We start from the raw sequence: 56900 nt of genomic DNA on the forward strand, positions 1-56900 counted from the left end.
ATGGATGCCTGGCCCCGCTGCCTTCAACGCCTCGAAGCCGAGTTTCCGGCCGAGGATGTCCACACCTGGCTCAAGCCGCTGCAGGCCCAGGCCGACGACCGCTCGACCGTGCTCTACGCGCCCAATGCCTTCGTCCGCGACGAAGTACAGGCGCGCTACATGCCGCGTATCCGCGAGCTGCTGGCGCATTTTGCCGGCGTGGAGGAGGTGAGCCTGCAGGTCGGTTCGATGCCGCGCGCCGTGCCGCCACCGGCTGCAACCGGACTGTCGGGTGGCGATGCGCGGGCCGTGCCCGCCGCGCCGATCGAAGCCTTCGGCGGCAACATGGACAGCCACTACACCTTCGACAACTTCGTCGAGGGCCGCAGCAACCAGATGGGCCGCGCCGCCGCCTGGCAGGCCGCGCTCAAGCCCGGCGACCGCGCCCACAACCCGCTGCTGCTGTATGGCGGCACGGGTCTGGGCAAAACCCATCTGATGTTCGCCGCCGGCAATGCCATGCGCCAGGCCAATCCCCGTGCCCGCGTGCTGTACCTGCGGTCGGAGGAGTTCTACAGCGCGTTCTTCCGCTCGATCCAGGAAAAGACCTCGGACCAGTTCAAGCGCCAGTTCCGCCAGATCGACGCGCTGCTGATCGACGACATCCAGTTCTTCGCCGGCAAGGACCGCACCCAGGAAGAGTTCTTCCACACCTTCAACACGCTGTTCGACAGCAAGCAGCAGATCATCATGACCTGCGACCGCTATCCGCGTGAGGTGGAAGGCCTGGAGCCGCGGCTCAAATCCCGCCTGGCCTGGGGCCTGTCGGTGGCGATCGATCCGCCCGATTTCGAGACCCGCGCCGCCATCGTGCTGGCCAAGGCCGCCGAGCGCGGCACCCAGGTGCCCGACGACGTGGCGTTCCTGCTGGCCAAGAAGATGCACTCGAACGTGCGCGACCTCGAAGGCGCGCTCAATACGCTGGCCGCACGCGCGAACTTCATGGGCCGGGCGATCACCGTCGAGTTCGCCCAGGAAACGCTGCGTGACCTGCTGCGCGCCCAGCAGCAGGCGATCAGCATGTCCAACATCCAGAAGGTCGTGGCCGACTACTACGGCCTACAGATCAAGGACCTGCTCTCCAAGCGCCGTACGCGGTCGCTGGCGCGTCCGCGTCAGGTGGCGATGGCGCTGTCCAAGGAACTCACCGAACACAGCCTGCCCGAGATCGGTGAGGCCTTCGCGGGCCGTGACCACACCACCGTGCTGCATGCCTGCCGGCAGATCCGCACCCTGATCGAAAGTGACGGCAAACTCCGCGAGGACTGGGACAAGCTGATCCGTAAACTCAGCGAGTAAGCTGTGCATTGCCGGGGCCTGTACAACACGGGGACCGGAGGTGGAGAGCCTGTGGACAACTTTGGGGGTCAAAAGTTGTCCACAGCTTGATCCACTACTCCACACCCCACTGTCCACCGGGTTTGGATGTCAGAAAAACGTAATCGATTCAGCGGCTTGCAGTAGATACCAACCGATTTTGGCCTTACCCAGCACCACCATTTTTAGATTTATATCCTTTTTATAAAAGCACGGGACAAGGGGATAACACCGACATGCGTTTCAGTCTCCAACGCGAAACACTGCTCAAGCCGCTGGCCCAGGTCGTCAACGTCGTCGAGCGCCGCCAGACCCTGCCCGTGCTGGCCAACCTGCTGGTCCAGGTCCAGGACGGCCAGCTGTCGTTGACCGGTACCGATCTCGAAGTCGAGATGGTCTCGCGCCGTGCGGTCGACGATGCACAAGACGGCGAGACCACGATTCCGGCACGCAAACTGTTCGACATCGTTCGCGCACTGCCCGACGGCAGCAAGGTCGTGATCTCCCAGGCCGGCGAGAAAATCACCGTGCAGGCCGGTCGCAGCCGCTTCACGCTCTCGAGCCTGCCGGCCGGGGACTTCCCGTCCGTGGACGAGGTCGAAGCCACCGACCGGATCGCGGTGCCGGAAGCCGCGCTCAAGGAACTCATCGAGCGCACCGCATTCGCGATGGCGCAGCAGGACGTCCGGTATTACCTCAACGGCCTGCTGTTCGATCTCGGCGACACGCGCCTGCGCTGCGTGGCCACCGACGGCCACCGCCTCGCGCTGTGCGAAACCACGCTGGAAACGGCGGTCCAGACCAAGCGCCAGATCATCCTGCCGCGCAAGGGCGTGACCGAGCTGCAGCGTCTGCTCGAAGGCGGCGACAAGATTCTGGAGCTGGAACTCGGCCGCAACCACCTGCGGGTCAAGCGCGACGATGTCACCTTCACCAGCAAGCTGATCGACGGCCGCTTCCCCGATTACGAGGCGGTGATCCCGATCGGCGCCGACCGTGAGGTCACGATCGATCGCGAACTGCTGCGCGCCGCGCTGCAGCGGGTGGCGATCCTGTCGAACGAGAAGTACCGCGGCGTGCGGTTGGAAGTCTCGCCGGGCACGGTGCGCATCAATGCGCACAACCCGGAGCAGGAAGAGGCCCACGAGGAAGTCGAAGCCGATACCAAGGTCGACGACCTGGCGGTGGGCTTCAACGTGAATTACCTGCTGGATGCCCTGACCGCCCTGCGCGGCGAACAGGTGATCCTGAAACTGCGTGATGCGAACTCGTCGGCGCTGGTACGTGAGGCGACGGACGAACGTAGCCGTCACGTCGTGATGCCGCTGCGTCTCTGACGCGCTCGGTAGACTGGGCGCCCGTCGCCCACACATGTTTCACGTGGAACACGACGCCCGGCTTGCCGGGCGTCTTCCGTTCCGGCCTGTCAGGATTTCCGTGCAGATCACCCGCTTCGACCTTCACAACGTGCGCAATCTGCAGCCCACCTCGCTGCGGCCCGGCGCCGGCTTGAATCTGCTGCTGGGTGACAACGGCGCCGGCAAGACCAGCGTGCTGGAGGGACTGCACCTGATGGCTTACGGCCGAAGCTTCCGTGGCCGGGTCCGAGATGGACTGGTGCAGCGCGGCCGCGAAGCCGTCGAACTCTACGCGGAGTGGCGCGAGGATCCGGCCCATCCGGAGCGCATCCGTCGCGCTGGCCTGCGGCACACGGGCCAGGACTGGAGCGGACGCCTGGATGGCGAAGACGTCGCCCAGCTTGGGGATCTGTGCGCGGCGTTGATGGTCGTCACTTTCGAGCCCGGCAGCCATGCGCTGATCTCCGGCAGCAGCGAGGTCCGCCGCCGCTTTCTCGATTGGGGACTGTTCCACGTGGAACAGGACTTCCTGCAGCAATGGCGCCGGTACGCCCGCGCGTTACGGCAGCGCAATGCACTGCTCAAATCAGGCGCCGGCGGCTCACAGCTCGATGCTTGGGATCATGAGCTCGCCGATGCGGCCGTTCCGCTGGATACGAGACGCGAGGCCTATCTGGAGCGTTTGCAGATTGCGGTTCAGGCGGTGGCCGAACAGGTGGCGCCGGCACTGGGCGCCCCGGAGCTGGTCTTTCTACCAGGTTGGCGCCGCCAGGAGCTTTCGCTGTCGGATGCACTGATGGTGGCCCGGGACCGCGACCGGGCCGCCGGCCACACCAGCGTGGGGCCGCACCGTGCCGACTGGCGGATCCGCTTCGATGACCGGCCCGAGCAGTCGCTGTTGTCACGCGGGCAGGCCAAGCAGTCGGCGCTGTGCTGCCTCCTGGCCCAGGCGCGGGATTGCGCCGAGCGGTTCGAAGGTCGGTGGCCGGTGATTGCACTCGATGATCTGGCGTCAGAGCTGGACCGCCACCACCAGCGTCAGGTCCTGACGTATCTGCGAGATGCAGGCGCGCAGGTGCTGATCACGGGGACCGAGCGCCCGGACCACTGGCCGGCCACGGTACTTGAGGACGCAACGACGTTCCACGTGGAACATGGCGTCGTCCGGGCGGCATGAAGGGTCCCGATCCGGCTTCTCCACCCCACCCACGTGGATCGGGTGTTCCACGTGAAACATCGACGATAGCGAGTTTGACAGCGCGTCCCGCGCATTGGTGTTCCACGTGGAACACCGGGCGGGGTGCCGGGCCCGAACTGCTATAATTCCGCCCTTGCGGCCCATTCCTGCCGTGTGTGCCCGGCCTGCCGGACGCCGCGCCGGAACGCCGCGCTCCCGGCCAGACAGCGAACCGAATGAGCGACGAGACGATCTCCAGCGGTGCCCCCGCCAACTCCGATTACGATTCCAGCCGAATCACCGTCTTGCGTGGCCTCGAGGCCGTGCGCAAGCGTCCAGGCATGTACATCGGCGATGTGCACGACGGCACCGGCCTGCACCACATGGTGTTCGAAGTCGTCGACAATTCGATCGACGAGGCGCTGGCCGGCCATGCCGACGACATCGTGGTCACCATCCACGAGGACGGCTCGGTATCGGTGTCGGACAACGGCCGCGGTATCCCGGTCGATATCCACAAGGAAGAAGGCATTTCCGCGGCCGAGGTCATCATGACCCAGCTGCACGCGGGCGGTAAGTTCGACGACAACAGCTACAAGGTCTCGGGCGGCCTGCACGGCGTGGGCGTGTCCGTGGTCAACGCGCTGAGCGAGAAGCTCACCCTCGACATCTGGCGCGACGGCTTCCACCACCATCAGGAATACGCGATGGGCGAGGCGGTCTCGCCGGTGGAGCGCGGTGAGCCCTCGACCAAGCGCGGCACGCTGCTGCGTTTCTGGCCGGCGGTGTCGACGTTCTCCGACGTCACGTTCCACTACGACATCCTGGCGCGCCGCCTGCGGGAACTGTCGTTCCTCAACTCCGGTGTGAAGATCAATCTCGTCGATCTGCGTGGCGATGGGCGTCGTGATCTGTTCGAGTACGAGGGCGGTATCCGCTCGTTCGTCGAGCATCTGGCCCAGCTCAAGACGCCGCTGCACCCGAACGTGATCTCGGTGACCGGCGAACAGAACGGCATCACGGTGGACGTCGCGCTGCAGTGGACCGACGCGTACCAGGAAACGATGTTCTGCTTCACCAACAACATCCCGCAGAAGGATGGCGGCACGCACCTGATCGGATTCCGCGCGGCGCTGACGCGCACCCTGACCAATTACATCGAACGCAACGGCATCGCCAGGCAGGCCAAGGTGGCGCTGTCGGGCGACGACATGCGTGAAGGCATGATCGCGGTGCTGTCGGTGAAGGTGCCGGACCCGAGCTTTTCCTCGCAGACCAAGGAAAAGCTGGTGTCCTCCGAGGTGCGCCCCGTGGTCGAGAGTGCGTTCGGCCAGCGTTTGCAGGAATTCCTCGACGAGAACCCGGCCGAAGCCCGCGCCATCGCCGGCAAGATCGTCGACGCCGCCCGCGCCCGCGAGGCCGCGCGCAAGGCGCGTGACCTGACCCGGCGCAAGGGCGCGCTGGACATCGCCGGCCTGCCCGGCAAGCTGGCCGACTGCCAGGAGAAGGATCCGGCGCTGTCGGAACTGTTCATCGTCGAGGGTGACTCGGCAGGTGGCTCGGCCAAGCAGGGTCGCAACCGCAAGACCCAGGCGATCCTGCCGCTGAAGGGCAAGATCCTCAACGTCGAGCGCGCACGCTTCGACCGCATGCTCGCCAGCGCCGAGGTCGGCACGCTGATCACCGCGCTCGGCACCGGCATCGGCAAGGACGAGTACAACCCGGACAAGCTGCGCTACCACCGCATCATCCTGATGACCGACGCCGACGTCGACGGCTCGCACATCCGCACGCTGCTGCTGACGTTCTTCTACCGGCAGATGCCGGAGCTGATCGAGCGCGGCCACGTCTACATCGGCCTGCCGCCGCTGTACAAGATCAAGCAGGGCAAGAACGAGCTCTACCTCAAGGACGATGCCGCGCTCGACGCTTATCTGGCCGGCAATGCGGTCGAGGGGGCCGGGCTGACGCCGGCCACGGGCGAGCCCCCGATCGAAGGCGCTTCGCTCGAGAAGCTGTTGCTGGTGTTCGCGGCGGCCAGAGAGACGATCACCCGCAATGCCCACCGCTACGACCCTGCGGTGATGGAGCTTCTGCTCGACGCAGCCCCGATTGCTGCCGGAACCGAAGAAGAGGTCGCCACGACCTTGCGTGCGCTGGAAGCGCGTCTGAACCAGAAGGGGCTCGGCCGTCCGCGATACCGGTTCGGCATCCAGCCCGCCACAGAGTCGCGCGGTGCGGTGTTGACGATCGATCGTCAACACATGGGGCTCGATGTGGTGCAGCTCGTACCGCTTGCGACGCTGGATACCGGCGAGCTCCGCGCAGTCGGTGAAGCTGCGCGACAGCTGCACGGATTGGTCCGCGAAGGTGCGCAGATCGTTCGCGGCAATCGCGCGCAGCCCGTCAAGTCGTTCGCAGAAGCGCAGGCCTGGCTGCTTGAGGAAGCCAAGCGTGGCCGCCAGATCCAGCGCTTCAAGGGCCTGGGTGAGATGAATCCCGAGCAGCTGTGGGACACCACGGTGAATCCGGAAACCCGCCGGCTGTTGCAGGTGCGGATCGAGGACGCGGTGGCAGCGGACGAGATTTTCAGCACGTTGATGGGTGATGTCGTCGAGCCGCGCCGCGCATTCATCGACGACAATGCGCTGAAAGTCGCCAATCTCGACGTCTGAACCGTTCACGCGCCGTTGTCCGTGCGCCGCCGCATGGCGGCCGCGATTGACGGCGCGTTAATCTTCGCCCGTCTAAAAGGTGGGTTCTTGAACAGGGGAGTCCCACCCATGAAAACGCCCATCGCGGCGCTCGCGGCGGCTGTGTTGCTTGCCGGCTGCGCGACCACCACCTCCCCGACCGGGCGCACCCAGTACGTCGGCGCCGTGACGGCAGCCCAGCTCAACCAGATGGGGGAGCAGGCGTTCGCCGAAACCAAGTCCAAGATGCGGACCTCGCCCGATGCCCGGCAGCAGGCGTATGTGCGCTGCATCGTCACCGATATCGTCCGTGAGCTGCCGGCCAACTGGCAGCAGCTCAACTGGGAATCGGTCGTTTTCGTCGACGACAATCCGAACGCGTTCGCGCTGCCGGGTGGCAAGGTCGGCGTGCACACCGGCATTCTCAGTGTGGCGCAGAACCAGGACCAGCTGGCCGCCGTGATCGCGCACGAGATCGGCCACGTCTATGCCAACCACCATGACGAGCGCATCACCCGTCAGATGGGCGCGCAGGGCCTGTTGGGGGTTGCCGGCGCCGCATTGGGCTCGCGCTATGGCGAAGGCGCGCAGCAATCGGCGAACCAGCTCGGCGGCGCCGCGCTGCAGACGACGTTCCTGCTGCCGGGTACGCGCACGCAGGAAACCGAAGCTGACGTCGTTGGTCAGGATCTGATGGCCAAGGCGGGCTTTGATCCGCGCGCGGCGGTTGGCCTCTGGCAGAACATGATTGCGGCCAGCGGCGGGAGCCGACCGCCCCAGTGGCTGTCGACGCATCCCAATCCCGAGAACCGCATCAGCGAATTGCAGACACGCGCAGCCCGCCTCGTGCCCACCTTCGAGCAGGCACAGGCGGCAGGCAAGCGTCCGCGCTGCGGTTGATGCCATTCCGCGGCCGACCGCACGCGCGGTTGCAACAACTATTTGGCGATAATCGCCTGTTCCAGACTCCGGCCCCCGGCGTACCGCGGGCCACCTGCCAATCGAGGTGTTCCATGTCGAAGTCCCGCATGCCCCAGCAGGCGCTCGCCGCCGCCTTGACCACCGCCCTGCTCGCGTTCGCCGCGCCTTCGATGGTGCTCGCACAGGATGAGAGCAGTGAGCGCAGCAGTCGTGCCGATCGCGCCTCGCGCAGTCCCGACCGCAGCGAGCGTCGCAGCTCGCGCCAGGCGCCGCAGAAGGCAGAGGCGCTGTATCCCAACAGCACCCGTGAGGAACCAGGCGTGGCCGCCAGCCAGCGCCTGCTCAAGCAGCTCAACACGCTGTCTGAAGCAGGTACCGAATCCGATGCCGCCAAGGGCCTGCCGGTCGCGGACGAGATCCTCGCCAACGGCGCCGCCAACACCTACGACAAATCGATGGCCGGTCTACTGGCGGGTCAGCTGCTGATCAACGAGGACAACGAGCGCGCGATCACCTATCTCAATCAGGCCATCGAGACCGGCGGACTCGACAACAACAATCACTTTCAGGCCATGCTCATCGTTGCGCAGCTGCAGGCGCAGGAAAACCAGTACGACCAGGCGCTTGCGTCGCTCGACCGGTACATCGCAGAGTCCGGTTCCACCGATCCCAAGGACCAGGCCCTCAAGGGCAATCTGCTGTATCGCCTCGAGCGCTATCCGGAGGCCATTGCGACGCTCAGGCCGCTGGTCGATGCGGGCGGTGAAGTTGATCCGCAGTGGCAGCAGATCCTGATGGCGTCGTACGCCGAGTCAGGCAACAGCGCAGAGGCCACGCGTCTTGCCGAACAGGTCGCGCAGGCGACGCCGGACGACAAGCGTTCACAGGTCAACCTGGCCGTGTCGTATCTGCAGACCGACCAGAACGACAAGGCGATTGAAGTGTTCGAGCGTCTGCGTGCGGGGGGTCAGCTCACGGAAGAGAGCGAGTACCGCAATCTCTACGCGCTGTACCTCAACAGCGAGAACAAGGAGCGCGAAGCGATCGCGGTGATCAACGAAGGCCTGCAGAAGAACATCCTCAAGGAGGATTACCGCACGATGGCGGCGCTCGGTCAGGCCAACTATTTCAGCGACCAGATCGAGCCCGCGATCGCTGCTTGGCGTAAGGCTGCACCGCTTGCCGAGAATGGCGACACCTACCTCAACCTCGCGCGCGTGCTGCATCAGGAAGGCCGTGCGGACGAGGCGAAGGAAGCTGCACGACAGGCGATCGCAAAGGGCCTGAAATCCAACACCGACGCGGAGCGCATCATTTCCGGGCGTTAAGAAAAAGTTGCTGGAATTATGGATGGTACTGGCCACTTGGATTGGTATAAGCTTTAGGGTTCCTGCCGCCCGAACAGGTCGGCAGTTCAACTTTTCCACCGGGGTTTCGACCCCGGCCTCACCAGAGTTCTCCGCATGACGCAACGCTCGACGACGACCGACAGGAACGACGAAGACGAGGGCCTGAACTGGGGCCGCATCGCCGGCTTCACGATGGTGGTCGCGTTCCACGCTGCTGCGATCATGCTGCTGCTCGCGCCCGTCAATCCGCCGAACGCTGCGGCGCAGGAGGAAGCGGCCACGCGTGTCGTGATCATCGAACCGCCGCCGCCCCCGCCGCCGCCGCCGCCGCCGCCGCCGGAACCGCCGAAGCCGACGCCGATCAAGGAACTGACTCCGCCGCGTCCGACGCCGGTACCGCCGCCGCCGGAATCGCCGCCGGTCGTGTTCGACGATCCGTCGCCGATGGATACACCGGCCCCGCCGCCGGCGCCGCCTTCGCCGCCCGCGCCCTCCGCCGACATCGGCGCCAGCGTGGACATCTCGTCGAAGAACATGAATCCGCCGCGTTACCCGCCTGCCGCTGCACGCGCGCAGATCGAGGGCACGGTGATTCTGGTGATCGACGTCGATGCCAACGGCAACGTCACCAACGTCTCGGTCGAGAAGTCCAGCCGCAACCGTGACCTCGATCGCGCCGCGATCGAAGCCGCACGCAAGTGGTCGTTCGCACCGGCGATGAAGGACGGTCGACCCGCGGCTGGTCGCGTCCGTGTCCCGGTCGACTTCAATCTCGGCTGATCGATTCCGCTGTATCCGATACACCGACGTTCTTCGGGACGTCGACACTTACGCGTCAACGTTCCACTCTTCAAACCACTACATCTAGAAGGTAAGCGTCATGCTGCAGGAAACCACCAACGCCGCTGTGTCCAACGCTGCCGGTCTGGAGTCGATGGGCTTCGCTGACATGATCGAGCACATGGACGCGGTCAACTGGACCGTGCTCATCGTTCTGATCGTGATGTCGGCCATGTCGATCTTCTGGATCATCTTCAATGCGATCAAGGCTGCGCGCCTGAAGAGCAGCACCGATCGCGTGATCAACACGTTCTGGGAAACCTCGAACGCGCAGGATGCGATCCGCTTCATGGAAGAGCAGCCTAAGAGCGAGCCCTTTTCGAAAGTCGCCCTCGACGCTGCACAGGCCGCTGCGCATCACCAGCGTCATGAAGGTTCGCGTCTGGTCGAGTCGCTGAACCGTTCGGAATTCGTGGATCGCGCGCTGCGTCAGGCCGTGACCCGCGAGTCTCTGAAGCTCGAGGACGGTCTGACCGTGCTCGCGACGGTCGGTGCAACCGCCCCGTTCGTGGGTCTGCTCGGTACGGTGTGGGGCATCTATCGCGCCCTGATCCGCATCGGCGCCAGTGGCCAGGCGGACATCGGCGCGGTGGCAGGCCCGGTCGGCGAGGCGCTGATCATGACCGCGATCGGTCTGGGCGTCGCAATCCCGGCGGTGCTTGGCTACAACTTCTTCGTCCGTCTGAACCGCGGCATGAACAACAAGCTCGACACCTTCGCGCACGACCTGCACGACTTCTTCGCCACCGGTTCGCGCGTCGGCGAAACGCAGGCTCCGGCCAAGGTCTAAGAAGCGCGCACGTCTTAGCGACAACGGAGTTCAGATATGGCTTTCAGCTCAGGTGGTGGTGGCAACGACAAGGTCAATGCCACGATCAACATCGTCCCGCTTGTCGACGTCATGTTGGTGCTGCTGATCATCTTCATGGTCACGGCGCCGCTCATGGCGCACAAGGTGCAGGTCGAGTTGCCGGAAGCTAACCTCGACGAGCGCCCGGAAAACACCCCGGGCCCGACGCCGCTGACGGTCGCTGTCACCGAGACTGGTGACATCTACCTCAACGACGAGCCGGTGACGCTCCAGCTGCTGGAGAGCGCTTTCTCGGTCGAGGCCCAGAAGACGCCGCAGCCGCCGGTCAACATCCGCGGCGACTCGACGACGAAGTACCGGACGATCAACGAGGTGGTCAACACTGCGCAGGCCCAGGGCATGCGCAAGGTTGGCTTCATCGCCACGGTCGAAAACAGGTAAACCGGAGCAACACGCATGGCATTTTCATCCGGTGGCGAAGGCCCGATGGCCGACATCAACATCATTCCGCTCTGCGACGTGATGTTGGTGCTGCTGATCATCTTCATGGTGACGGCGCCGAAGGCTTCCTATCCAATCGACATCGATCTTCCGCAGCGTTCGACGACGCCGCCGGAGAATCCGGTGGAACCACCGGAGCCGATCCGGCTGCGCATCGACGGTTCGGGCCAGATCTTCTGGAACGACAGCCCGACGCCAGTCTCGGCACTGCGCAACATGATGGAGTCGGAAGTCCAGCGGGACCCGACCAATCAGCCGACGCTCGAGATCGACACCAGCGGCGACGCCGATTACGGCGTACTGGCCAAGGTGCTGGCGGAAGCGAAGAACGCGCAGATGCAGAAGATCGGTTTCGTAGCGCAGTAACACGCGACAACCATCGGTGCGGGCCTGCAGCACGCGCCGGTGATCGATGCAGTGATTTGAACGCCGCCTTCGGGCGGCGTTTTTTTGTGCGTGCGGATCGCGCCGGATGTGGACGCAAGACCCTTGGTGCGACGGCTCAGGCGCGCTTGGAGGTGCGTCACCTTGCGATCGAAATAGAAAAAAAGCGGCGCGCACTCGGGATGTGGATGCAGCGAGAACGTCTCCGCAATCGGGCGATCGGATCGAGCGCGCGGATCAGGCGCGTGCAGCCACCGCGTCGATGATCGCGAGATAGCGACGCAGCGTCGTGTCCAGGCCCTCGTACAAGGCTTCCCCGATCAGCGCGTGGCCGATCGAGACCTCGTCGATACCGCCGAGGGCGGCAAGAAACGCGCCCAGATTGGCCTGGCTGAGATCGTGGCCGGCGTTGACGCCGAGCCCCGCCGCGCGTGCCTCGCGTGCAGTTGCCACGAATGCGGCCAGGGCCGTCTCCGGCGTTCCCGCGTCAAAGGCTTCGGCCCACGGACCGGTATAGAGCTCGATGCGATCCGCACCGCTGGCGCGCGCCGCCTCGATGTCGGCGCCGGCATCGGCGAACAGGCTGACCCGGCAGCCGAGATCGCGGAATACAGCGACCAGCGGAACCAGCGCATCGCACTCACGCGCGAAGTCGAAGCCGTGGTCGGACGTCAGCTGGGCATCGCCGTCGGGTACCAGGGTGACCTGAGCGGGGCGCGTCTCTTCGCACAGCGCGAGCAGACCCGGGTAGCCGTCGCGCGGTGGCGCGAACGGATTGCCTTCGATGTTGAATTCGACGCCGCGCTCGACCGTCAACCGCGCCAAAGCACGCACGTCGTCCGCGCGGATGTGGCGTGCATCGGGACGGGGATGCACGGTGATCCCGTGGGCCCCTGCATCGATGCAGGCGCGCGCCGCGCGCACCACGTCGGGATCTCGGCCGCCGCGCGAGTTGCGCAGCACCGCGATCTTGTTGACGTTGACGCTGAGCCGGGTCACGGACCTGCGGCGGGCGGGCGGGGTGTGTCGTCGACAGGCGCCGCCGCCGCCGCGCGGCGGGCGTCGGCCTGCTCGCGCAGACGACGCAGTTCCGTCGGGTCGACCATCATCGCTTCGCTGCGGCTCTGGCTGCCGACGCGCTGTGCCAGCAACCCCAACACGCCGATCACCACGAACACGAGCGACAGCACCAGGGCGATCGCCGCGAGCGGGACCGACGTGGTGGTGAACGCGATGACAACCGCGCCGAGCGCGAGCAACAGGAACAACCAGGGCATGGGACGGGCTCCGCCTGACGTGTGAGCGAGTCTAAACCAGTCGTCGGCCGGAACCGGCTCCGGTGCGCCGGTAGCTTGGACGAACGTGCAACTGGAGCGACGAGCGGCAGCGGCTGTCAGTGCAACTCGGCGCCTGGGCGCCGGCGTCGACACATGCTCGATGATGCGTGTCACGGCAAGCGTGCAGGCAACCCCATCGCGGTCGATGTGACGAATCGGGCGGGACTCACAGCGGTGGCGACCACCTCTGGAATCGCCGCAAGGCACCGCCTCGTGCGCGTGTGCCCGTGTCCGGTCCCAACTGCGTGGACGGATTCCGGTGCCTGCGAAGGCCGACGGCGCGGGTGCCTGAGACGCCGCGACTACAGCAGCGGCGAACACAGCCGCGCGAGCGCTTCGGGCAGGCGTGCGGTCAGCAGCCGGCGCTTCCGCCCGCGCTGCACGCGCGGGGCGTTCGCGAACTCGCGTTCGATGTACTGGGCAAGCGCCGCCGCCATGCCCGGGTCGTCGAACAGCACCGAGACCTCGAAGTTGAGCCGGAAGCTGCGGTGGTCGAAGTTGGCACTGCCGATCAGTGCGAGGTGGTCGTCCACCAGCAGCGTCTTGCTGTGGAGCAGGCGCGAGCGGTACTCGTAGATCTTCACCCCGGCGACCAGCAACTGGCCGAAGTACGAACGCGCGGCCAGCGTCACCAGCGTCGAGTCGCTGGTCCTGGGCACCAGCAGGCGGACGTCGAGGCCGGCGAGCGCAGCCGAGGTCAGCGCCATCATCGCGGCCTCGCCTGGGACGAAGTACGGCGTGGTCATCCAGACGCGATGCTTCGCGGCGTGGATGGCGCCGACGTGCGCGCGATGGATCGCCTCCCAGTTGGAATCCGGACCGGAGGTCAGCACCTGGGTGCGGATCGGTCCCGCATCGGCGGGCGGTGTCTGGCGCTCGACTTCGGCGAGGAAGTCGCGGCGGCCTGTGGCATAGGCCCAGTCCTCGGCGAACACCAGCTGCAGCACGCGCACAGATTTGCCGACCAGTCGCATGTGCAGATCGCGGTAGGCGTCGCTCCGCAGGCGCTCGTCCTGCTCGTCGGTGACATTCATGCCGCCGGTGTAGCCGATGCGGCCGTCGATCACGACGATCTTGCGATGCGTGCGCAGATTGGTCCACGGCCGTCGCCAGATACGACCGAAGCGCATCGGATGGAACCAGGCGAGTTCGCCGCCGGCATCGAGCAGCGGGGCGAAAAACCTGCGCGAGGCCTTCGACCCGACGAAGTCGAGCAGCACGCGCACGCGCACGCCCGCCCGTGCACGTTCGACCAGCGCATCGCGCAGCGCGGCGCCGGTCGTGTCGGGCTCGTAGATGTAGTACTCGAGATGGACGTGGTGCTCGGCGCGTGCGATGTCGGCGAGCAGCGCGGTGTACTTCGCTGCGCCATCGATCAGCAGCTCGACCTGCGCCGAGGACGTGGCCGGCAGACCGGTCGTCGCCTGTCCCAGACGCACGAGTTCCGCGGCCTCGCCCTGTTCGGCCTCGATCTGCGTGCTGCGCATCGATGCGCGACTGTGGCTGCGGCGCAGACGGTTGCGACGGATCTTCTGCGGCCCGAACACGTGATAGATCAGGAAGCCGAGATACGGCAGCAGGGCGAGGCCGAACAGCCAACTCAGCGTCGCGACCGGCTCGCGCTTCTGCAGCACGATCCACATGCCGAGCACCACCAGATACAGCGCCCAGCCGCCCGCCAGCAGCGCCACGAGATGCGGCGTGGTCGCGAACCACTCCCAGGCGCGGTGCAGGGTTGCGGACATGGGGGCCTCAAGGAGAGCGCCGATCGCGCCGCGCACAGCGTAGCGGCGCGCCGAGAAAAAACACGCATCGTCGCGGCACTGTGACCTGTGACATCGGGGTGTTGCATCGGTGCAACACCCGACGCAGCCGCGCCGTGGCGCGGATAAAGGCGCCCGGGGCCCGCTGCAGCTGTAACAGCCGGCAAACGCCATGCCCGGAAGTGAGGATAGAAATATTCAATAAGACATTGATATCAATAGATAAAATGACTTGGCACGCGCTCTGCGTTAACTCCCTCGCTGAAGAACCGGGAGCCGAAGATGCGCCATCCACTCCACACAGGCCTGATCCTGCTGCTGCCGTGCCTCACGCTGGCCGCGGGCGCCGCGCAGGCGGCCGGCGCGCGCGCCGGTGTGCAGCCGACCGGAGGCGAGATGGTGCTGCTGCGCGATGTCAGCGCCCGTCCCGCGGTGCGCCAGTCTCCGCCGGGCATCGCCCTGATCGTGGACCCGACGCCCAACCGGCAGCTGATGCCGTCTTTGCCCGGCGGTGAACTGAGCGACGCGGATTTTCTCGCGCTCGATACCGGTCACCAGGTGCAGGGCGCCATGCGCGGCAACGGCGGCATCGCCGCGCCGGTGACGCAGGTCCTCACCGGCACACTCGGCGGTGGCGCGACCGCGCGCGACGCCAGCGGCGTGCAGGGCGCCGGCACGCTGGGCGCGGCGACGGGCGGCGTCTCGGGCATGGTCACGGGTGCGACCCGCAGCATCGGCGGCCAGATCACCGGCGCGCTGTCGCAGATGCCCTTCGCCCAGCCGGCGAATGGAGGCGGGCCGTGATCCGCGTCGCCGCCTGCCTGGCGCTGGGCCTGCTCGCCGCGGTGCCCGCGCTCGCCGCCGACGACTACCCGTCGATGCTCGGCTATCTCACGCAATCGCGTGTGGACGGCGACGCGTTCGTCGGCGCGTCCGGCGCGATCGCGATCAATCTCGCCGCGGGCGATCTCAACCAGCAGGCGAACCTGCGCGCGATCGCGGTCGGCACGCATGCGATCGCCAACACCGACGCACGCCAGGCGCGCCGTCGTGACTTCGCCACCGCACCCGATACGGCCACGGCCGTCATCGCCGGCAACGCGCTCGCGGGTGCATCCGGCATCGCATCGATCAATCAGGCCAGTGGGGCCGGCAACGCGTCGTTCAACGCGGTGTCGCTCGCACTGGCGCAACAGGGCATACGCGAAACCGACGACGACGGTTCGTTGTCGGCGGCGTTCGCGTCGGCGGGGCAACAGCACGGTTTCGAACACGGGGGCGCGACATCGAATCGTCGCGTGGCGTCCGTCGAGTCCACTGCGCTGCAGGGCTTCGAAGGTGTGTTGCAGCTCAACCAGGTCGCGGGATCCGGGAACGACACCGGCAACACGCTGGCGATGTCGATCCAGGCGGGGCCGTGACCGGGCACTTCAACGGGAACTCCACGAGAGCAGACGAGAGAGAGATCACAGACATGAAGACCATGAAGACCACCCTGCTGGCGATTGCCGTCAGCGCAGCCGCGGTCGGCGCGGCACAGGCCCAGAGCGTCGACTGGCGGATCGTCGATTACGACATCACCATCGACGACACGCGCAACTACGAGACCAACGTCGACGACACGCGCAATTACGAAACCAACATCACCAACCGCAATACCGAGGTCAACACCACGGTCAACCAGACCCAGGACTGGACCCAGACCGTCAACCAGTCGGTCGATCAGAGCCTGACTGAAACCGTCGATCTCAGCCTGACCGAGTCCTACGACATCAGCGTCACCGAGGCGTTCAACCGCGAGGTCAACCAGCAGGTCGACCAGAGCCTCGACGAGGCCCATCGCATCCGCACCAACCAGGTGTACGAGAACATCGATCGCACCGAGAACGTGAGCTCCGACATCCGTCGCGAGCGCAACGAGCACGGCGTGTCGGTGAACCTGGAGAAGGATCTGTCGCTGAGCTCGGACATCGCCTTCAGCGGCGACCCGACGATTACCGGCAGCATCGATCTCGACTCGGCCGCGATCGCCGTGATCGACAACCGCCAGTCGGTGACCGGCAACCTCGGTCTCAACGAGGTGCTCGAGAACACTGCCAGCATCGCTGACGATGTGGGCTCGGAGGCATCGGGCAACCTGCTGTTCAACGTCGCCGCCGGCGACAACAACGTGCAGGACAACGCTGCGGCGCTGTCGGCCGCCGACGCGGGCTTCGCGTTCGGTCTCGCCGATGCAGAAGTGTTCGTGAATCAGGCCGGCAGCGGCAACATCACGATGAACGAAGGTGTGACCAACGCGGCTAGCCTCGGCGGCAACGCGTTCTCGGCGGCGACCGGCAACATCGGCGTCAATATCGCCTCGGGCAACAACAACGCGCAGAAGAACGCGATGGCCGCCTCGGTCGCCACCGCCGCCTATGCGCAGTCCAGCGTGAGCTCCAACCAGGCGTCGAGCGGCAACATGACCTCGAACGCCGGCAGCTACGAGCGCTTCACCGATACCGTCGACGTCTCGCTCAGCGGCACGATGAGCGGTGGCTCGATCGCGGTGGGCTACGGTGGTTACGAGGGTTCGACAAGCGGCACGACCTCCAGTGAGGGCGCGGCCTACCAGCAGTCGAACTTCTATGCTGATCTGTGGTCGGGCGCGACGCATCCGGCGGGCAACAGCACAGGCCATGCCGATTTCGATATCGACAGCCAAGGTGCGGTTGCGAACCCGGGGCGTGATGGCGTCGGTGGCCTGGCGTTCGATACCGAGTCGGACGGCACCTACGAGGGTTCCGAATCCGGCGGGCTGGCCTTCATCGAGCTGGGCTACACCGAGCTCGACGCGGCGCTCAGCGGCACGGTCACCACGTCGCGCTGGGTCGCCGTTGCGGCCACCAACGATGCCAGTCTGTCGGGCAGTGCTTTCAGCGCGGCCTCGGGCAACATCGGCGTGAACGTGGCGGCGGGCACCGGCAACCTGCAGGCCAACAGCCTGTCGATGGCGGTCGCGCAGCCGGGCGCAGCGGCGCCGCCTCCGGGCGGTGGCGGCGAGTAAGCGCCCACGAGGTGTGATGTCCGGTCTGCCCCCAGACCGGGCTTCTCCCGGAAGCCCCGCGCCACATGCCCCGTGGCGCGGGGCCTTCCTTCGAAGGTCGTGGCTTCCATTGCCGGAGGCTGGCACCGATCCGGCAATGGAAGCCACGCGACGTGCGACGCGTATCAGGAGTCGAACGCAATGATCCGCAGTCTGTCCGGCATCGCAATGGCGTTGCTCGTGCTGGCCAGCCCCGTGCAGGCGGCCGACGTGGCCTTCCAGGGCATCCTGCCGAACGGCGCGGTGATGCCGGTGAACGTGGAAAGCATGCGCGAGGCACGCTTCCGCAACATCGTGCGCCAGCACACCGACTACAGCTGTGGCGCGGCGGCGCTGGCGACGGTGCTCAAGTTCGCCTACCGGCTCGACGTCGACGAGGCCACCGTCATCGAAGGCATGATGGGTCTGGCCGATCCGGAGGTCGTACAGGCACGCGGCTTCTCGCTGCTGGACATCAAGCGCTACGTGGAATCGCTGGGCATGCGCGGCCGCGGCTACCGCATCGAGGAAGACCGCCTGCGCGCGTTGCGCGTGCCGGGCCTGGTGCTGATGGACGTGCGCGGCTTCCGCCACTTCGTCGTGCTCAAGCAGGTCAGTGGCGATTACGCGGAAGTCGCCGATCCGATCCTCGGCAACCGCAGTGTGCCGATGGCGGAGTTTCTGGAGTCATGGCCGTCGCGGGCCATTTTCATCGTCATAGGCAGTGACTTCGACCGTTCGAGCGCGCTGTTGCAGCCGGTCGAACGCCCGAGCGCGAAGCGGCTGTTCGCGCGTCAGGGACCGGTGACCGATGCCGAGCTGCTGGATTTCGGCTTCAGCCATGCGGACCTGTTCTGAGAGGAGAGATGAGATGCGGACTTGCACGACATGGCTGGTGGCCATCGCCCTGGGCGCGAGCGTCGCGCCGGCGTGGTCCAGCGATACGGCGACACCCCAGCGCGCCAGCGTCCTGCGCGAGATTCCCGACAGCGAACTCGGCGCGATGCGCGGGCGCTACATCGTCGGCGACAACCGCGTGGCCTGGTTCGGCGTGACCATGGTGTCGAACTGGGTCACCAGTGCCGGCCAGTCGATACAGGGCGCGGTGAAGCTGGGCTTCGACCTGCGCGGTGCGAAGCCGGAGGTCAGCTTCCAGCCCAGCGTCACGATCACCGAACAGACACCGGCGCTGGCCGCCGCTGCGGGCATCGGCGAGGTCGACGCCTCCGGACTCGCCAACGTCGGCGGACTGGTGCAGAGCGTGCAGGTCGCCGGCGACGGCAACATCGCGCGCAACGGCCTGTCGCTGCAGGTGCGCGATGGCGACGGTCCCGTCGGGGCCGCGAACACCGGCAGCACGACGGTCGCCGACATGACGCTCAACGGCGCACACGCGCGAGCGTCGCTCGAAGACGGCGGCGCGCGGATCCTGCTGCAGGTGGCCGGTCAGGGCGCCGCCGAGCAGTGGATCGATACACGTTCGATCGGCCAGAGCATCCAGCTCGCCGGCAACGGCCAGGCGGTCGGCAACCAGTTGCAGCTGGATCTCGTGCGCCAGTCGGTGCCGTCCAGCCAGACCATCCACCAGAACCTGATCCAGGCTATCGGCATGACCCGTGCCGGCGGTATCTGAGGCAGGCAGACACACGCGTCGATGCGGGAGGGGCACCTTGGAATCGACACCGACACGCGCGCGACGGCCATTGGCCATCGCGCTGGGACTGGCACTGCTGTGTCCCGCCATCGCCCCGGCGCAGGACGCCGGCCAGATCACCGCAGAAGACCGCGCGCGCATGCAGCAGCTGCTGCAGGAGCTGCAGTCACTGAAGCAGGACTACGCGCAGGAAGTGCGCCGGCTGCGCGAACTGGACATGCAGATCCAGGCACTGCAGGCGCGCGTCGCGGGGGTGGCACCGGCCATCGCACCGCGTGACGCGCCGCAGATGGCCGCGCAACCGGTCGCGCCTGCACCGGTGTCGTCTCCGCCAGCGTCCGGATCCCCGCCGCCGCCGGGCGGTTCGGCGGCAACGCCGGCATCGCGCGGCGACGAGGGGTACGCCAGCACCGCCGAGGATGCGCAGCGCGCCCAGGACACCGACTCGCGCAGCGTCGCCGACGTCAAACAGCAGAGCACCGCGCTGTTCAACCGCCGGCTGACGCTGGAGAACGGCATCAGCTACAACCGCTACGACCGCAAGCAGGTCACGCTCAACGGCTTCCTCGCGCTGGATGCGATCTTCCTCGGCAACATCGCGATCGAGAACGTCGAGTCCGACACGGTGAACTACAACTTCGCCGCGCGCTGGGGTGTGAGCCCGCGCCTGAGTCTCAACCTCGACGTGCCCTACATCGCGCGCAAGACCGTCTACCAGAAGGGCGGCGCCGGCGGCGCGGCGGCGGCGATCGCGCAGGAAGAAACCGACGGCCATGGGCTGGGTGACATCAGCGCGAGCGCGAACTGGAAACTGTTCGGCGAGCGCGGGCCGTGGCCGGAAACCGTGCTCAACGTCGGCGTCACCGCGCCGACCGGCCGCGAGCCCTATGGCATTCCGTGGCGCGTGCTCGAGCGCGACTCCGACAACTTCATCCGCTTCGCGGTGCCCGAGGAGCAGCCCACGGGCAACGGCCTGTGGCAGGCGACCGTGGGCCTGTCGGCGGTCAAGACCACCGACCCGGCGATCCTGTTCGGCAACGTCGGCTACGTGCGGTCGTTCGCGAAGGACTTCGGCGATCTCGACAACAACCCGGACACGACGAATCCCGGCCGGGTCGAGCTGGGCCATGCGTTCTACTTCGGCGCCGGCGTCGCGTTCGCGTTCAACGAACGCACCAGCCTGAGCATCTCCTTCAGCGACCGGCTCAACGCGCGCGCGCGGACGCGCTACGAGGGCGCCGACTGGGTGAAGCTGATCGGCAGCGACGCCAACGCCGCGACGATGAGCCTGGGCGTGACCCACGCGATGACGCCGAACGCGACCTTCGTCGGCGTGCTCGGCATCGGCCTGACCCCGGACGCGCCGGACTTCAACCTGACGGTGAAGGTGCCCTACTCGCTGTAGGACCGGCTTCCCGTGCAGGCGCGCGCCTGCACGACGACTCCCTACGGCTTCAACGGAACGTTTCCAGCGACACGCCGTGCTTGCGGCACAGCCGGTAGATCGTCACGCGCGACACGCTGAGCCGACGTGCGCTCGCACTGACGTTGCAGCCGGTGGCGCGCAACGCGTCGAGCAGTGCATCGCGCTCGGTGCGGTCGCGGCGGTGGTCGAGCGCGACGACCTTGGCGTTCGACGCGCCGAGTTCGAGGTCCGCGGGTTCGATCAGGGCGTGCTCGGCGACGACCGCCGCGCGACGCACACGGTTGAGCAGCTCGCGCACGTTGCCCGGCCACGCATGCTGGCGCAGGCACTGCCGCGCGGCGGCGCTGAAGCCGCGCGCCTGCACGGCGTGACCGGCGCGGAATTCGTCGAGGAACTGGCGGGCGAGCAGCTCGACATCGCTGCCGCGCGCGCGCAACGGTGGCAGCTGCAGGCGCAGCACGTCGAGGCGGTAGTAGAGATCCTGGCGGAACCGCCCCGCGGCGATCGCCGCTTCCAGATCGACATGGGTCGCGGCCAGCACGCGCACATCGACGCGGATGGCGTGGTTGCTGCCGACGCGCTCGATCGTGCCTTCCTGCAGCACGCGCAGCAGGTTGGTCTGCGCATCGAGCGGCAGGTCGCCGATCTCGTCGAGGAACACCGTGCCGCCATCGGCCGATTCGAACAGACCCATGCGCCGGGTCGCCGCACCGGTGAACGCGCCGCGCTCGTGGCCGAAGAGCTCCGACTGCACCAGGGTCGGCGAGATCGCGCCGCAGTTCATCGCCACGAACGGTCGCGCGCGCCGGCCGGAGAGATCGTGCAGCGCGTGCGCGGCGAGCTCCTTGCCGGTGCCGGACTCACCGGTGATCAGCACCGGCAGTTCGACATCGGCGTAGCGATGCAACAGGGCACGCACGCCGAGCATCGCCGCGCTCTCGCCGCCGACGCTGGCGATGTCGCGTCGCGGGCTGGCGAGCAGGGTCGCGAGCGCGGCGTCCAGGGCGCCCGGATCGAGCGGTTGGGGCAGGCGGCCGCCGCAGCGGGCGAGCACGCGCTGGCAGGCCGGATCGCCCAGGTCGATCGTGTCGTCGGCGAGCGCCAGGCTCGGCAGGTCGGCGTGCTCGGCGAGGATGTCTTCGAGCGCGGCCAGATGCGCGGCATCGGCCCCGCGCAGGTCGATCACCGCGATCACCAGATCGCCGCCGCGCATCCCCACCTGGACGTTGGCGTCGGGACGGGCGACGCGCAGATGCCAGCCGCTGGCCGCGAACACCGCCTCGTCGCGCGCGCTCGGCCGCCCGAACCAGACCGCGCAGCGCTGGGCGCGGGGCGCCGTCATCGTACCCACGGCGCCGTCCCATGCGGCCGTGCGCACCCGCCAGCCGATGCCGGCGCGAACCTGTCAGACATGCCCCTCTCCATCGATGCCCCCGAGTGTCAGTCCGGACCAACGCCGGGAGCGGCCGCAGGCGGACAGCCGCTGGCCGACGCATTCAGTGCGGCTGTCGCACAGGCTGAGACAGCAGGCGCCCACACTCCGGGCATGAGTTCGCGCGCGCCACCCCCCGTTCCCGTCGCCCTCAAGGGACGCGGCAGTGCCTCGTGGGTCGCCGGCCGCTTCGAGAAGCGCGCCGCCGTGGCCGAGGACGATGGCTGGGACGCCCTGCAGCTGCAGCAGGACGATGCGGTCTCGCCGGCCACCGTGGTGACCGAGGAGCGCGCGCGCAGCATCGTCAGCCGCAACACCTCGCCCGACATCAGCTTCTCGCAGTCGGTGAACCCGTACCGCGGCTGCGAGCATGGCTGCGTCTACTGTTTCGCCCGGCCCTCGCACGCCTATCTGGATCTGTCGCCGGGCCTGGATTTCGAAACCCGTCTGTATGCCAAGACCAACGCCGCCGAGCGCCTGCGCGCGGAGTTCGCCCGCCCCGGCTACGTCTGCTCGCCGATCGCCCTGGGCATCAACACCGACGGTTACCAGCCGATCGAACGCCGCTACGGGCTGACGCGCGCGCTGATCGAGGTCATGGCCGAAGCCCGGCATCCCTTCAGCATCGTCACCAAGAGCGCCAACGTCGTCCGCGATCTCGACCTGCTGGCGCCGATGGCGGCCGACGGTCTGGTCACGGTGCATTTCTCGGTGACCTCGCTCGACAACCGCCTCTCGGCCCGCATGGAACCGCGCGCCGCCGCCCCGCACGCGCGGCTGCGGGCAATGCGCGCGCTGCACGAGGCCGGCGTGCCGGTCGGTGTGCTCGTCGCCCCGGTGGTGCCGATGATCAGCGACTCGGAACTCGAGGCGATCCTGGACGCTGCGCGCGAGGCGGGCGCCGGCAGCGCCGCGTACGTGCTGCTGCGACTGCCCAACGAGCTCAAGGCGGTGTGGCGGGAGTGGCTCGAACTGCATTACCCCGAGCGCGCCGCCCATGTGATGAGCCTGCTGCAGCAGATGCACGGCGGCCGCGACTACGACAGCACTTTCGGCCACCGCATGCGTGGGCAGGGGCCGTTCGCCGAACTGATCGCCGCGCGCTTCGCCCGGGCCCGGCGCGCGCTGGGCTTCACGCGCCTGCCCCCGTTGCGGACGGACCGCTTCGTGCCGCTGCGGAAGGCGTCGCCACAGGGCGAACTGTTCTAGCGGCGTATTCACGTCGCCTGCACCTCGCGTCAACGCGCGCGTCTCCTACACTGCGCGGTCCCCGTGAGACGCCCCCTCGCAATGTCCGATGTCGCCCCGCTGCGGAACGCTGCCGATGCCGGCGTCCCCGTAGACCTGATCGACCAGCTGCCCTGCGGTCTCGCCGTGCTCTCGGCGGACGGGCGCTGGCTGCGCGCCAACACCGCGCTGGCTGTCCTGCTCGGGACGCCTTCGGCCACGCTGATCGGTCAGGCCGCCCACCACGCGTGCCTGCCCGGTGTCGCCGATCGCATCGACGCCGCGCTTGCCCGGCTGCCGGACGCCGACGACACCCTGCGCGATATCCCGGTCCCGGACGAAGCGCAGGGGCGCCATCTGCGTCTGACCCTGCGCCCGCTGCCGGACGGCACCGCGCTGCTGCAGCTGCACGACGACACCGGGCTGAAGGCCCTTGAAGCCCAGCAGGAAACGCTGGCCTTCGGCATCTCGCACGAGCTGCGCGCACCGGTGCGGGCGATCGAGCAGTTCGCGCGCCGGCTGCTGGCACAGGACGTCGGCGCCGATCCGCAGACCGCACGCGACCATCTGCAGCGCATCCAGCATGCGGCCGGCCACGCCGGCGGCCTGATCGACGCCCTGCTCGAAACCATGCGCGCCTCGCGCCCGCCACGTGCGGCGGCGGCGGTCGACATCAGCCTGCTCGGCGACTGGATCTGCGCCGAACTGCAGGACACCGATCCGGGTCGCGCCACCGAGATCCACATCGCGCCCGACCTCTGGGCCTGGGGCGATGAGCACGCACTCAAGCAGCTGCTGGGCAAGCTGCTGCACAACGCCTGGAAGTTCTCCGCGCATCGCGACACGGTGCGCATCGAACTCGACGGCGAACGTGTCGGCGACCGCCTGCAGCTGCGCCTGCGCGACGCTGGCCGCGGGTTCGACATGCGCTATGCTGAACGACTGTTCGTGCCGTTCAGGCGCCTGCACAGTGCCGACGAAGGGGCCGGACATGGCCTCGGCCTGGCCATTGCCCAGCAACTGGCGCGTGCGCAGGGCGGACACATTCGCGTGGAATCGGAACCGGACGCCGGCACCACCTTCTTCATCGAACTGCCGGCGGTGCCGGACGAGGACGCAGCCGCGCTATGAGCGACCACACGATCCTGTTGATCGAAGACAACCCCGACGACGCCGAACTGACCCGCATCGCCTTCGCCGAAGCGGCCATCGACAGCCAGCTGGTGGTGGTCGGTGACGGCGCCGAGGCGCTGGACTACCTCTTCGCCCAGGGCAAGTACGCCGCGCGCGATGCGGCCGACCTGCCGTCGATCGTGCTGCTCGATCTCAACCTGCCCAAGCTCGACGGCCGCGAAGTCCTGCAGGCCCTGCGCGCGAACCCCGCGACCCGCGGCCTGCCGGTCGTCGTGCTGACCACCAGCACCGAGCCTTTCGACGTCGAAGCCAGCTACGCGCTGGGCGTCAACAGCTATATCCGCAAGCCGGTGGACTTCAAGCAGTTCGTCGAGGTGGTGAAGCAGATCGGGCTGTACTGGCTGGTGTTGAATCACCCGCGGGGGTGATGGACTTATCTCTGGGTTCGACTGCTGAGGTGGTCGGACTCAGCTGAGGCGAGCCACTTCAGATCGCAGTGCGTGTGGCGCACGCTGTTCACGGCGTGCGCAGACAAGGCGCGGTTTCTGCCCTCGCCTTGGTTCTGGCTTTTCGCTTCTGATTTGCTTTGCTTTGGCTTGGCTCTTGATCTCAATCGAGCCGTAAAGCGAGCCGAGCATCGCAGGGCGACGGGGTCGTAGAGCAGCCCATGTCTGAGCGCAGCGAGTTTGGGCTGCGTGCCCCGTCGCCCGAGAAGCACAGGGGACCGCCGCGGCTGTATGCGGCGGATCGCGTCCGGCGAAGACGGTTTTGCTTACTTTTGCCAAGACAAAAGTAAGCCGCGCGCCAGCGCGGAAGCTCTGTACTTGATTTTGCTTTAGCGAAGACCTGATCCTCAGATCGGAGCGCTGAAAGCGGAGAAGCGAAGCCAATTGCAGGGCTTTCGCCCGCTGCGCGTGCGAGTCCCTTTTGGATGGACCCAAAAGGAACCAAAAGGTCCCTTCGCCGGACGCGAGCCGATGCGATGAAGCCGCATCGGTGCCCTCCGCTCCTCGCCTGGCGCGGCACGCAGCCCAAACTCGCTGCGCTCAGACATGGGCTGCTCTTCGGCCACGCCAGGCTGCGGTGCTCGGCTCGCTTTACGGCTCGATTTCAGATCAAGAGCTGAAAGCCAGAGCCAGAGCCAGAGCCAGAGCAGGAGCAAAAGCGCAGGCAGAGCAACCGCATCCCTCACCCGATGCGCTGTGCGCATCGACCCCGGATCAAGTCCGGGGCAGGCTCTCTCCCGGAGGGAGAGGTGCTCGGATCAACCGCCTCCGTACAACGTCTCCGCCCGCTGGAACAGGATCCAGCTCGTCGCGATGCACTTGTCGCCGTTCTGCGGCCGGTTGCCGCGATGGGTATGGGTGAACGCCGTCGGCGCGATGAGCAGGTCGCCGGTGCGCGGGGTGATCTTGCGTTGCTGGAACAGGAATTCGGTCTCGCCGGCGTCGAAGCCGTCGTTGAGATAGATCGTCCACAGCAGATGCCGGTGCAGGGTTTCGCCACTGGCGTCGCGCGGGTACAGCTCGCAATGCCAGTACGGGTACCCGCCTTCGCCGGCCGCGTACCACTGCAGGTTGATCGCGCCCGGGCGCAGGCAGGTCTGCAGCAGGCCGCCGAGGCGCTGGTCGTCCATCTTGGGGAAGTCGTCGGCTTCCAGGCGGCGCAGTGCGCCATCGCTGCCCGGCTGCTGCAGCATCAGCGGGGCGATCAGGGTCTGCGGATATTTGCGCAGGTAGGCCATCAGGCCGGCATAGACCGCGACGTTGAGCTGCTGCACCACGTCGGCCCAGTCGGGGCGGTCGTTGATCGACAGGTCGCGGCTGCGCTTGAGTTCGGGATACACACCGCCGCCGATCTCACCCGCCTGCAGGTCGGGGCTGGCCCGCAACCGCCCGACGATCGCCGCGCAGGCCTCGGGCGACAGTGCGCCCGGGGTCACTTCGATGAAATCGGCCCCGCTCATGCGGCGGCGCTGTCGTGCTGCAGGTGGTAACGGGTCGCGGTCTCCACTTCGTCCTTGGAGCCGAGGAACACCGGCACGCGCTGGTGCAGCGAGGTCGGGGCGATGTCGAGGATGCGCGTCCGGCCGTTGGTCGCCGCGCCGCCGGCCTGCTCGACCAGCATGGCCATCGGGTTCGCTTCGTACATCAGGCGCAGCTTGCCGGGCTTGGCGGGGTCCTTGCGGTCCCAGGGATAGATGAAGATGCCGCCGCGGGTCAGGATCCGGTGCACGTCGCCGACCATCGCCGCCACCCAGCGCATGTTGAAGTCCTGCGCGCGCGGGCCGTCCTGACCGGCCAGCAGATCGCTCACGTAGGCCTGCGTCGGCGCTTCCCAGTGACGCTGGTTGGACATGTTGATCGCGAATTCGCGGGTCTGCGCCGGAATGCGCATGTGGCTCGTCGTCAGCACGAACGAGCCCTGCTCGCGGTCCAGCGTGAACGCATGCGTGCCGTGGCCGATGGTCAGCACCAGCATGGTGCTCGGGCCGTACAGGCAGTAGCCGGCCGCGACCTGGGTGCTGCCGGCCTGCAGGAAATCATGGTCCTGCGCCGCGCTGACGCCTTCCGGGCAACGCAGCACCGAGAAGATCGTGCCGACGCTGGCGTTGATGTCGATGTTGGAGCTGCCGTCGAGGGGATCGAACACCAGCAGATAGTTGCCGCGCGGGAAGGCGTCGGGGATCTGCTGGCAATGCTCCATTTCCTCCGACGCACACGCCGCCAGATGCCCCCCCCAGGCATTGGCCTCGAGCAGGATCTCGTTGCTGATCACGTCGAGCTTCTTCTGCGCCTCGCCCTGCACGTTGATGCTGTCGCCGCCACCGGCGGCCGCGGCTTCGCCCAGCACATCGCCCAGCGCGCCCTTGCCGACCGCCACCGAGATGCGCTTGCAGGCGCGCGCCACGACTTCCAGCAGCAGCCGCAGGTCCGGGGTCACATGGCCCAGGCGCTGTTCCTCGATCAGGTGGCGGGTCAGGGAGATGCTGGGCATGCGCGGGCGGTCCTGGGCGTCGGGGAACCCGCATTGTCGCGCCAAAGCTCCCAGCTGTCCCAGGCGTCGCGTCGCGCCGGCCGCCGGTGGCCGGTATTCTGGTGGGGTTTGGTCGCGCAGCCGCGCGCCAGGCGCCCTCCCCTCCGTCGTGCAGGCAGTCTCCCGTGTCCTCCTTTTTCGCGAACGTCGAACTCGTCCCCGGTGATCCCATCCTCGGCCTGAGCGAGGCCTACAACGCAGATCCGCGTACCACCAAGGTCAATCTGGGCGTCGGCATCTACTACGACGAGGCCGGCCGCATTCCCGTGCTCGACGCGGTGCGCGAGGTCGAACAGCGCCTGGCCGCCGAAGCCAAGCCGCGCGGCTACCTGCCGATCGACGGCATGCCCGACTACACCAGGACCACCCGCGAACTGCTGTTCGGCGTGGAGTCGCCGCTGCTGGCCGCGGGCCGCGTCGCGACCACCCAGACCATCGGCGGCAGCGGTGCGCTGCGCACCGGCGCCGACCTGCTGAAGAAGGTGCTGCCGCACGCGACCATCGCGATCAGCAATCCCAGCTGGGAGAACCACCGCGCGGTGTTCGGCGCGGTCGGCTTCGAGGTCGTCGACTACACCTACTTCGACGCCGCCACGCATGGTGTCGATTTCGCGGGCATGCTCGCCGACCTGCGCACGCTCGAGGCCGGCACCGTCGTGCTGCTGCACGCCTGCTGTCACAACCCGACCGGCGCCGACCTCACCGTCGACCAGTGGCGCCAGGTCATCGACGTCCTGCGCGAGCGCGAGTTGTTCCCCTTCATCGACATGGCCTACCAGGGCTTCGACCGGGGCATCGACGAAGACGCAGCGGCGGTGCGCCTGCTGGCCGAGTCCGGCATCGCGACCTTCGTCGTGGCCAGTTCGTATTCCAAGTCGTTCTCGCTCTACGGCGAGCGCGTCGGCGCGCTGACCGTGGTCTCGGCCGACGCCGACGAGAGCAAGCGCGTGCAGTCGCAGATCAAGCGCATCATCCGCGCGAACTATTCGAGCCCGTCGACGCATGGCGCCGCGCTGGTCGCCGGCGTGCTCGGCAGCAGCGAACTGCGCGCGCGCTGGGAAACGGAACTGGGCCAGATGCGCGAGCGCATCCATGCCCTGCGCGCAGGCCTGGTCGAAAAGCTCGCCGCCAACGGCGCGCCCGAGTTCGCCTTCATCGGCGAGCAGGCCGGCATGTTCTCGTACTCCGGCCTGAGCCGCGCCCAGGTCGATCGCCTGCGTGACGAGTTCGGCATCTACGCCGTCGGCACGGGCCGCATCTGCGTGGCCGCGTTGAGCCTGGAGAATCTGGATTACGTGGCCGAAGCCGTCGCGGCGGTCAGCCGCGGCTGACTGGATCGAGCCCTTCCCGCGTGCGCGAGGGCTGGGTGGGGCGATGCATCGCAACTTCGGATGCGTATGCGCGAGTCGTCCGCTTGGAACCTGCGCTGCTCGCCGTTCCTGCGGAAGGGCATCGCCCATGAAATGCGCGAGTGCATTTCATGAGCGATCAGGTGCTGCGCCCGTTCGTACGGAACCATGCGCGCAGCTCGCGCGTCATCAGCGCCAGCAGTAGCGCCGGCTGATTGCTTCGAGCCTTCCCCCGCGTGCGGGGGAGAGTTGGGTGGGGGCGACCATCGGAACTTGAGATGCGCGCGCGCATCGTCTGGCCGATGCGCTGGAGCGACGCAATGTATGCATCGCGGCGTGTCGTCCGGCGAGCGCACAGCAGCAGTCAAACGGACCGCCTGCGACATTCCGTCCCGGGCCGTTCACGCCGCCCTTTGCGACAATGCGCGGCGCGATGCGTCGCACCGCAACCCCCGATCCCTACGGAGATGTCATGCCGAACCGCGCCCTGCGCGGCGCGCTCGCGCTGCTGCTGTTGTTGCCTGCCACCGGCGCGTTCGCGCGGACCTGCGATCTGTCGATCGGCAGCAACGATGCGATGCGTTTCGACACGTCCGAACTGCGTGTCGCCGCTGATTGCACCCAAGTGCGTCTCACCCTGCGTCACTCCGGGCGCCAGATGGCCGCGGCGATGGGCCACAACTGGGTGCTGACCCGCACGGCAGACTATCGCCCGGTCGCGATCGCCGGTGGTCGCGCAAACCTCGCCAGCAGCTATCTGCCCGCCGGCGACACGCGCGTCATCGCACACACGAAAGTCATCGGTGGCGGCGAGACGACGACCATCACCTTCCCCACCGCCGGTCTGACGCGTGGCGGCGACTACACCTTCTTCTGTTCGTTCCCCGGCCACTGGAACGTCATGCGCGGCAAGCTGGTGTTCGGTTGATGCGCGCGGCCCCCACCGCGCTGGCAATCGCGTTGGCGCTGATCCTGCTCTCGCCCGGCGTCGCGCGCGCGCAGTCGGCGAGTGATGCCCCCACCACACTCGAGCGCGTGCGCGTGGATGCGACGCGCCTGCGCGGGGTCAGCGATTTCGACACGCCGGCGTCTGTGGATGCGATCCGCCTCGACGACGCGGACAGCAACCGCGCCGGCACCGTCGCCTCCGAACCGCTGTCGGGCGTGCCTGGCCTGCTCGCGCGCGACCGGCAGAACCACGCGCAGGACACGCAGCTTTCGATCCGCGGCTTCGGTGCGCGCTCGACGTTCGGCGTGCGCGGCGTGCGTCTGTTCGCCGATGGCATTCCGGCGTCGATGCCGGACGGCCAGGGCCAGCTCTCGCATTTCAGCCTCGTCGGCGGCGACCGCATCGAGATCATGCGCGGCCCGTTCTCGGTGCTGTACGGCAATTCCTCGGGCGGTGTCGTGCAGCTGTGGAGCGCCGACGGGCAGCCTGGCGATCCCTGGCGCTTCAAGGCCAGCCACGGACGCGACAACACGACCAGCCTGTCGACGCAGCTGCGTGGTGGCACGGACGCGGTCGGCTACAACCTCGCGCTGTCGCGCTTCGACACCGACGGCTGGCGCGACCACAGCGCCGCGCGACGCGACTCGGCGAACGCGAAGCTGCGCTTCGATTTCGGCGACAGGCGCCGGCTCGATCTGGTCGCGAACCACGTCGACATCGACGCGCAGGATCCGCTCGGCCTGACCGCTGCGCAGGTGGGCGAGAACCCGCGCCAGGTCGCGTCGGTCGCGCGCCAGTTCGATACGCGCAAGACCGTGCGCCAGAGCCAGGCCGGCGCGGTCTACGAACACGGCATCGGCGAGGCGCATACCGTGCGCGCGATGGCCTACGGCGGCGAGCGCGCGGTGGTGCAGTACCTGCCGATTCCACCTGCCGCGCAGGCCAATCCGCTGAACTCGGGCGGGGTCATCGATCTCGACAACAGCTACGGCGGCCTCGACCTGCGCTGGAGCTGGGAAGGCACGCTGGCCGGGCGTCCGCTCGAAGCGACCGTCGGCGCGAATGCCGATCGCCAGCGCCAGGACCGCCAGGGCTTCGAGAATTTCGTCGGCGACGCGCTCGGCGTGCGCGGGCGGCTGAGACGCGACGAGCGCAACACCGTCGAGAACCGCGACCAGTTCGCGCAGCTCTACTGGACCTTCGCGCCGCGCTGGTCGCTGCTGGCCGGCGTGCGGCACAGCGAGGTGGAGTTCGTCTCGCGCGACGTGTTCGTGACCGCGAGCAATCCTGACGACAGCGGCCGCATCGCGTTCCGCCAGACCTCGCCGGTGGTGGGCGTCACGTTCGCGCCACGCGAGGATCTGCGCGTGTACGCGTCAGCCGGACGCGGCTTCGAGACGCCGACCTTCAACGAACTCGGCTACCGCGCCGACGGCGGCGCCGGGCTCGCCTTCGATCTCGCGCCGGCGATCAGCGACAACCTCGAACTCGGCACCAAGTGGCGGGCGCGGTCGGGCACCACGCTCAACGCCGCGCTGTTCCGCGCCGACACCGACGACGAGCTCGCCGTTGCGCGCAATGTTGGCGGGCGCAGCAGTTTCCAGAACATCGGCCGCGCGCGTCGCCAGGGTGCGGAGCTGTCGTTGCGTCAGCCACTGGGCGCGTCGTTCGATATCAGCGTCGCCGCGACCTGGCTGGATGCGACCTTCCGCGATGACTACCTCGTCTGCACCGGTGCGGGCTGCACCGTGCCGGCCACGGCGGTCGCGGCCGGCGCGCGCATTCCGGGTGTGCCGGCGAAGCAGCTGTTCGCGCGCCTGGACTGGAGTGGCGGTCCGTGGAGCGCGGCGATCGAAGGCGTGGGCGTGGGTGATGTCGTCGTCGACGATCTCGCGACCGGACGCGCGGCCGGCTACGCGCTCGTCCATCTCGAAGGCGCACGCCGCTGGCGCTTCGATGCCGGCGAGCTGCGGACCTTCGTGCGTGTCGACAACGTGCTCGACCACGCCTACATCGGCTCGGTGATCGTCAACGAAGGCAACGGCCGGTTCTTCGAGCCGGGCCCGGGGCGTGGGCTGATGGTGGGGGCGCAGTGGATGTGGAATCGGTGAGCTGAGCGGCTCGAACCTTGTCTAGTCACTCTGACTCGTCATTCCGGCTTTCGCCGGAATGACGGAACTTGAATTCATTGGATGCGCGACCGTTCGCGTAAAGCCTCGGCATTCATTCCGTCATCCCAGCGGCTTTCAACAGCCGCATGTCTGGTCGAGCTGGGATCCATGTTCGCAGCGATCCGTCCGTCCGCGTGGAAAGGCAAACTCAAAATGGGCCCCAGCGTCCGCTGGGGCGACGGGTCACAGAGGCAAGCGATCTCTATTAGCGTCGGCGCTGTGGCCAACCTGCAACCTCAAACATCCCCACCCGCCGTCCACCCCTTGCCGGTGCCGCGATGGAACACGCGATCCTCATCGCGCACCGTGCCCGCACCCACCGTGTCCTGCTGCGCCAGGCGCGCATAGATCGGGGTGAAGTCCGGGCCGGTCGCGTCCATCAGCTGCTCGAAGCTGTCGATGACGAAGTAGGTCTTCTGGTAGGTGTCGATGCGGTAGCGCGTGCGCATGATGCGCTCCAGATCGAAGCCGATCCGGTTGGGCGCATCCGATTCCAGCGAGTAGATCGATTCGCCCTTCGACGACACGATGCCCGCGCCGAAGATGCGCAGGCCGTCGGCCTGCTGGATCAGGCCGAACTCCACCGTGTACCAGTACAGCCGCGTCAGGTTCTGCAGCGCGTCCGGGCCGATGCCGTGCGCTTTGACGCCGCCCTTGCCGTAGGCCTCCATGTAATCGGCGAACACCGGATTCATCAGCAGCGGCACGTGGCCGAACAGATCGTGGAAGAGGTCGGGTTCTTCGATGTAGTCGATCTGGTCCGGACGACGGATCCACCAGGTCACCGGGAAACGACGATTGGCGAGGTGGTCGAAGAAGTCGAGTTCCGGCAGCAGGCCCTCGACGCCGAGCAGGGTCCAGCCGGTCGCGGCTTCCAGCACTGCGTTGAGTTCGGTGAATTTCGGTATCGCGTCCGGGGTCATGCCCATCGCGTCCTGCGCCTGCAGGAATTCGTCGCAGGCACGGCCGACCAGCAGTTCGCGCTGGCGCGCATAGAGCGTGGCCCAGGTCGCGTGGTCGTCGGCGCTGTAGGTATCCCAGGGCTGCTCGACGATGCCTGTGGCGTAGACCGGCACCCTACCCTTGTCGGTCTGCATGTTCTCGACGCGGCGCGGGACGTTCGACGGCTGGGCGGACATGGCGACTCCGGTGGAATTCATCAGATCCACGACGATAGCGCCGTTCCGCCGCAACAGGCTTGCGTGATTGCGCGTCCAGGCCGGATGCGCGCAATAATCTTGCGCATATCCTCAATTCAGGACAACGAAGATGGCTGCTGCCGACCTCGATCGCACCGACCTGCTGCTGCTGACCGAGCTGCAGCGCAACGGCCGGCTGACCAATGCCGACCTTGCCGAGCGCATCCATCTGTCGGCCTCGGCCTGTCTGCGACGGGTGCAGCGGCTGGAGCGCGACGGGGTGATCGCCGGTTACCGCGCCGATGTCAGCGCCGAGCGCCTGGGCCTTGGCCTGCAGGCCTTCGTGCGGGTGCAGCTCAAGCACCACGACAGCGCCGCGGTCGCCGGCTTCGCCGCGCTGGTCAACGGCTGGGAGGAGGTGATCGCCTGTCACGCGCTGACCGGCGACATGGACTACCTGCTGCAGGTGATCGTGCGCGATCTCGAACACTTCTCGCGCTTCCTGCTCGACCGCCTGCTCAACCAGCCGGCGGTGGACGACGTGAACTCGAGTTTCGTGCTGCGCACGGTCAAGGCGGATCGCGGCCTGCCCTTGGGGAACTGACGCACCATCGAGGTGCAACCGCGGCAATAACGCACCAATCACGCAAGTGAATCGACTGGGATCGGCCGGGGGGAACTCCTAACCGTTTGATTTCACTGGCGGCAGGTGTTTGGCACGGCGATTGCGTAAGTCAGGGACACAATCAACACGCAAGGCAGTCGCTTCATGTCCACAGACAATCTCGAAAAGCTGATCAAGGACCACAAGATCGAGTTCATCGATCTGCGGTTCACTGATATGCGTGGCGTGCAGCATCACGTCACGTTCCCGAAGTCGATCATCGAACCCGGCCTGTTCGAGGACGGCAAGATGTTCGACGGCTCGTCGATCAGCGGCTGGAAGGGCATCCAGAATTCCGACATGGTGCTGCTGCCCGACGCGTCCACCGCGTTCGTCGATCCGTTCACCGCCGATCCGACGCTGGTCATCACCTGCGACATCCTCGACCCGACGACGATGCAGTCGTACGAGCGCGACCCGCGCGGCATCGCCAAGCAGGCCGAGGCGTTCCTGAAATCCAGCGGCATCGCCGACCAGGCGTTCTTCGGCCCCGAGCCCGAATTCTTCATCTTCGATTCGGTGCGCTACGCGAACGAGATGGGCCATACCTTCTTCCATATCGAATCCGAAGAAGCGCACTGGAGTTCGTCCAGGGAATACGAAGGCGGCAACAGCGGCTACCGTCCCGGCATCAAGGGCGGCTATTTCCCGGTCGCGCCGCTCGATTCGCTTCACGACATCCGCGCCGAGATGTGCAAGACGCTGGAACAGGTCGGCATCGAGGTCGAAGTGCACCACCACGAAGTCGCGAACGCCGGCCAGTGCGAGATCGGCACCCGCTTCAACTCGCTGGTCAAGAAGGCCGACGAGCTGCAGACGATGAAGTACATCATCAAGAACGTCGCGTTCCGCAACGGCAAGACCGCAACCTTCATGCCCAAGCCGATCGTCGGCGACAACGGCAGCGGCATGCACGTGCACCAGAGCCTGGCCAAGGGCGGCACCAACCTGTTCACCGGTGACGGCTACGGCGGCCTGAGCCAGACGGCGCTGTGGTACATCGGCGGCATCTTCAAGCACGCCCGCGCGATCAACGCGTTCTCCAACGCGTCGACCAACTCCTACAAGCGTCTGGTGCCGGGCTTCGAAGCGCCGGTGATGCTGGCCTACTCTGCGTCGAACCGGTCGGCCTCGTGCCGTATTCCGTACGTCGCCAACCCGAAGGCGCGCCGCATCGAAATGCGCTTCCCCGATCCGATGCAGTCCGGCTACCTGACCTTCGCCGCGCTGATGATGGCGGGTCTGGACGGCATCAAGAACCAGATCGATCCGGGCGGCCCGAGCGACAAGGATCTCTACGACCTGCCGCCCGAGGAAGAGAAGAACTTCCCGACCGTGTGCCACTCGCTGGACCAGGCACTCGACGCGCTCGACAAGGACCGCGACTTCCTCAAGGCCGGCGGCGTGTTCTCCGACGACTTCATCGATGCCTACATCGCGCTGAAGATGAAGGAAGTCACCGCGTTCCGCGGCGCGACGCATCCGCTCGAATACCAGATGTACTACGCGATCTGATGCATATCCGGAACGTCATTGTCGTGGTGTCGGCGGGGCGGCTGTCCGGCCCGTCGCAGCGCGCCGGGCGTTCGTCGGGCACGCGCGGCAGTGCCGCGCAGGCGTGCCCGTCTCACCCGCTCGAATACCAGATGTACTACGCGATCTGACGCACCAGCGCGGGGTCGGCCATTGGCCGGCCCCGTTGCGTTTCACCGCCCGACGGCGGCGGCGCCCTCCCCCACGGTGGGCGGCACTGCCGACGGGCATACGGAGTCCGGAATTCAACCGATGGATCGGAGAGCGGCCGCTCAGACGCCATAGAGCGTCGGTCGTGGCGACGGCAGCCAGGGGGCGCCGGCGTCGAACGTTCCGCCTGCGACAAGAACAACAACAGACGCAGTACGCACTGACCGGGGAGGGCTTTCCATTCATTTGAGGAGCCTGTCATGTCGTCACGCAAGAACGCACTCGCCACACTGCTGTGCGCGGGTCTGCTGTCCGCCGGTGCCGCGCACGCGGAAGTCTCCGGCTCGATCACGCTGACCAGCGATTACCTGTTCCGCGGCATCACCCAGACCGACGAGAAGCCTGCCCTGCAGGGCGGTGTCGAGTGGGCGCACGACAGCGGTTTCTATGCCGGCGCCTGGGGCAGCAGCATCAGCTGGCTGTCCGATTCCGATCCCGACATCTCCAGCCAGCTCGAGCTCGACGGCTACTTCGGCTTCCGTGGCGATTTCGGCGACAGCGGCTTCGGTTATGACGTCGGCGCCGTGTACTACTGGTATCCGGGCAGCTATCCCGCGGGCTTCAACAAGGCCGACACCACCGAGCTCTATGCCGGTGTGAGCTGGAACATCCTCAGCGCGAAGTACTCCTACGCCGTCACCGATCTGTTCGGCATTCCCGACTCCGACGGCAGCAGCAATCTCGACGTCGCCGTCGGCTGGGAGTTCGCACCCAGCTGGACGCTCAACGGCGCCGTGGGCAAGCAGTGGGTGGCCGGCACGGCGGGCACTGCGACGTATGCGTTCTGGTCGGCGGGTGTGGGCAAGTCGTTCGACAACGGCTTCGACATCGCCCTGGCCTTCAACGACAACGACCTGATCGGTCCCGACGACACCATCACCCTCGCCGTCACCAAGTCGTTCTGACACGGCGCGTGCACCTGGAGACCCATATGAAACTGATCATCGCGATCATCCGCCCGTTCAAGCTCGACGAGGTCCGCGAGGCGCTCGGCGAGGCCGGTGTCACCGGCCTGACCGTCACCGAGGTCAAGGGCTTCGGTCGACAGAAAGGCCACACCGAGCTCTATCGCGGCGCCGAGTATGTCGTCGATTTCCTGCCCAAGCTGAAGATCGAATGCGCGGTCAGCGACGACGTGTACGAGGCGGCGATCGAGGCGATCACCCAGGCGGCGGGCACCGGTAAGGTCGGAGACGGCAAGGTGTTCGTACTCGCTCTGGAACAGGCCCTGCGTATCCGCACCGGCGAAATCGGCGCCGACGCGCTCTGACCCCACGGAGATGTCTGACATGAAAAAGATCGAGTTCCGCGGGTGGAAGACCCGGATGCAGGCGCTGTGCCTGATGCTGGTGTGTGTGTGCGCGCTGTTCGGTATGGCAGGCGGCGCGTTCGCGCAGGATCTGCCGGCGGCCGAGACCGCAGCGGCGGTGGTTGAAACGGCGGAAGCCGTGACCTTCGACAGCGGCAACGTCGCGTGGATGCTCACCTCGACACTCTTGGTGCTGCTGATGGTGGTGCCGGGCCTCGCCCTGTTCTACGGCGGCATGGTGCGCTCGAAGAACGTGCTGTCGGTGATCATGCAGGTGCTGGTGGTGTTCTCGGTGGTGATCATCCTGTGGGTGGCCTACGGCTACAGCGCAGCGTTCACCGAAGGCAATGCGTTCTTCGGTTCGTTCACCGAGAAGGCTTTCCTGCGCGGCATCACCGCGGAGACGGATGCCGGTGGTCTGCCGGAATTCCTGTTCATCGTGTTCCAGTCGACGTTCGCCGGCATCACCACGGCGCTGGTTGTCGGCTCGTTTGCCGAGCGCATCAAGTTCTCGGCGGTGCTGCTGTTCTCCATCCTGTGGGTGACGTTCGCCTACCTGCCGATGGTGCACATGGTGTGGAGTGGTGAAGCGGGCTTCCTCGCGCACAAGGGCGTGATCGATTTCGCCGGCGGCACGGTGGTGCACATCAATGCCGGCGTCGCCGGTCTGGTGGGCGCGTACTTCCTCGGCAAGCGCCTGGGCTACGGCAAGGAAGCGATCAAGCCGCACAGCGTGCCCTTCACCTTTATCGGTGCATCGCTGCTGTGGGTGGGCTGGTTCGGCTTCAATGCGGGCTCGGCGCTCGCCGCCGATGCCAGCGCGTCGCTGGCCATGCTCAACACCATGGTCGCGACATCGGCCGGCGTGGTCGCCTGGAGCATCGTCGAAGCCTTCACCAAGGGCCGTCCGTCGGCACTGGGCGCGGCTTCGGGCGCGATCGCGGGGCTGGTCGGCATCACCCCGGCGGCCGGCACCGTGGGCCCGATGGGCGCCGTGGTGATCGGTCTGGCCGCGGGCGCGTTGTGCGTGTGGGGCGTCACCGGTCTCAAGCGCCTGCTGCGCGCCGACGACAGCCTCGACGTGTTCGGCGTGCACGGCATCGGCGGCATCGTCGGCGCGCTGCTGACGGGTGTCTTCAGCGCGCAGTCGCTGGGCGGCACCGAAGTCGATCTCGCGATCGGCGCGCAGGTCTGGGTGCAGTTCATCAGCGTCGCGTTCACCGTGCTCTGGTGCGCGGTCGTGACCGCGGTGGTGATGCTGATCGTCAAGCTCGTCGTCGGTCTGCGCGTGACCGAGGACGAGGAGCGCGAGGGTCTGGACATCGTCTCGCACGGCGAATCGGCCTACGAGAAGTAAGCGTCACCCGGCGTCCGCGCAGCCGCGCGGACGCCGGCAATGCAAGCGGGGCCAGCGGGCGACGGCGGGGAAGGCCGGCGCCCGCTTTTTTTGCGCGGGTTGCACCGCCCGGCGCGGCGCGGTGCAATGCGGGCATGTCGAAATTTATGCTGGCCGCGCTCGCCGCCCTGCTGCTCTCCGCCTGCGCCCACCACGCGCCGCGCAATCCGCTCGCCACCTGGGTGCCGTCGACCAATCATGATGCGCGTCGACCGGTGCTCGTCGTGCTGCACTACACCGAACAGGATTCAGTGCAGCGCAGCCTCGACACCCTGCGTACTTCCAACAGCGGCGGCCGCGTGAGTTCGCATTACCTGATCGGCCAGAACGGCGAGCGCTATCAACTCGTGTCCGATCTCGACCGCGCGTGGCATGCAGGCGCTGGCAGCTGGGGCGCGGTGTCTGACGTGAACTCCGCTTCGATCGGCATCGAACTCGACAACAACGGCCGCGTGCCGTTCACCGAGCCGCTGGTCGACAGCCTGCTGGTGTTGCTGGGCGATCTGAAGACGCGCTGGCGCATCCCGGCCGAGAACTTCATCGGCCACTCCGACCTCGCGCCAGGCCGCAAGGTCGATCCGGGCGTGCATTTCCCGTGGAAGCGTCTCGCGCAGCACGGCTACGGCATCTGGCCGCGCGACGACACGCCGCCGGCGCCGGCGGACTTCGACGTGGTGCAGGCCCTGCGCACGGTGGGGTATCCGGTCGACGATCTCGACGCGACATCGCGGGCGTTCCGCTTGCGGTTCCGCGCGCTGGCCGACGGGCCGCTGGATGCGGAGGATCGGCGGATCCTCCATGCGCTGGTGCAGGGGTGGACGATTCCGGCTGATGCTGCGGCGCAGCCATAGCTTTGCAGTTGCAGTTGCAGTTGCAGCTGCAGCTGCTTTGCTCTTCCCAAGTCTCGATGCCGCACAGATGATCGCAGACCCGTAGGGCGGCGGGCATGGATGCCTGCCGTTTTCCGACCGAGCCAGGATGGCGAGTCGGAAAATCCCGGAACGAGTGACACGCCGGGTGAGCTCCGTCGGGGCTGGCCCTTTTCTTTGGTTCCGTTTCTTTTGGGCCAGCAAAAGAAATGAACCCGCTCGCCGCACGGCGAGTGGAAGCGTTTGACGTTGCTTCTCCTGCCGTAGGCAAACGCACAGGCGTAGATCAAAGGCTTTCGTCCGCTGACGCGGCCGAGTTCATTTCTTTTGGTGGACGCCAAAAGAAACGGAACCAAAGAAAAACGTCTCCCCGACACGTCCGAAGCCTGCGACTTGTTGTGCACAGGGATTTTCCGACTCGGCATCCTGCCTCGGTCGGAAAACGCCGCACATCCATGTGCGGCGCCCTCCGGGTACGTAGGTTTGGAGCGCCGTCAGGAAAGATCCGCGGCAACGGCAACGGCAACGGCAACGGCAACGGCAACGTCGACGCTAAAGCCAACGCAAAGAGACGCCCACAACGCAACAGGCCCGCCGAAGCGGGCCTGTCGATCACACACTGAAACGAACGTTACTGCTTGAGCGAATCGATCGCCGCGTTGAGCGTCCGGCTCGGCCGCATCGCCTCAATGACCTTGGCCAGATCCGGATGGTAGTAACCACCGATCTCGACCGGCTTGCCCTGCGCACCGTTGAGCTCCGACAGGATCGCCGCCTCGCCATCGGTCAGCGCCTTGGCGACCGGTGCGAACGTGGCCTTCAGTTCGGCATCGTCGTTCTGGTCGGCCAGGGCCTGCGCCCAGTACTGGGCGAGGTAGAAGTGGCTGCCACGGTTGTCGAGTTCGCCGACCTTGCGCGCCGGTGAGCGGTTTTCGTCGAGGATGCGGCCGTTGGCGACATCGAGCGCGGCGGCCAGCACCTTGGCCTTCGGGTTGTCGTAGGCGTTGCCGAGGTGTTCGAGCGACGCGGCCAGCGCCAGGAACTCGCCGAGCGAATCCCAGCGCAGGTAGTTCTCTTCGACGAACTGCTGCACATGCTTGGGCGCGCTGCCGCCGGCGCCGGTTTCGAACAGGCCGCCGCCGGCCATCAGCGGCACGATCGACAGCATCTTGGCGCTGGTGCCCAGTTCCATGATCGGGAACAGGTCGGTCAGGTAGTCGCGCAGCACGTTGCCGGTGACCGAGATCGTGTCTTCACCCTTGCGGATGCGCTCGAGCGAGAACGTCGTCGCCTCGACCGGCGGCAGCACGCGCAGGTCGAGACCGGCGGTGTCGTGGTCCTTGAGGTAGGTCTCGACCTTGGCGATCACCTGCGCGTCGTGCGCGCGGCTCTTGTCGAGCCAGAACACCGCCGGCGTCTCCGACAGGCGCGCGCGGTTCACGGCGAGCTTCACCCAGTCCTGGATCGGCGCGTCCTTGGTCTGGCACATGCGCCAGATGTCGCCGCTCTCGACGGCCTGCTCGAACACCACGTTGCCGTCGCCGTCGGTGACGCGCACGGTGCCGTCGCCGGGGATCTGGAAGGTCTTGTCGTGGCTGCCGTATTCCTCGGCCTTCTGCGCCATCAGGCCGACGTTGGGCACCGAGCCCATCGTCGTCGGATCGAGCGCGCCGTGCGTCTTGCAGTCGTCGATGACCGCCTGGAACACGTCGGCGTAGCAGCGATCCGGAATCACGGCCTTGGCATCCTGCAGCTTGCCTTCGGCGTTCCACATGCCGCCCGAGTCGCGGATCATCGCCGGCATCGAGGCGTCGACGATGACGTCGGACGGCACGTGCAGGTTGGTGATCCCCTTGTCGGAATTGACCATCGCAAGCGCGGGGCGCGTGGCGTAGAGCGCGTCGATGTCGGCGCGGATCGCGTCCTGCTGGTCCTGCGGCAGGGTCTGGATGCGCGCGTACAGATCGCCGATGCCGTTGTTGGCATCGAAGCCGACCTGCTTCAGCGCGTCGGCATGCTTGTCCAGTACGTCGTGGTAGAACGCTTGCACCACGATGCCGAACATGATCGGGTCGGAGACCTTCATCATCGTCGCCTTGAGGTGCAGCGAGAACAGCACGCCCTTGGCCTTCGCGTCTTCGATCTGCGCTTCGATGAAATTCGACAGCGCCTTGCGCGACATCACCGCGGCATCGACGATCTCGCCCGCCTGCACCTTCACCGCGTCCTTGAGCACGGTCGTCGCGCCGTCGCTGCCGACGAGTTCGATCTTCAGCGCGCCGGCTTTCTCAAGCGTTGCGGAGCGTTCGCTGCCGTAGAAATCACCCTCACTCATGTGCGCGACGTGCGACTTCGAATCGGACGACCACTTGCCCATGCGGTGCGGATGCTTGCGCGCGAACGCCTTCACCGACTTCGGTGCGCGGCGATCGGAATTGCCTTCGCGCAGCACCGGGTTCACCGCGCTGCCCTTGGTGCGGTCGAAGCGCGCCTTGATGTCGGTCTCTTCATCGGTCTTCGGCACGTCCGGGTAATCCGGCAACGCGAAACCCTGGCCCTGCAGTTCCTTGATCGCGGCTTTCAGCTGGGGCACCGAGGCGCTGATGTTCGGCAGCTTGATGATGTTGGCTTCGGGCGTGGTCGCCAGCTGGCCGAGTTCGGCGAGGTGGTCACCGATCTGCTGCGCGTCGGTCAACAGTTCCGGAAACTGCGCCAGGATGCGGCCGGCCAGCGAGATGTCGCGCGTTTCGACCGCGATGCCCGCCGGTTTGGTGAATGCCTCGACGATCGGCAGCAGCGACTGCGTCGCCAGGTACGGGGCTTCGTCGGTGAGCGTGTAGAGGATCTTCGGCGTATCGGACATGCGGCGTGTCTCGTCTGGAAGCGGGGGGAATGCGTGGCTGGCGCGCGTCGCGGCATCCAGTGGCCGCGCGTGCCGGCGGGTCCGCGTGGAGACCGGCGAGGGTCGGTGCGTGCGGACGACACAGCCCCTCGATTGTCGCGCGTTTACGCAGGTCGCGGAAGGCGCCCGCCCGCGTGTAGACATACGGGACAGCATGGTGCGCGTGTCGATCCGCCATTAAAAAAAACGCGGCCGGAGCCGCGTTCGTGTTCGAAGTGCCCGCGCTGCGGCTTACTTCACTGAGAACTCGCGCGTCTCCACCACCGTGCCGTCGAGCGAGATTTCCAGCTTGTAAGTGCCGACCGGCCAGCCTTCGGGGTGATGGATGTCGAAGGCGATGACCTGCGGGCCGGCGGCGACATCGGCCTCGGTGTTGCGGACCAGCTGGCCCTCGCCGAACGTCCAGCGCGCGGCGAGCTTGGCCGCGCTTTCGCCCTCGGTGCCGACCGACGCATAGATGGTGTCGGTGGTCGCGAACTCCGAAGCCGGCGTCGACACGCGGTTCTGGTCGTCGACGGCGTTGCCGAGCTCGACGCTGGTGACTGTGGCCGGTGCAGGCGGCGTAGGTGCCGGCGGCGGTTCGGGCGCAGTGGGTGCAGGCGGCGGCGCTGTGGTGGGCGCATCGCGGTTGCAGCCGGCGAGCAGCAGCACGCCGCCGAGCGCGGTAGCCAGGGTCAGAACGACGGGTCGGGTCATGGAAACTCCTGGGGTCGGGAATCGGTCACGCGGCCGGCAGCTGCAGCACCTGGCCGGCGTGGAGGGCGTCGGGATCGTCGAGCACGTCGCGGTTGGCGTCGAAGAGTTCGCGCCAGCGATCCTGGGCGCCGAGCTCGGATTCGGCGATCCCGGACAGCGTGTCGCCCTTGCGCACGACATAGGTGCGCATCGGGTGCTCGTCGAAAATGCGGGAAGACGTCATGGCCGGACTTGCGTGAAAGCGACGGGGCAGGCTCCCACGCCGCGCGTTAAGAATCCATCGCGCGGCGCGTGCGCTCGATCACTGCCGTTCGTCGCGCAGACGCGCGGGCATCGCATGGCCGGGCGTGGCGCGCCACGGATTGATGTCCAGCCCGCCGCGCCGCGTGTAGCGCGCTTCAACCGACAGCGTCTCCGGCCGGCAGCGCGCCAGCAGGTCAACGAACACGCGTTCGACGCACTGCTCGTGGAACTCGGCGTGATCGCGGAACGACACCAGATACCGCAGCAGCGCCGCGCGATCGATACGCGGCCCGCGATAGACGATGTGCAGGCTGGCCCAGTCGGGCTGACCGGTGACCGGGCAGTTCGATTTCAGCAGTGCTGAGGTCAGGTGCTCTTCGACGACTTCGCTGGCATCCGCGGCGAGCAGCGACGCATCCGGCGGGCCATAGCTGGCGATCTCGACATCGAGGGCGTCGATCGATGCGCCGTCTTGCGCGACATCGGCCATGGTCGGCAGACCGAACGCGACATCGACGCGCGCACCGGCGGACTGCGACAGGTCGTCGATGACGCGCACGCGCACGGCGTCGGCAGTGTCGAAGCGCGTGTGGTTGAGCGAGTTGAGGTAGAGCTTCAGCGATTTCGACTCGACCAGATGCGGCGAATCGCCCGGCACGGTGATCGTCGCCGTCGCCACGACCGGCTTGCCGCGCGCGTCGAGCCAGCTCAATTCGTAGGCGTGCCAGCGGTCGTGGCCGATGAAGGGCAGCGCCGCGCCGATGCCGATCTCGGCGCGACCGAGCGTGCGCGCGATCGGAAACAGCAGGCCGGGATCGTAATGACGCGGATAGGCGACCTCGCGGCCGAGCGGAATGGGCGGCGCGGCCGCGATGGGGGTTCGGGGGGACATGCGGGGATTTTAGCGCCGGGGGGATGACGGGCGTTGCGTGGGGCGCCGTCAGGGCATCGGGACGCTGGAGCGTCGCCACGCGTCGGTCGATGCAACCGCGCTCCAACGCATGCGCCCGGCTCTTGTCGCACACCCCATCGGCTTGGCTCTCAAGACAGGCTCTACGCGCATCCGCTGCAATTGCGTTGATCAGCCCGCCGGTGCGTCCGGTACGACCACGATGCCGATGCCCAATGGACCGATGCGCACATCCGCCGGCTCTCCGGGCGTGACCACCAGCACCGGCGCCGCATCGCCGTGGGTCGACTGCAGCACAGCCGCGATACGCACAGCGCCTTCCGGCGCTTCGGTGATGGACAGTTCGAGTCGGTAGCCATCCTCGCCCGATACCTCGACGACACCCGCCTCGCCGCTTCGGACCACGAGTGCAGGACGGGCGAAGACGGTGTCGTCGTGAAGCAGGGTGGCTTGAACGTGCCAGCGATCTGCAGCGAACGTGGGCGTCGCAATCAGGAGGAGGAATGTACTCAGCAGGACTGCGCGCACGGCGAGGTTTCCAGGTTCACGAGGCGGGCGCATCCAGATAATCGAGTGTCACCTGCAGCATCGCCCGCAGCCCCAGATCCAGCGCGGACTCGTCGAGATCGAACTGCGGCGAATGGTTGCTCGGCGCAGTCGCCGGGTCCTTGCCCGCCGCCGTCGCGCCGACGAAGAAGAACATCGCCGGAACTTCCTTTGCGTAGTACGCGAAATCCTCCGCGCCCATGTTGAGCGGGGTTTCGACGACGTTCTCCGCGCCGGCGACGGCCTGCAGGCTCGGCAGCAGGCGGGCGGTCAGGGCGGGGTCGTTGACGGTGACCGGGTTGCCGGTGGAGTCGGGCACGTGCGCCTCGACGGTGGCGCCATGCGCGGCGGCGACGTGTTCGGCGACGTTCTTGAGGTCGGCGAAGATGTCGCTGCGCACGTCTTCGTCGAAGGTGCGGATCGTACCGACCAGCTCCACGCTGTCAGGAATGATGTTGTAGCGGATGCCGCCCTTGATCGCGCCGAAGCTCACGACCGCCGGCAGATCCGAAATATCGGTGCGACGGCTGACGATGGTCTGCGCGGTGCCGATCAGGTCGGCCGCGGCGACGATCGGATCGATACCGCCCCATGGCCGCGAGCCGTGCGTCTGCCGGCCGATGACCTTGATGTTGAAACGGTCCGAGGCGGCCATCAGCGGTCCACCGCGCACGCCGAGCTGGCCGGCCTGCAGCGTCGAGAACACATGCAGTCCGATGATCGCGTCCGGCTTGAAGTCGCGGAAAATCCCTTCTGCCAGCATCATCGACGCGCCGCCGTCCTCGTTATCCGGCGGGCCTTCCTCGGCGGGCTGGAACACGAACAGCACTTCGCCGGCGAGCTGCTCGCGCATGCCGACCAGCGCTTCGGCCACGCCCATCAGGATCGCGACGTGCGCGTCATGGCCGCAGGCGTGCATGACGCCGGTCGGTTCGCCGCGGTAGGTCGTGGTCGCGGTGGACGCGAAGGGCAGGCCGGTCTGCTCGGTGACGGGCAACGCGTCCATGTCGGCGCGCAGCGCGATCTTCGGGCCGGGGCGGCCGCCCTTGAGCACGGCGGTCACGCCGGTGTGCGCGATGCCGGTCTTGGGTTCAAGGCCGAGGCTGCGCAGGTGCTCGGCGACCTTGGCCGCGGTGCGCGTCTCGCGGTTGCCGAGTTCGGGATGCTGGTGGATGTCGCGACGCCAGTCGACGACCCTGGCCTGCAGCGCGGTCGCGGCGCTGGCGACTTCGGGGCGTTGTGCGTCCTGTGCATGCGAGACGACGGGCAGGGCGGTGCAGGCGCAGAGCAGGGCGGTGGCGAGACGATGCATCGGCGGATCCTCGACGGGTGACCGGTCGATGCTAGTGGATCAGCGGGCCCGCAGGCGCAATGCAGAAAGCGCGCTTGCGCGCGCTTCCAGATCAGGACTCATTCGATCGCGACGTGCGCGATCAGCGTCCGCACTGCCAGGCGCCGAAACGCTGGCTGCCGCCGGCCGGCTCGCCCAGCGGGCTGATCGTGTCGGCGTTGAGCCCGGGTGCTTCGTTGCGCGCGAGCGTTTCCAGCTCCTCGCGCACGCGCAGCTGGTTGCGTTCGACGAACGCGATGCTGTGCTTGACCGAGACTTCGACCTCGCCACGCTTCTGGCAGTCGGCCGGGGCCGCACTCGTCACGCGCACCGCGCTCGCGCCCGGCGCCATGTGCACCCAGGTGCAACCGACGGCGGACAGGGACAGCAGCATCACAGCCAGGGACTTGCGCATTCGGAATGCTCCGGGAATTGATGGGGTGGGACGCGATGCCCGCCATTGTGGCGGGCATCGGCTGAGCGGGCGATCACCGCCCGCGGAACCCGTTCAAATCCGCTGCGCGCACCAGCTGGCAGGCGCAGCAGGACATTGGACGGGTCTCAGCGTGCGACCGGCTTGCCGTCCGCGTCGAGCACCTGCACCTCGCCCAGGTCGAGCGCGCGGATCGGCGCCTCGATCTGCTCGAGATCGCCGACGATGACCCAGGTCAGCGCCTTGGGATCGATCGTCGTCGCCACGCCGGCGAGATCCTGGACCGTCATCAACTCGATCTCGGCCTTGCGCTGGAACACGTAGTCGTCCGGACGGCCGAAGCGCACGTTGCCGCCGATCGTCGACATCACCGCCCACGCGGTCTCGTAGGCACCGGGCAGGCTCAGGGTCTGGATCGCCTGGGCGCGGGCGAGTTCGGCGGCGGTCGCCGGCCGCGCGCCATCGGCGAAGTCGGCCAGCTCGCGCTGGATCTCGGCCATCGCCTCTGCGGTCTTGTCGATCTGCACCGGCGCCGACGCCATCCACGGACGCTGTCCCAGCGTGCCGCTGGCCGAGCTGCGCGCGCCGTAGGACCAGTGCTTGTCCTCGCGCAGGTTCATGTTCAGACGCGCGGTGAAGTCGCCACCGATCACGGTATTGGCCATGTCGAAACGGGTCGAGGACGCATCGTTGGTCGGCGGAATCACCTGCGCGGCGAAGATGTTCGCCTGCACCGCGCCGGGCTGGTCGATCAGGAACACGCGCGCGGCGCTGGGACGTGCGACCTCGGCGACTTCGATGGCCGCGGGCGCCGGGCCGGTGCCACGCCAGTCGCCGAAATGCGTTTCCAGCATCGGCACGATTTCGTCCAGCGTGGTGTCGCCGACGACGATCAGTGTCGCGCCTTCCGGACGCACCCAGTCGCGGTGGAAGGCGACCAGCTCGTCGCGCGTGAGCTTCGCGATCGCGTCTTCGTTGCCGCTGCCGGTGAACGGAATCGCGTACGGATGGCCTTCGCCATAGACCAGCGGCGGCAGCACGCGCATCGCCACGCTCGACGGGCGCGCCTTCTCCTGCGCGATGCCAGCGATCCACGTGGCCTTGATGCGGTCGATTTCGGTCTGGTCGAAGTTCGGCCGGCGCAGCATGTCGGCGAACAGCGCCAGCGACGGGTCGAGGTGTTCCTTCAGCGCCGAGACGTAGGCATTGCTGCCGTCGAGCGACGCGCCTGCACCGAGGCTCGCGCCCAGCGCTTCGACACGGTCGGCGAAGTCGAGCGCGCCCAGACCGCCGGCGCCTTCGTCGAGCACGTTCATCGTGAAACTGGCGGTGCCCGGCGTGCGGTCCAGATCGGCCGTGTAGCCGCCCTTGAACTCGTAGCTCAGCTGCACGACCGGAATCTCCGGACGCCGCGCCAGAATCACTTGCGTGCCGTTGGACAGCGTCGCGCGCTGTTGCTCGGGGAACTTCAGTTCCGGGAACGATGAGGTCTTCGGGACGCCGGCGCTGCGGTCGATGCGGCTGCGCGTGGTCGTGTACTTCGCATCCGGCGCCGGCGGGGTGAACGGCGCGGGTGTCACCGCGGGTTCCTCGGCCAGCGGCGTGCGTGCACCCGGCACGACGGTGATGGTGTGGCTGCCGATATCGAGCCACTTCGCACCGGCGGCCTTGACGTCGTCGACGGTGGTGGCGGCAACGTTCGCGAGCGAGTCGCGGAAACAGCCCGGATCGCCTTCGTAGACCGTGCATTCGGCCAGCGCGTCGGCCTTGCCGCCGAAACCGCCGATGCGCTCGATGCCGCGCACGAAGCCGGCCCGGAACGAGGTCTTGGCGCGCTCGAGTTCCTCGGCGCTCGGACCTTCGGTGATCAGGCGCTCGAGTTCCTCGTCGATCGCCGCCTCGACCGTCGCCGGGTCCACGCCCTGCTTGACGGTCGCCATCACGACGAAGTTCGAGCCCAGCTGCGAGCCGTAGGCGCCGGCGCTGATGTTGTCGACCAGACGGTCGTCGTGCAGCAGACGGCGATCGAGGCGCGAGGCCTTGGCGCCACCGAGGACACTGCCCAGCACCTGCAGGTGATCGATGTCGGTCGTGCCCAGTTCGGCGACGTTCCAGGCGCGGTAGATGCGCACCTGCGGCACCTGGTCTTCCATCGTTTCGCGGGTATCGGCGCTGCGCTTGGCCACGTCGACGGCGGGCTGCGCCATCGTCGGGCCGGCCGGAATGTCGCCGAAGTACTGCGCGACCTTGCGGCGCGCGGTGGCCACGTCGATGTCGCCGGCCAGCACCAGCACCGCGTTGTTCGGGCCGTACCAGGTGCGGAACCACTGCTTGACGTCGTCGAGCGCGGCCGCGTTGAGGTCGTTCATCGATCCGATGACGCCGTGGTGGTAGGGGTGGCCCTTGGGGTACAGCGCGCGGGTGAGCTTGTCCCAGACCTGGCCGTAGGGCTGGTTCTCGCCTTGGCGCTTCTCGTTCTGGACCACGCCGCGCTGCTCGTCGAGGGCGGCCTGGTCGACCGCGCCGAGCAGATGGCCCATGCGGTCGGACTCCATCCACAGCGCCATGTCGAGCGCGGTGGTCGGCACGTTCTGGAAGTAGTTCGTGCGGTCGGTGTTGGTGGTGCCGTTCTGGTCGGTCACGCCGACCTGCTTGAAGGGGTCGAAGAATTCGCCCGGATGATTCTCGCTGGCCTGGAACATCAGATGTTCGAACAGGTGCGCGAAACCGCTGCGCCCGGCCGGCTCGTCCTTGCTGCCCACGTGGTACCAGATGTTGACCGCGACGATCGGCGCCTTGCGGTCGGTGTGCACCACCACGCGCAGGCCGTTGGGCAGGGTGAAGGTCTCGTACGGAATGTCGACGCCGGCGGCTTCGGCAGGCGGCGCGGCCCACGCCATCGGCGCGGCGGCAATACCGGACAGGGCCAGACCGGTGGCCAGCGCCAACAGGGCCGCGCGCGGGCGGGACGGGGCGGTACGAAGACGGTCAGCGGACATGCCGGTCCTTGGAGTCGAGGCGGTTGGACTCGCATCGTAGCCAGCCGTAGTGCCTTCGGCACGGGCCGCAGGTCATGGTCGGGGGTCGGGCGCTGCGTTTGTTCTTCTCCCTCTGGGACGACGTACCCACCGGGGTAGAAGGTGACCGGAGGGCGGATGAGGGTGCGTTTGACGCATGACCGGCGAAGCCCACAGCCCTCACCCGACGCGCTGCCGCGCGTCGACCCCGGATCAGGTCCGGGGCAGGCGCTCTCCCAAAGGGAGAGGTGTATATCGGACGCTACCCGCCTGATCCTCACCCCGGCGCGACTAGCATCGAAATCTGTTCCTACCCGAGAGCCGCACGTCATGACCCACTGGACCCTCGTCACCGGCGCCAACCGCGGCCTCGGCCTTGAATTCGTCCGCCAGCTGCTGGCCGACGGCACACGCGTCGTCGCAACCTGCCGCCAGCCCGGCAAAGCGACCGCGCTCAACAATCTCGCCGCCGAACATCCCGGTCATCTGAAAGTGCTGCCGCTGGATGTCGGCGACGCCCGCTCGCGCGACGAACTGGTGCGCGAATGGCCGCTGGCCGCAGGCGAGAGCGCACGCATCGGCGTGCTGATCAACAACGCCGGCGTGCTGCACAGCGGCGAGCGCTTCGGCACGCTGCGCGCCGAGACGCTCGACGACAGCCTGCGCATCAATGTCACCGGCCCGCTGCTGCTGACCCAGGCGCTGGCACCGCTGCTCATCGATGGCGCACGCGTCGCCAACCTGTCCTCCCAGCTCGGATCGATCGCCAACACCGGCCGCTTCGGCACGCCCAGCTACGCGATCAGCAAGGCCGCGCAGAACATGGCGACTGTGCAACTGGCGCACGCCCTGCGCGAGCGCGGCATCGTTGTCGTCGCCCTGCATCCGGGCTGGGTGCAGACCGACATGGGCGGTGCCCAGGCGCGCGAAGTGCCCGAGGACTCGGTCGCCGGGCTGCGCAAGGTGATCGCCGGGCTCGGCCCCGAAGACAGCGGCTGTTTCCTCGACTGGACCGGCGCTTCGCTGCCCTGGTAGCCGACAATGGCCGGCCCGCAGCCCGGACCGGTCCATGTTCGACGTCATCCTGCACACGCCCGAGATTCCGCCCAACACCGGCAATGTGATCCGGCTGTGCGCCAATACCGGCGCGCGGCTGCATCTGGTGCGGCCGCTGGGCTTCGATCTCGACGACCGCAACCTGCGCCGCGCCGGCCTCGACTACCACGAGTACGCAACGTTGCAGGTCCACGACGATCTCGACGCCGCGCTCGCCGCGATCAAACCTGCGCGGCTGTTCGCGCTGAGCACGCGCAACAGCGTCCGCTTCGATGCACCTGCATTCGCCCCGGGCGATGCATTCCTGTTCGGCAGCGAGACCCGCGGCCTGCCCGACGACGTGCTCGGCCGCGTGCCGGACGGGCAGCGCCTGCGCCTGCCGATGCAGCCGGGCAACCGCAGCCTCAACCTGTCGAACGCGGTCGCCGTGGTCGTGTTCGAGGCGTGGCGGCAGCAGGGCTACGCGGGCGGCGATCTCTGACCTACCCGGGCGGTGCAGCGCCGACCTGAACGGCGCGCCAAAAGTTCCTGTACTTGAGAGTTCAATATTCAGCGCGGGTTGCACGCGCAGGTCGAGAATGCACTCTACCGGCCCGGGTGATCGTGCTTCCCCTCCCCTCGAAGCGCATCCCCTCCCTGTCACCCGGGCCGGCATTTTTCCACCGCAACGGCAACGCCCAGAAGCGCCGGACTCCACGGAGGATCCGGTTGGAGAGAGACACGGAATGAAGCACCTTCTGCCGATCGCAGCCCTCGCCGCCGCGCTCCCCTTCGCCGCGAACGCCGCCGAAGGCCTCTCCTACAACTACGTCGAAGGCGGTTACTCGGCCAGCAGGTCCGACGTCGCGCCGGTCAACCCGAGCGCTGATTCCGATGGCTGGTCGCTCCGCGGTTCTGCTGCGTTCCTCCCGAACTTCCACGCCTTCGGCGACTACACCCGCGAGAGCATCGACAACAGCCCGCTCGACCGCGACCAGTGGCGTCTGGGCGTCGGCTACAACCATGAAGTCTCGCCGCGCACCGACCTGCTGACCCGCGTGGCCTACCAGAAGCTGGATTTCGGCCGCGGCCTCGAGGCCGACGGGTATTCGGTCGAAGTCGGCGCGCGCGCAGCGCTGCTGCCGGCGCTGGAAGGCTACGCACTGGCCGGATACGAAGATCTCGACAGCGGCTTCGACAGCGAGTTCTACGGCCGCCTCGGCGCGCAGTGGAAGTTCAATCCGAACTTCGGCGTCGCCGGCGACATCAAGCTGATCAAGGGTGGCGACACCCAGTGGTTCGTGGGTCCGCGTCTGACCTGGTAAGCACATCACCGCTCCCCCGCGGTGTCCGGTCCCCAGCGCTTCCCCGGCGCCTCTCTCTCCCGGACATCGCCAGAACCCGGCCAGCAATGGTCGGGTTCTTTTTTGGCTGAGCGATTCGCTGACCAGCGCGTATGTCAGACGGCCCGGAACGCCCAGTCGCCGTCATCCCGGCGATGGCCGGGATCCAGTGACTTCGAGCTCGATGCCGGACGTCGAGAGGACGAAAGCGCATTGAACGCGATGCCTGGAGCAAGTGCGCGGTGCATGCAGAGTTGCTGGATGACCAGCGCTTCGCGCTATCGAAAAGCACGCCCGGCTATCGCCGGGATAACGTTCAGGGGTACGTCTCGGGATCTCGCTTGAGTTTCCGAAGGTGGAAGCAGGTTCGCGCTGCCCTCACCCCACCATCCGCTCTGCGGATGGTCCCCCCGCGCTCCGCGCCCCCGGCCCTCGCGCTGACGCGAGGACGTTCATCGACGCACGAGCCTGTGGCTCGCAAACGCGCCTCTTCACCCCAGAGGGAGAGGGGCCTTGGTCGGGCCTACGGCCCGTTATTCGAACTCGGGCTTCTGCTCGCGCGCCATCAAACGCGCCAGGCCTTCGGCCGGCGTCATTTCGCCATGCAGCACGGCGCGGACGTTGCTCGAGATCGGCAGTTCGATGCCGTGGCGTTCGGCCAGACGCATGACCTCGTCGGCGGTCTGCACCGATTCGACCACCTGGCCGATCGCGCGCACCGCGTCTTCGAGCTTCTCGCCGCGGCCCAGCGCCAGGCCCAGCCGGCGGTTGCGCGACAAATCGCCGGAACAGGTCAGCACCAGATCGCCGAGACCGGCGAGACCCATCAGGGTTTCCGCGCGGCCGCCGATCGCCTGGTTGAGGCGCAGCATCTCGTGGAGACCGCGGGTGATCAGGCCGGTGCGGGCGTTGAGGCCCAGCTCCATGCCATCGGCCGCGCCGGTGGCGACGGCGAGCACGTTCTTCATCGCGCCGCCGAGTTCGGCGCCGCGCATGTCGGTGCCGGTGTAGGCGCGGAACGTCGGACCGTGCAGCACGTCGGCGACGGTCTGGGCGAAGTCGGCATCGTCCGACTGCACGGTGATCGCGGTCGGCAGGCCGGACGCGACTTCCTTGGCGAACGACGGACCGGTGACGACGGCCAGCGGCACGTCTTCGCCGACCAGGGCGCCTGCCACTTCATGCAGGAATCGACCCGAGCCGGGTTCGAAGCCCTTGGTCGCCCACGACACGCCGACGCCCTTGGGGCGCAGCGGCGCCAGCAGTTCCAAGGTTTCGGCGAAGGCGTGCGACGGCACGACGACCAGGATCAGGCCGACGCCGTCGAGGGCATGGGCCAGATCGGTGGTCGCGCGCAGGTTGTGCGGCAGCGGGATGCCCGGCAGGTAACGCGGGTTTTCGTGGCGCTGGTCGATCGCCTCGATCTGGTCCGCGTTACGGCCCCACAGCGTGGTGGGGTGCCCGTTGCGTGCGATCAGCGAGGCGAGCGCGGTCCCCCAGGAGCCCGCGCCCAGCACCGCGACCGCGGTCTTGCGATCGGTCACGCTCAGGCGTTGCCGATCTGGTCGGTCGTCGGCTGCTCGTTGCCCGGCTGGCTGCGCTGACGCAGGCCTTCGGCATAGAGCGCGTCGAAGTTGATCGGCTGCAGCAGGAACGGCGGGAAGCCACCGGCCTGGATCAGCTCGCCGATCAGCTGGCGCGCATACGGGTACAGCACGTTCGGGCACTGGGTGCCGAGCAGCGCGTCGAGGGTGTTGCCGTCGAAACCGGCCAGACCGAACACGCCGGCCTGCTTCACTTCGGCGACGTACACGGTGTTGGCGTTGTCCTCGCCCGTGGTGCAGGTCAGGGTGATCGCCAGCACGACTTCGAACGCGTTGTCGCCGACGCGCTGCACGCTCTGGTTGAGATTCATGTTGAGCTGCGGCTGGGCCTGCTCGTTGAAGATCGCCGGCGACTTGGGCGACTCGAACGAGACGTCCTTGACGTAGATCTTCTCGACGCTGAACTGCGCGCCGGCCGGCTGCGCGGGGGCTGCGCCATTGGCGCCGTTGGTGGCCTGTTCTTCGGACATGTGGGTCGACTCCAGCGGAAAGAGGTTGGGTTAAGACGGATGGCCGATTATGGCAGTCCGGTGAGACGGGCCCGCTGCGCTCAGCCGCGGCCCTTGACCAGCGGCAGGTCGGCCTGCAGCCAGCCGCCGATGCCGCCGTCGAGCACGTACACGTTCTCGAAGCCGGCCTTCTTCAGGCGCTTGGCGGCATCGCTGGCGGTGCTGCCGGTCTTGCAGACCAGCACGACCGGCAACGCCTTGGCAGGTGCGAGCTGCTTGCTCTCGGGGTCGAACTGGCTCATCTGCACGTTCTTCGAGCCCGGGATGTGGCCCTTGCCGAAGTCGGCGGCGGGGCGCAGGTCGACGACCAGCGCATTGTCGCGGTTGACCAGCACGGTCAGCTCGGCCGGCCGCAGGACCTTGAAGCCGCGGAACAGGCGCGAGATCTCGTTGAAGACGATCGCCACCGTCAAAGCGGCGAGGATCAGCGACAGCATCTGGTTGCGGCCCAGGAAGGCCAGAAGTTCTTCGAAATTCACGGATGGATCGCGGTGCGTCGGCGGGCGGCGATTGTCGCACACCACCGCGACCGCCCGGCGGCGGGCGGCAGATGCGGGCCTGGCGGGATCATTCGCCGGCCCAGAAGTCCGGCAGCCCGTCGACGATCCACCAGGTGCCGGCGGCCGCATCCCAGCGCCAGCGCTCGGTGTAGCGCACGGTGCGCTCGGCCATGGTGTGGCGGTTGATCACGCCGATCTGGATCTCGCGCATCGCCTCGTCCGGGCCGGCTGTCGCGCTGGTTTCGCGGTAGCCGGTGACCTGCACCTGCTCGTAGCGGGCGAAATCCAGTTCGCTGACCGGGTGCGCGGTGCGGTATTCGGGGTCGACCAGGTGCCAGGCGGTCTTCATGTCGTTCCAGCGCACCGCGCCGGTCCATGCGTACTGGGCGCGTTCGAGGGCCGTGCCCTGCTTGCGGGTGCTGGCGCAGCCGGGCAGCAGGACCAGCAGCGCGAGCATCAGCAGGGCGACCTGCGTGCGGAACAGGAACGGACGGCCGGGAGTCGCGCGCATGGCAGGGTCTCGAATCGTGAGGCCGCCATCGTAGCCGCCGCGGCCGGCGCGTGTGCGGCTGCCGGTATCCTCTGCGCGATGGATGTCGACACTTCTTCCCCGGCCGCCACGGTCAACATCGCCAGCGCATTGCCGCGGCTGGCGCAGGCCGCGCCCGAGCGCATCGCGATGCGGTGTCCCGGCCCCGACGGCCGCTACGGCGATGCGCACACGCTGACCTATGGCGCGCTCGATACGCGCAGCGATGCGATCGCCGCCGGACTCGCCGCGCGCGGCATCGTCCGCGGCACGCGCACGGTGCTGATGGTGCGGCCGACGCCCGAGTTCTTCCTGCTGATGTTCGCCCTGTTCAAGGCCGGCGCGGTGCCGGTGCTGGTCGATCCCGGCATCGACAGGCGCGCGCTGAAGCAGTGTCTCGACGAAGCGCAGCCCGAGGCCTTCATCGGCATTCCGCTGGCGCAGGTCGCACGCGTGCTGCTGCGCTGGGCAACCTCGGCGCGCGTGCGCATCACCACCGGGCGCTGGGCGTTGCTGAGCGATGCCACGCTGGCGGATGTGGAACGCGCGGGCGCCGGCGCCGGCCCGCAACTTGCGGCGACGGCCGGCGACGATGTCGCCGCGATCCTCTTCACCAGCGGCTCGACCGGCGTGCCCAAGGGCGTGGTCTACCGGCATCGCCATTTCGCCGCGCAGATCGACATGCTGCGCGATGCGTTCGGCATCGGCGCCGGCGGCGTGGATCTGCCGACGTTCCCGCCGTTCGCGCTGTTCGATCCGGCGCTCGGGCTGACCTCGATCATTCCGGACATGGATCCCACGCAGCCGGCCAAGGCCGACCCGCGCAAGCTGCATGCGGCGATCGAACGCTTCGGCGTCGACCAGCTGTTCGGATCCCCCGCCTTGATGGGCGTGCTCGCGACGCATGGCCAGCCGATGCCGACCTTGCGCCGCGTGACCTCGGCCGGCGCGCCGGTGCCGCCGGACACGGTCGCGAAGATCCTCGAACTGCTGCCCGACGACGCCCGCTTCTGGACGCCCTACGGCGCCACCGAGTGCCTGCCGGTCGCGGTCATCGAAGGCCGCGAACTGCTCGAACTGCGCACGCGCACCGAGCACGGCGCCGGCACCTGCGTCGGTCGTCCGGTGCCGCCGAACGAGGTGCGCATCATCCGGGTCGATGACGACGCGATTCCCGCGTGGTCCGACACGCTGTGCGTGCCCGGCGCGCAGGTCGGCGAGATCACCGTCGCCGGGCCCAGCGCCACCGATACCTATTTCAACCGCGACGCGCAGACGCGCCTGGCGAAGATCACCGAGACGCTGCCCGACGGCAGCACGCGCATCGTCCACCGCATGGGCGACCTCGGGTATTTCGATGCCGAAGGGCGCTTGTGGTTCTGCGGCCGCAAGGGCCACCGCGTGGTCACCGCCACCGGCACGCTGTGCACCGAGCAGGTCGAACCCGTGTTCAACGTGCACCCCGACGTGCGGCGCACCGCGCTGGTCGGCGTCGGCGCGAAGGCGAACCAGACGCCGGTGTTGTGCGTGGAGCTGGAAGCCGGTGTCGCGAAGACCGAACAGGCGCGCATCGCCGACGAGTTGCGCCACATCGGCGAAGGCTTCGTCCACACCGGCCGCATCGAGCGCGTGCTGTTCCATCCCGGCTTCCCGGTCGACATCCGCCACAACGCGAAGATCGGCCGCGAGACCCTGGCCGCGTGGGCGGCGACGCGTGTCGGCTGACCCCGCGCCTGCGCATTACCGGCTCGACGATCTGCGCATCGATGTCGCGCGGCAACGCGTGGTCCGCGACGGCGGACAGGTGCTGGATGTCGCCGGCCTCAGCTTCCGGCTGCTGCATGTGCTGCTGGGGCAGGGCACGCGCGTGGTCGGCTTCGACGAACTGATCGAGCGCGTGTGGGCGCCCGCGCATGTGGGCGAGGAAACCGTGACCCAGCGCGTGCGCCTGCTGCGCCAGGCGCTGGGCGACGACGGCCGGCAGCCGCGCTATGTGCGTTCGGTGCGCGGGCAGGGCTATCAGCTATGCAGCGAACCGCTGATCGAAGATCCGGTGACGGCGGCCGCGCCTGCAACCGCAGAACAGCCGCGTGCACTGCGCATCGCCGGGCTGCTGGCGCTGACGCTGCTGGTGCTCGGCGTGCTGCTCTGGTGGCAATGGCCGCGCGCGGAAACACCGGTCGCCTCGCCGCTGCTGGAACGCGCTGCGTACTACGCCGCCATCGGCCAGCCCGCGAACAACGAACGCGCG

General features: G+C 67.5%; 53 protein-coding genes (1 of these 53 running past the window's edge). 34 read left to right on the forward strand and 19 right to left on the reverse strand.

The genetic code is table 11. The features are described 5' to 3' along the window. From dnaA to AC3IRM_RS00050, 10 genes are all read left to right on the forward strand, one after another. The gene (gene dnaA / locus AC3IRM_RS00005; protein WP_489204295.1) at positions 1-1338 is read left to right on the forward strand and encodes a chromosomal replication initiator protein DnaA; all 1338 of its coding nucleotides are present in this window, start codon (positions 1-3) and stop codon (positions 1336-1338) included. Positions 1339-1592: 254 nt separating this feature from the next. Further along, positions 1593-2693, forward strand: a complete 1101-nt coding sequence (dnaN, locus tag AC3IRM_RS00010) for a DNA polymerase III subunit beta (protein ID WP_489204296.1) — start codon at positions 1593-1595, stop codon at positions 2691-2693. Between the two features lie 100 nt (positions 2694-2793). After that, a complete protein-coding gene (gene recF / locus AC3IRM_RS00015; protein ID WP_489204297.1) occupies positions 2794-3891 on the forward strand; it encodes a DNA replication/repair protein RecF in 1098 nt (365 codons plus the stop codon). A gap of 236 nt (positions 3892-4127) precedes the next feature. Further along, positions 4128-6566, forward strand: coding sequence for a DNA topoisomerase (ATP-hydrolyzing) subunit B (gyrB, locus tag AC3IRM_RS00020; protein ID WP_489204298.1), 2439 nt, complete (start codon positions 4128-4130; stop codon positions 6564-6566). A 108-nt stretch (positions 6567-6674) separates the two neighbouring features. Next, the gene (locus AC3IRM_RS00025; RefSeq protein WP_489205957.1) at positions 6675-7484 is read left to right on the forward strand and encodes a M48 family metallopeptidase; all 810 of its coding nucleotides are present in this window, start codon (positions 6675-6677) and stop codon (positions 7482-7484) included. A gap of 113 nt (positions 7485-7597) precedes the next feature. After that, positions 7598-8833 carry a tetratricopeptide repeat protein gene (locus tag AC3IRM_RS00030; RefSeq protein ID WP_489204299.1) on the forward strand — a complete coding sequence of 412 codons (1236 nt, stop codon included), beginning with the start codon at positions 7598-7600 and terminating at the stop codon, positions 8831-8833. A 135-nt stretch (positions 8834-8968) separates the two neighbouring features. After that, complete coding sequence (locus AC3IRM_RS00035; RefSeq protein WP_489204300.1) at positions 8969-9634, forward strand: energy transducer TonB; 666 nt, start codon at positions 8969-8971, stop codon at positions 9632-9634. Positions 9635-9734: 100 nt separating this feature from the next. Continuing rightward, a complete protein-coding gene (locus AC3IRM_RS00040) occupies positions 9735-10484 on the forward strand; it encodes a MotA/TolQ/ExbB proton channel family protein (RefSeq protein WP_489204301.1) in 750 nt (249 codons plus the stop codon). 36 nt (positions 10485-10520) lie between these two features. Next, a complete protein-coding gene (locus AC3IRM_RS00045; RefSeq protein ID WP_489204302.1) occupies positions 10521-10946 on the forward strand; it encodes an ExbD/TolR family protein in 426 nt (141 codons plus the stop codon). 15 nt (positions 10947-10961) lie between these two features. After that, entirely contained in the window at positions 10962-11372 is a 411-nt protein-coding gene (locus AC3IRM_RS00050; RefSeq protein WP_489204303.1) for an ExbD/TolR family protein, read from the forward strand. Between the two features lie 255 nt (positions 11373-11627). Here AC3IRM_RS00050 and AC3IRM_RS00055 read toward each other — a convergent pair whose 3' ends face one another. The 3 genes from AC3IRM_RS00055 to cls all read right to left on the reverse strand — a co-directional run bounded on the left by AC3IRM_RS00055 (position 11628) and on the right by cls (position 14472). Then, positions 11628-12389: a pyridoxine 5'-phosphate synthase gene (locus AC3IRM_RS00055; RefSeq protein WP_489204304.1), complete on the reverse strand. Its 762-nt coding sequence runs from the start codon at positions 12387-12389 to the stop codon at positions 11628-11630. Beyond that, the gene (locus tag AC3IRM_RS00060) at positions 12386-12667 is read right to left on the reverse strand and encodes a hypothetical protein (protein ID WP_489204305.1); all 282 of its coding nucleotides are present in this window, start codon (positions 12665-12667) and stop codon (positions 12386-12388) included. The genes AC3IRM_RS00055 and AC3IRM_RS00060 overlap by 4 nt, the downstream gene beginning before the upstream one ends. A 362-nt stretch (positions 12668-13029) precedes the next feature. Beyond that, positions 13030-14472: a cardiolipin synthase gene (cls, locus tag AC3IRM_RS00065; RefSeq protein WP_489204306.1), complete on the reverse strand. Its 1443-nt coding sequence runs from the start codon at positions 14470-14472 to the stop codon at positions 13030-13032. A 300-nt stretch (positions 14473-14772) separates the two neighbouring features. Here cls and AC3IRM_RS00070 point away from each other — a divergent pair, with 300 nt between their 5' ends. From AC3IRM_RS00070 to AC3IRM_RS00095, 6 genes are all read left to right on the forward strand, one after another. Further along, on the forward strand, positions 14773-15294 hold the full coding sequence (locus AC3IRM_RS00070; protein WP_489204307.1) for a hypothetical protein: 522 nt from the start codon (positions 14773-14775) through the stop codon (positions 15292-15294). Beyond that, complete coding sequence (locus AC3IRM_RS00075; RefSeq protein WP_489205958.1) at positions 15294-15911, forward strand: hypothetical protein; 618 nt, start codon at positions 15294-15296, stop codon at positions 15909-15911. The genes AC3IRM_RS00070 and AC3IRM_RS00075 overlap by 1 nt, the downstream gene beginning before the upstream one ends. Before the next feature lie 53 nt (positions 15912-15964). After that, on the forward strand, positions 15965-17536 hold the full coding sequence (locus tag AC3IRM_RS00080) for an adhesin (protein WP_489204308.1): 1572 nt from the start codon (positions 15965-15967) through the stop codon (positions 17534-17536). A gap of 180 nt (positions 17537-17716) precedes the next feature. Further along, positions 17717-18412 carry a C39 family peptidase gene (locus AC3IRM_RS00085; protein ID WP_489204309.1) on the forward strand — a complete coding sequence of 232 codons (696 nt, stop codon included), beginning with the start codon at positions 17717-17719 and terminating at the stop codon, positions 18410-18412. 13 nt (positions 18413-18425) lie between these two features. Further along, the gene (locus AC3IRM_RS00090) at positions 18426-19187 is read left to right on the forward strand and encodes a hypothetical protein (RefSeq protein ID WP_489204310.1); all 762 of its coding nucleotides are present in this window, start codon (positions 18426-18428) and stop codon (positions 19185-19187) included. Between the two features lie 37 nt (positions 19188-19224). Then, positions 19225-20613 (forward strand): transporter family protein, encoded by a 1389-nt coding sequence (locus AC3IRM_RS00095; protein WP_489204311.1) that lies wholly within the window; start codon positions 19225-19227, stop codon positions 20611-20613. Between the two features lie 49 nt (positions 20614-20662). On the opposite strand, the gene AC3IRM_RS00100 is transcribed toward AC3IRM_RS00095, so the two are convergent. Continuing rightward, on the reverse strand, positions 20663-21976 hold the full coding sequence (locus AC3IRM_RS00100; protein WP_489204312.1) for a sigma-54 interaction domain-containing protein: 1314 nt from the start codon (positions 21974-21976) through the stop codon (positions 20663-20665). A gap of 204 nt (positions 21977-22180) precedes the next feature. On the opposite strand from AC3IRM_RS00100, the gene AC3IRM_RS00105 reads away from it, so the two are divergent. From AC3IRM_RS00105 to AC3IRM_RS00115, 3 genes are all read left to right on the forward strand, one after another. Then, complete coding sequence (locus AC3IRM_RS00105) at positions 22181-23275, forward strand: PA0069 family radical SAM protein (RefSeq protein WP_489204314.1); 1095 nt, start codon at positions 22181-22183, stop codon at positions 23273-23275. 81 nt (positions 23276-23356) lie between these two features. Then, on the forward strand, positions 23357-24424 hold the full coding sequence (locus AC3IRM_RS00110; protein WP_489204315.1) for a PAS domain-containing sensor histidine kinase: 1068 nt from the start codon (positions 23357-23359) through the stop codon (positions 24422-24424). Next, positions 24421-24855: a response regulator gene (locus AC3IRM_RS00115; protein WP_489204316.1), complete on the forward strand. Its 435-nt coding sequence runs from the start codon at positions 24421-24423 to the stop codon at positions 24853-24855. The genes AC3IRM_RS00110 and AC3IRM_RS00115 overlap by 4 nt, the downstream gene beginning before the upstream one ends. Positions 24856-25691: 836 nt before the next feature. Here AC3IRM_RS00115 and AC3IRM_RS00120 read toward each other — a convergent pair. Then, entirely contained in the window at positions 25692-26393 is a 702-nt protein-coding gene (locus AC3IRM_RS00120) for a 2OG-Fe(II) oxygenase (RefSeq protein ID WP_489204317.1), read from the reverse strand. After that, entirely contained in the window at positions 26390-27424 is a 1035-nt protein-coding gene (locus tag AC3IRM_RS00125) for a class 1 fructose-bisphosphatase (RefSeq protein WP_489204318.1), read from the reverse strand. The genes AC3IRM_RS00120 and AC3IRM_RS00125 overlap by 4 nt, the downstream gene beginning before the upstream one ends. Positions 27425-27588: 164 nt before the next feature. Between AC3IRM_RS00125 and AC3IRM_RS00130 the strand changes: the two genes are divergently transcribed. The 3 genes from AC3IRM_RS00130 (at position 27589) to AC3IRM_RS00140 (ending at position 31872) form a co-directional block, all read left to right on the forward strand. Beyond that, complete coding sequence (locus AC3IRM_RS00130) at positions 27589-28794, forward strand: amino acid aminotransferase (RefSeq protein WP_489204319.1); 1206 nt, start codon at positions 27589-27591, stop codon at positions 28792-28794. Between the two features lie 490 nt (positions 28795-29284). Next, entirely contained in the window at positions 29285-29740 is a 456-nt protein-coding gene (gene azu, locus AC3IRM_RS00135) for an azurin (protein ID WP_489204320.1), read from the forward strand. Beyond that, positions 29737-31872, forward strand: coding sequence for a TonB-dependent receptor family protein (locus tag AC3IRM_RS00140; protein WP_489204321.1), 2136 nt, complete (start codon positions 29737-29739; stop codon positions 31870-31872). Before azu ends, AC3IRM_RS00140 begins: the two co-directional genes overlap by 4 nt. 296 nt (positions 31873-32168) lie before the next feature. On the opposite strand, the gene phhA is transcribed toward AC3IRM_RS00140, so the two are convergent. Next, positions 32169-33071 (reverse strand): phenylalanine 4-monooxygenase, encoded by a 903-nt coding sequence (phhA, locus tag AC3IRM_RS00145; RefSeq protein ID WP_489204322.1) that lies wholly within the window; start codon positions 33069-33071, stop codon positions 32169-32171. Positions 33072-33201: 130 nt separating this feature from the next. Between phhA and AC3IRM_RS00150 the strand changes: the two genes are divergently transcribed. From AC3IRM_RS00150 to AC3IRM_RS00180, 7 genes are all read left to right on the forward strand, one after another. Next, on the forward strand, positions 33202-33675 hold the full coding sequence (locus AC3IRM_RS00150) for an Lrp/AsnC family transcriptional regulator (RefSeq protein WP_489204323.1): 474 nt from the start codon (positions 33202-33204) through the stop codon (positions 33673-33675). Between the two features lie 165 nt (positions 33676-33840). Continuing rightward, entirely contained in the window at positions 33841-35250 is a 1410-nt protein-coding gene (gene glnA / locus AC3IRM_RS00155; protein ID WP_489204324.1) for a type I glutamate--ammonia ligase, read from the forward strand. After that, the gene (locus tag AC3IRM_RS00160; RefSeq protein WP_489204325.1) at positions 35250-35399 is read left to right on the forward strand and encodes a hypothetical protein; all 150 of its coding nucleotides are present in this window, start codon (positions 35250-35252) and stop codon (positions 35397-35399) included. The genes glnA and AC3IRM_RS00160 overlap by 1 nt, the downstream gene beginning before the upstream one ends. A gap of 279 nt (positions 35400-35678) precedes the next feature. Then, complete coding sequence (locus AC3IRM_RS00165; RefSeq protein WP_489204326.1) at positions 35679-36383, forward strand: TorF family putative porin; 705 nt, start codon at positions 35679-35681, stop codon at positions 36381-36383. A gap of 26 nt (positions 36384-36409) precedes the next feature. Further along, positions 36410-36748: a P-II family nitrogen regulator gene (locus tag AC3IRM_RS00170; RefSeq protein ID WP_310232406.1), complete on the forward strand. Its 339-nt coding sequence runs from the start codon at positions 36410-36412 to the stop codon at positions 36746-36748. A gap of 19 nt (positions 36749-36767) precedes the next feature. Then, positions 36768-38144: an ammonium transporter gene (locus AC3IRM_RS00175; RefSeq protein ID WP_489204327.1), complete on the forward strand. Its 1377-nt coding sequence runs from the start codon at positions 36768-36770 to the stop codon at positions 38142-38144. Positions 38145-38278: 134 nt separating this feature from the next. Then, entirely contained in the window at positions 38279-39034 is a 756-nt protein-coding gene (locus AC3IRM_RS00180) for an N-acetylmuramoyl-L-alanine amidase (RefSeq protein WP_489204328.1), read from the forward strand. A 649-nt stretch (positions 39035-39683) separates the two neighbouring features. On the opposite strand, the gene AC3IRM_RS00185 is transcribed toward AC3IRM_RS00180, so the two are convergent. From AC3IRM_RS00185 to AC3IRM_RS00220, 8 genes are all read right to left on the reverse strand, one after another. Further along, positions 39684-41915, reverse strand: a complete 2232-nt coding sequence (locus tag AC3IRM_RS00185) for an NADP-dependent isocitrate dehydrogenase (RefSeq protein WP_489204329.1) — start codon at positions 41913-41915, stop codon at positions 39684-39686. Between the two features lie 270 nt (positions 41916-42185). Continuing rightward, the gene (locus AC3IRM_RS00190) at positions 42186-42650 is read right to left on the reverse strand and encodes a hypothetical protein (RefSeq protein ID WP_489204330.1); all 465 of its coding nucleotides are present in this window, start codon (positions 42648-42650) and stop codon (positions 42186-42188) included. Between the two features lie 25 nt (positions 42651-42675). Beyond that, positions 42676-42873 (reverse strand): LysM peptidoglycan-binding domain-containing protein, encoded by a 198-nt coding sequence (locus AC3IRM_RS00195; protein WP_489204331.1) that lies wholly within the window; start codon positions 42871-42873, stop codon positions 42676-42678. Between the two features lie 78 nt (positions 42874-42951). Next, complete coding sequence (gene queF, locus AC3IRM_RS00200; protein WP_489204332.1) at positions 42952-43785, reverse strand: NADPH-dependent 7-cyano-7-deazaguanine reductase QueF; 834 nt, start codon at positions 43783-43785, stop codon at positions 42952-42954. Between the two features lie 189 nt (positions 43786-43974). Beyond that, entirely contained in the window at positions 43975-44331 is a 357-nt protein-coding gene (locus tag AC3IRM_RS00205) for a hypothetical protein (protein WP_489204333.1), read from the reverse strand. A gap of 16 nt (positions 44332-44347) precedes the next feature. Then, positions 44348-45661 carry a M20 family metallopeptidase gene (locus tag AC3IRM_RS00210; protein ID WP_489204334.1) on the reverse strand — a complete coding sequence of 438 codons (1314 nt, stop codon included), beginning with the start codon at positions 45659-45661 and terminating at the stop codon, positions 44348-44350. A 121-nt stretch (positions 45662-45782) separates the two neighbouring features. After that, positions 45783-46094 (reverse strand): DUF4156 domain-containing protein, encoded by a 312-nt coding sequence (locus tag AC3IRM_RS00215; protein ID WP_310236724.1) that lies wholly within the window; start codon positions 46092-46094, stop codon positions 45783-45785. Positions 46095-46240: 146 nt separating this feature from the next. After that, a complete protein-coding gene (locus tag AC3IRM_RS00220) occupies positions 46241-49111 on the reverse strand; it encodes a M16 family metallopeptidase (RefSeq protein WP_489204335.1) in 2871 nt (956 codons plus the stop codon). 348 nt (positions 49112-49459) lie between these two features. Between AC3IRM_RS00220 and AC3IRM_RS00225 the strand changes: the two genes are divergently transcribed. The 3 genes from AC3IRM_RS00225 (at position 49460) to AC3IRM_RS00235 (ending at position 51489) form a co-directional block, all read left to right on the forward strand. Then, positions 49460-50164, forward strand: a complete 705-nt coding sequence (locus AC3IRM_RS00225) for an SDR family oxidoreductase (protein ID WP_489204336.1) — start codon at positions 49460-49462, stop codon at positions 50162-50164. A gap of 34 nt (positions 50165-50198) precedes the next feature. Continuing rightward, positions 50199-50666, forward strand: coding sequence for a tRNA (cytidine(34)-2'-O)-methyltransferase (locus tag AC3IRM_RS00230; protein ID WP_489204337.1), 468 nt, complete (start codon positions 50199-50201; stop codon positions 50664-50666). A gap of 244 nt (positions 50667-50910) precedes the next feature. Continuing rightward, positions 50911-51489, forward strand: coding sequence for an OmpO family porin (locus tag AC3IRM_RS00235; protein ID WP_489204338.1), 579 nt, complete (start codon positions 50911-50913; stop codon positions 51487-51489). A 551-nt stretch (positions 51490-52040) separates the two neighbouring features. Here AC3IRM_RS00235 and AC3IRM_RS00240 read toward each other — a convergent pair. The 4 genes from AC3IRM_RS00240 to AC3IRM_RS00255 form a co-directional block, all read right to left on the reverse strand. Further along, a complete protein-coding gene (locus tag AC3IRM_RS00240) occupies positions 52041-53051 on the reverse strand; it encodes an NAD(P)H-dependent glycerol-3-phosphate dehydrogenase (RefSeq protein WP_489204339.1) in 1011 nt (336 codons plus the stop codon). 2 nt (positions 53052-53053) lie between these two features. Then, positions 53054-53581 (reverse strand): protein-export chaperone SecB, encoded by a 528-nt coding sequence (gene secB, locus AC3IRM_RS00245; protein ID WP_489204340.1) that lies wholly within the window; start codon positions 53579-53581, stop codon positions 53054-53056. A gap of 80 nt (positions 53582-53661) precedes the next feature. Then, the gene (locus AC3IRM_RS00250) at positions 53662-54099 is read right to left on the reverse strand and encodes a rhodanese-like domain-containing protein (protein WP_489204341.1); all 438 of its coding nucleotides are present in this window, start codon (positions 54097-54099) and stop codon (positions 53662-53664) included. Positions 54100-54187: 88 nt separating this feature from the next. Then, entirely contained in the window at positions 54188-54631 is a 444-nt protein-coding gene (locus AC3IRM_RS00255) for a hypothetical protein (RefSeq protein WP_489204342.1), read from the reverse strand. A gap of 78 nt (positions 54632-54709) precedes the next feature. Between AC3IRM_RS00255 and oleC the strand changes: the two genes are divergently transcribed. Then, entirely contained in the window at positions 54710-56374 is a 1665-nt protein-coding gene (gene oleC / locus AC3IRM_RS00260; protein ID WP_489204343.1) for an olefin beta-lactone synthetase, read from the forward strand. Beyond that, positions 56364-56900 carry the 5' portion of a winged helix-turn-helix domain-containing protein gene (locus AC3IRM_RS00265; protein ID WP_489204344.1) on the forward strand. The gene runs 1047 nt beyond the window's last position, so the window shows 537 of its 1584 coding nt (coding positions 1-537); the start codon lies at positions 56364-56366; its stop codon lies beyond the right edge, outside the window. The genes oleC and AC3IRM_RS00265 overlap by 11 nt, the downstream gene beginning before the upstream one ends.

Source organism: Luteimonas sp. KH_071 (genome assembly GCF_057838005.1).

Excerpts from the sequence above, each read along its gene's own strand:
- AC3IRM_RS00195 (WP_489204331.1), bottom strand. The coding sequence starts at position 42,873 with ATGACGTCTTCCCGCATTTTCGACGAGCACCCGATGCGCACCTATGTC.
- AC3IRM_RS00080 (WP_489204308.1), top strand. The coding sequence starts at position 15,965 with ATGAAGACCATGAAGACCACCCTGCTGGCGATTGCCGTCAGCGCAGCC.
- AC3IRM_RS00025 (WP_489205957.1), top strand. The coding sequence starts at position 6,675 with ATGAAAACGCCCATCGCGGCGCTCGCGGCGGCTGTGTTGCTTGCCGGC.
- AC3IRM_RS00230 (WP_489204337.1), top strand. The coding sequence starts at position 50,199 with ATGTTCGACGTCATCCTGCACACGCCCGAGATTCCGCCCAACACCGGC.
- AC3IRM_RS00090 (WP_489204310.1), top strand. The coding sequence starts at position 18,426 with ATGCGGACTTGCACGACATGGCTGGTGGCCATCGCCCTGGGCGCGAGC.
- AC3IRM_RS00185 (WP_489204329.1), bottom strand. The coding sequence starts at position 41,915 with ATGTCCGATACGCCGAAGATCCTCTACACGCTCACCGACGAAGCCCCG.
- AC3IRM_RS00160 (WP_489204325.1), top strand. The coding sequence starts at position 35,250 with ATGCATATCCGGAACGTCATTGTCGTGGTGTCGGCGGGGCGGCTGTCC.
- AC3IRM_RS00115 (WP_489204316.1), top strand. The coding sequence starts at position 24,421 with ATGAGCGACCACACGATCCTGTTGATCGAAGACAACCCCGACGACGCC.
- phhA (WP_489204322.1), bottom strand. The coding sequence starts at position 33,071 with ATGTCCGCCCAGCCGTCGAACGTCCCGCGCCGCGTCGAGAACATGCAG.
- glnA (WP_489204324.1), top strand. The coding sequence starts at position 33,841 with ATGTCCACAGACAATCTCGAAAAGCTGATCAAGGACCACAAGATCGAG.
- AC3IRM_RS00040 (WP_489204301.1), top strand. The coding sequence starts at position 9,735 with ATGCTGCAGGAAACCACCAACGCCGCTGTGTCCAACGCTGCCGGTCTG.
- AC3IRM_RS00170 (WP_310232406.1), top strand. The coding sequence starts at position 36,410 with ATGAAACTGATCATCGCGATCATCCGCCCGTTCAAGCTCGACGAGGTC.
- AC3IRM_RS00100 (WP_489204312.1), bottom strand. The coding sequence starts at position 21,976 with ATGACGGCGCCCCGCGCCCAGCGCTGCGCGGTCTGGTTCGGGCGGCCG.
- azu (WP_489204320.1), top strand. The coding sequence starts at position 29,285 with ATGCCGAACCGCGCCCTGCGCGGCGCGCTCGCGCTGCTGCTGTTGTTG.
- queF (WP_489204332.1), bottom strand. The coding sequence starts at position 43,785 with ATGTCCCCCCGAACCCCCATCGCGGCCGCGCCGCCCATTCCGCTCGGC.
- AC3IRM_RS00225 (WP_489204336.1), top strand. The coding sequence starts at position 49,460 with ATGACCCACTGGACCCTCGTCACCGGCGCCAACCGCGGCCTCGGCCTT.
- AC3IRM_RS00105 (WP_489204314.1), top strand. The coding sequence starts at position 22,181 with ATGAGTTCGCGCGCGCCACCCCCCGTTCCCGTCGCCCTCAAGGGACGC.
- AC3IRM_RS00150 (WP_489204323.1), top strand. The coding sequence starts at position 33,202 with ATGGCTGCTGCCGACCTCGATCGCACCGACCTGCTGCTGCTGACCGAG.
- AC3IRM_RS00110 (WP_489204315.1), top strand. The coding sequence starts at position 23,357 with ATGTCCGATGTCGCCCCGCTGCGGAACGCTGCCGATGCCGGCGTCCCC.
- AC3IRM_RS00255 (WP_489204342.1), bottom strand. The coding sequence starts at position 54,631 with ATGCGCGCGACTCCCGGCCGTCCGTTCCTGTTCCGCACGCAGGTCGCC.
- oleC (WP_489204343.1), top strand. The coding sequence starts at position 54,710 with ATGGATGTCGACACTTCTTCCCCGGCCGCCACGGTCAACATCGCCAGC.
- AC3IRM_RS00175 (WP_489204327.1), top strand. The coding sequence starts at position 36,768 with ATGAAAAAGATCGAGTTCCGCGGGTGGAAGACCCGGATGCAGGCGCTG.
- secB (WP_489204340.1), bottom strand. The coding sequence starts at position 53,581 with ATGTCCGAAGAACAGGCCACCAACGGCGCCAATGGCGCAGCCCCCGCG.
- AC3IRM_RS00035 (WP_489204300.1), top strand. The coding sequence starts at position 8,969 with ATGACGCAACGCTCGACGACGACCGACAGGAACGACGAAGACGAGGGC.
- AC3IRM_RS00235 (WP_489204338.1), top strand. The coding sequence starts at position 50,911 with ATGAAGCACCTTCTGCCGATCGCAGCCCTCGCCGCCGCGCTCCCCTTC.
- AC3IRM_RS00190 (WP_489204330.1), bottom strand. The coding sequence starts at position 42,650 with ATGACCCGACCCGTCGTTCTGACCCTGGCTACCGCGCTCGGCGGCGTG.
- AC3IRM_RS00210 (WP_489204334.1), bottom strand. The coding sequence starts at position 45,661 with ATGCATCGTCTCGCCACCGCCCTGCTCTGCGCCTGCACCGCCCTGCCC.
- AC3IRM_RS00125 (WP_489204318.1), bottom strand. The coding sequence starts at position 27,424 with ATGCCCAGCATCTCCCTGACCCGCCACCTGATCGAGGAACAGCGCCTG.
- AC3IRM_RS00030 (WP_489204299.1), top strand. The coding sequence starts at position 7,598 with ATGTCGAAGTCCCGCATGCCCCAGCAGGCGCTCGCCGCCGCCTTGACC.
- AC3IRM_RS00220 (WP_489204335.1), bottom strand. The coding sequence starts at position 49,111 with ATGTCCGCTGACCGTCTTCGTACCGCCCCGTCCCGCCCGCGCGCGGCC.
- AC3IRM_RS00050 (WP_489204303.1), top strand. The coding sequence starts at position 10,962 with ATGGCATTTTCATCCGGTGGCGAAGGCCCGATGGCCGACATCAACATC.
- AC3IRM_RS00060 (WP_489204305.1), bottom strand. The coding sequence starts at position 12,667 with ATGCCCTGGTTGTTCCTGTTGCTCGCGCTCGGCGCGGTTGTCATCGCG.
- AC3IRM_RS00085 (WP_489204309.1), top strand. The coding sequence starts at position 17,717 with ATGATCCGCAGTCTGTCCGGCATCGCAATGGCGTTGCTCGTGCTGGCC.
- gyrB (WP_489204298.1), top strand. The coding sequence starts at position 4,128 with ATGAGCGACGAGACGATCTCCAGCGGTGCCCCCGCCAACTCCGATTAC.
- AC3IRM_RS00165 (WP_489204326.1), top strand. The coding sequence starts at position 35,679 with ATGTCGTCACGCAAGAACGCACTCGCCACACTGCTGTGCGCGGGTCTG.
- AC3IRM_RS00215 (WP_310236724.1), bottom strand. The coding sequence starts at position 46,094 with ATGCGCAAGTCCCTGGCTGTGATGCTGCTGTCCCTGTCCGCCGTCGGT.
- AC3IRM_RS00120 (WP_489204317.1), bottom strand. The coding sequence starts at position 26,393 with ATGAGCGGGGCCGATTTCATCGAAGTGACCCCGGGCGCACTGTCGCCC.
- AC3IRM_RS00070 (WP_489204307.1), top strand. The coding sequence starts at position 14,773 with ATGCGCCATCCACTCCACACAGGCCTGATCCTGCTGCTGCCGTGCCTC.
- AC3IRM_RS00180 (WP_489204328.1), top strand. The coding sequence starts at position 38,279 with ATGTCGAAATTTATGCTGGCCGCGCTCGCCGCCCTGCTGCTCTCCGCC.
- AC3IRM_RS00045 (WP_489204302.1), top strand. The coding sequence starts at position 10,521 with ATGGCTTTCAGCTCAGGTGGTGGTGGCAACGACAAGGTCAATGCCACG.
- dnaN (WP_489204296.1), top strand. The coding sequence starts at position 1,593 with ATGCGTTTCAGTCTCCAACGCGAAACACTGCTCAAGCCGCTGGCCCAG.
- cls (WP_489204306.1), bottom strand. The coding sequence starts at position 14,472 with ATGTCCGCAACCCTGCACCGCGCCTGGGAGTGGTTCGCGACCACGCCG.
- dnaA (WP_489204295.1), top strand. The coding sequence starts at position 1 with ATGGATGCCTGGCCCCGCTGCCTTCAACGCCTCGAAGCCGAGTTTCCG.